The sequence below is a fragment of the Mangrovibrevibacter kandeliae genome (assembly GCF_024519155.1).
GTDB lineage: Bacteria > Pseudomonadota > Alphaproteobacteria > Rhizobiales > Rhizobiaceae > Mangrovibrevibacter > Mangrovibrevibacter kandeliae.
In genome coordinates this window covers 112,229-167,380 of the sequence record NZ_JANIFJ010000005.1, presented here as the reverse complement: position 1 = coordinate 167,380, position 55,152 = coordinate 112,229, and the positions used below count along the sequence as shown (strand labels likewise).

Sequence of the window (55,152 nt, the reverse complement as noted above, 5' to 3'; positions counted from 1 at the left end):
CGAGCGCGAGCCAGAAGCCCATGATCCGCTCGATCTCCTCACGCACCGCCGGGTTGTCGATGTTGAGGTCGGCTTGGTGCTTGTAGAACCGGTGGAAGTAGTACTCGCCCCGCTTGGCGTCGCGCGTCCAGGTCGTTTTCTGCACGCCGGGGAAGACGATGCCGCTCTCGGCGTCGGCCGGCTTGTCCTTCGACCAGACGTACCAGTCCTTGTATTTCGGGTCCCCCGCACGGCTCGCCTGGAACCAGGGATGGTCGATGGAGGTGTGGTTGACGACGAGGTCGACGATGACCCGCAGCCCGCGATCCTGCGCCGCCTGCATGAACTCCACGAAGTCGCCGAGCGTGCCGTAGCGCGGATCGACATTGTAGTAGTCGGTGATGTCGTAGCCGTTGTCGCGGTTCGGCGAGGGGTAGAACGGCAGCAGCCAGATGCAGGTCGCGCCCAGCGCCTCGATGTGGTCGAGACTGTCGGCAAGGCCGCGGAAGTCGCCGACCCCGTCGCCATCGGAGTCGCGGAAGGAGTCGACGTCGAGGCAGTAGAGGACGGCGTTCTTGTACCAGAGATTCAACATCGCGCGCTCCGCCGGCTGAAGGGTCCGGTGGCGGAGATAGGGCGCAGCGCCGCCCGCGGGACCGCGGAGCGGCGGTTTCGTCAGGCGGCAAGCCTGCGCCGCGACGCCTACTTCGACGCGACGGAGGCCGGCAGCGGCTGGACCGGCATCCCGACGCCGATCTTCTGGAGGTTGCCGGTGATGATCTGGTCGCTCTCCTCGACGCCGGTCGCGGCAACGAGTTCACCCTCGGCGGTGCCGAGCTGGATGTCCTTGCGCTGGACCGTGCCGTCCTTGCCCACGACATAGACGAACTTGCCGAGCTGGCTCGAGCCGACCGCGGCCTGCGGCACCATCAGCACGTCCGGCTCGTCCTTCACCTTCAGCCGGGCCCGCACGTACTGGCCGGGCAGGAGCGACAGGTCGGCATTCTCGATCGTCGCGCGGGCGGTGATGGTGCCGGTCTGCGGGTCGATCGCGTTGTCGATGAAGGTCAGTTCGCCGGCATAGGTCGTCTTGCCGTCGCCCGGCAGGCTGACCTCCACCGAAACCGTGCCGGCGGCGCGCGCGGCGGCGATTTCACCCAGATCGCGCTCGCTCGGATTGAAGGTGACGTAGATCGGGCTGAGCTGCACGAGCGTGTTGAGCGTGCCGCCGCTCGCGGCGATCAGCGTGCCGACCGGCGCCTGGTTGCGGCCGAGGCGACCGTCGAAGGGCGCGCGGATCTCGGTGTAGCTGAGGTTCAGCTCGGCCGCCTGCTCGGCGGCACGGCTGACCGCGAGCGCCGATTCCGATTGGCGCCGGGTGCTCTCGCGCTCGTCGAAGGTGTCCTTGGCGAGCGAGCCCGACTTGACGAGCGAGGTGGAGCGCTCGGCCGTCGCCTTGGCGTATTCGGCGGCCGCCTCGTCGCGTGCGACGGCAGCCTTGGTCTGGTCGAGCGCGGCCTGGTAGTCGCGCGGGTCGAGGCGATAGAGGAGATCCCCCGCCTTCACGTCCGAGCCGTCCGGGAACAGCTGCTCGACGACGAAGCCGCCGACCTTGGCCTGCAGCGCCACGGACTTCACCGCCTCGGTGCGGGCGGAGTAGTCCAGGAAGAGCGGGATCGTCTTCTTGACCACCCCGGCGGTCGGAACGGGCATGGCCTGCGGCGCCTGTCCGCCCTGCTGCGGCGCATCACCGGTGGCCGCGACAGTCTCCTCGCCGCCCTGGTGGCGCCAGAACATATCCGCGGCGACCGCCAGCACGAGCACGACCACCGTCGCGAGGATGAGCTTCAGGATCTTCATGACGAACTCCGGATCTTATTCGGCCGGTGCGGGATGGGCGTGCGTCGCCTCGTCCGCGCCTGGGGTCGGCCGTGCTGCCTCGTTCCGCTCGCGCCAGCCCTCGATGGTGGCGTAGAAGACCGGGACGAAGAGCAGGGTGAGGACGGTGGCGGCCAGCATGCCGCCGAACACGGTGGTGCCGATCGACTGCCGGCTCGCCGCGCCGGCGCCCGTCGCCTGCATCAGCGGCACGACGCCGAGGATGAAGGCGAAGGCCGTCATCAGGATCGGGCGCAGGCGCAGCCGGGCTGCGTCCTTGGCGGCCTCGACGATCGACAGGCCTTCGGCGCGCCGCCGCTTGGCGAACTCCACGATCAGGATGGCGTTCTTGGCGGCAAGGCCGATCAGCATGACGAAGCCGATCTGCGAGTAGACGTCGATCTGCATCCCGCGCAGGAACAGCGCGCTCACCGCACCGAAGAGGGCAAGCGGCACGGCGAGAAGCACCATGAACGGCATCGACCAGCTCTCGTACTGCGCGGCGAGGATCAGGAACACAAAGAGGATCGCGAGCGCGAAGATGATACTGGCGAGGGAGCCCGCCTTCAGCTCCTGATAGGTGATGCCGGTCCACTCGTAGCTGTAGTCGCGGGGCAGGGCGGTCGCCGCCGCGCGCTGCATCGCCGCCACCGCGTCGGCGGACGAGAAGCCGGGCGCGGCCGAGCCGTTGATCAGTGCCGACGCGTAGTTGTTGTAGTGCGGCACCGTCTCTGGACCGACGATCGGCTGCAGCGTTCCGAGCGTCGACAGCGGCACCATCCCGCCTTCGGCGTTCCGCACATAGATGCGCGAGAGGTCGGAAGCCATCGCGCGGGCGTTCTGTTCGGCCTGCAGGGTGACGCGGAAGGTGCGGCCGAACAGGTTGAAGTCGTTCACGTAGAGCGACCCGAAGAAGATCTGCAGCGTGTTGAACACGTCCGGCAGATCGAGGCCGAGGAGCTTCGTCTTGGTCCGGTCGAGATCGAAGTTGAACTGCGGCGTCGAGGTCGAAAAGGACGAGAACAGCGCCTGCGGATTGAGCTCCGGCTGCTTGCGCGCCTCCCCCAGCAGCGCCTGCACCGCCTCGCTCAGCGCCGCGGGACCGCGGCCGGCGAGATCCTCCACCTGGAACTCGAAACCGCCGGTCGCGCCGAGACCGGGGATCGACGGCGGATCGAAGGAGAGAACGATCGCCTCGGGGATGCCGAGCAGCTTGCCGCGGACGTCGCCGACGATCTTCGAGGCGTTTTCCTCGGGTCCGCGCTCCTCCCAGGGCTTCAGGATCGCGAACTCGACCGCCGAGTTCGACTGCGCTGCGTTGGTCAGGAAGTTGAGGCCGCTGATCGAGCCGACGATGTCGACGCCCGGCGTGCCCTCCAGCATGGTGCGGACCTTCGCCGCGACCGCGTCGGTGCGCTCCAGCGAGGCCCCGTCGGGAAGCTGGACCACGACGAAGAAGTAGCCCTGATCCTCGACCGGCAGGAATGTCGAGGGCAGCTTCTGCCAGACCCAGTAGGTCCCGCCGAGCGTCGCCACAAAAAGCAGAAGCAGCACCACGCGCCAACGGATCAGGCCGCCGACGAGGCTGGCATAGACGTGCGCCAGCCAGTCGAAGGTCGCGTTGAACCAGCGGAAGGCGAAGAACTGCGTCGCCGGCCGATGCTTCAGGAAGGCAGCGCTCAACGCCGGGCTGAGGGTCAGCGAGTTGAAGGCGGAGATGCCGACTGAGATCGCCACCGTGAGTGCGAATTGGTTGTAGAGGCTTCCCGCGACGCCGGGGATGAAGGCGACCGGAATGAACACCGCCATCAGAACCGCGGTCGTCGCGATGATCGGACCGGTCACCTCGCGCATGGCGCGGATCGTCGCCTCGAGCGGCGGATGCCCGTCCTCGAGCTGGCGTTCGACGTTTTCGACCACCACGATCGCGTCGTCGACGACGAGGCCGATCGCCAAGACCATGCCGAGCAGGCTCAGCATGTTCAGCGAAAAGCCCATCAACTCCATCACCACGAGCGTCGCGACGAGCGAAACCGGGATCGCGATCACCGGGATCAGCGTCGTGCGCCAGCTCTGGAGGAAGACGTAGACGACGAGCACGACGAGCACGAGGGCTTCGCCGAGCGTCACCAGGACGTCGTGCATGGAGGCCGACACGAAGCGGGTCGTGTCGTAGTGCATGGCGTATTCGACGCCCTTCGGGAAGCGCTCGGCGAGATCGTCCATCTTCGCCTTGACGTTCGCCTGAAGGTCCAGTGCGTTCGAGCCGGGCGCCTGGAAGACCGCCAGCACCACGGTCGGATCGTTGCCGAAGTAAGCGGTCGAGGCGTATTGCAGGGAGCCGAGTTCGATGCGCGCGACGTCGCGCAGCCGGATCGCCGAGCCGGCCTTCGGATCGGCGCGCACGATGATGTCGCCGAACTCGTCTGGATCGCTAAGGCGGCCGGCGGCGCTGATCTGCATCTCGAAGGGTGTGCCCGCGGGGGCCGGCGACTGGCCGATCTTGCCGGCCGCAACCTGGACGTTCTGCTCCGCGACGGCCTGCTGCACGTCGACCGCCGTGACGCCGAGATTGGCCATCCGGTCCGGATCGAGCCAGATGCGCATGGAATAGCGTCGCTCGCCGAAGATCTGCACGTCACCGACGCCTGGCACGCGCTTCAGCGGGTCGGCGACCTGGAGGAAGGCGTAGTTCGACAGCGCCACCGGATCGAGCGAGCCGTCCGGCGAGGTGAGGTTCACGATCAGCGCGAAGTTCGGGTTCTGCTTCTTGACCGTCACGCCGCTCTGGTTGACGATCGCGGGCAGCGCGGCCGCGGCCTGCGAGACGCGGTTCTGCACGTCCACCGCGGCGATGTCGATCGGGTACCCGACGTCGAAGGTGACGGTGATCGTCGCCGAGCCATCGTTCGAGCTGGTCGAGGACATGTAGGTCATGCCCTCGACGCCGTTGATCTGCTGCTCCAGCGGCGTCGTCACCGTGTTGGCGACGACCTGGGCGCTGGCGCCCGGATACTGGGCGCTCACCACCACCTGCGGCGGCGTGATGTCGGGAAACTGCGCGACCGGCAGCAGCACGTAGCAGATGGCGCCCGCCAGAACCATGACGATGGCGATGGCGGATGCAAAGATCGGCCGATGTGTGAAGAAGCTGACCATACCGGGTCCGATCAATCCCTACGAAGAGTGGCGGCTCAGGCGCAGAGGCCCATGGCCGAGACGCCTGCCCAGCAGGGCGTGTAGAGTTTGGGTGCTACGAGATCCTCCGACGCCTCGCCGTCCTCGCCCTTCAGCCCCTCGGCGAGGCGGTCGAGCTTGGCGCGCAGACGCTGCGGGTCGACCTTGTCGGCGCGCATCAGGACCCGCACGATCGGGTCGGCCATGATCTCATCGAGGGTCGGCTCGCGGCGCGCGCGCGTTGCCATCAGCGAAAGTCCCGCGTTCGACATGATCTGTCCTCCAGCTTCTGCGACAAAAGGCTCACGCCCCTTTTCCCGATTGGAATCGTTGAAAAGAGGCGAGAGAGGTGTTACTGGTCAGTACCATTGCTATGTGACAGAGCGGTAACATCCCGTCAAGAGGGTCGTTTGGGAGGTCTCGAAGCGATGACGAACGATGCAGGTGCTCAGGTACGCCCGCGTGACCGCATACTCGGTACGGCACGAGCACTCTTCGGACGATGTGGAATAAGGGCAACGGGTGTGGACGCGATCGCGGAGACCGCGGGCACCAACAAGATGACGCTCTATCGGCACTTCCAGTCCAAGGACGCCCTGATCGTCGCCTGTCTTGAACAGGCCGCGTCCGACGCGGATCAGCTTTGGGAGGCGGTCGAAGCGTCGGCGCCGGGCGATCCGCGGGCGCAACTCGACGCCTGGGTCGAGATGGTGGACGGGCTTCTGAAGGACAGCCGGGGCTGCGAGTTTTCCAACGCGGCGGTGGAGTTGCCCGAAGCCTGCGATATCGTCCGCGACACGATCACCCACTACAAGAAGACGCAGCGGACCCGCCTGGCGCAGCTCTGTCGCGACAGCGGGATTCCGGAGCCGGAGCGGCTGGCCGACACGCTCGCGCTGATGGTCGAAGGCGCCCGCATCAGCCGTCAGGCCGTCGGCGCCGATGGTCCGGCCGACAGCTTCACGAGCTGTGCGCGCACCGCCATCGGCTATTTCGCCAGCGTCAGGGAGCCGGCCTGATCCGCTTTCCGGCGCCTCGCACGGGAGACATCGGTCCGGGAACGCGATGAGGGACGGTGAGGTCTGTCGCTGTGGCCGATCGCCATCTTGAGCTTTGCCCGGCGAGCGCGCATCGAGGCTCGAGCTGAACCCACCGGACCGCTTCGACGATGCGCCGCGCTGCCTTGCTTCTTCCCCTCGTGCTGATCGCGACCGCTGCCATCGCCGGGCCGCTGCACCCGAACGGCCTGACCGAGCCGAGCCTGCGCCTGCCGCCGTCGAAAGCCGGCACGCTGCGCGTCGCGCTGACTTTGGACGCCTGCGGCGGCCGCACCGACGCCCGCATCCTCTCGGCGCTGGTCGAGCATCGCATCCCCGCGACGATCTTCGCGACGGGGCTGTGGCTCCGGCGCAATCCGGACGCCGTCGCCGTCCTCAAGGCGCATCCCGAACTCTTCGAGGTCGAGGATCACGGCGCCCGCCACGTGCCGGCGATCGATCGGCCGATGAGCGTCTACGGAATCCGCAGCGCCGGCAGTCCGGAGGCCGTGTCGGCCGAAGTGCAGGGCGGCGCCGAGGCGCTCGTGGCCGCCGGCCTGGCGCAGCCGCACTGGTTCCGGGGCGCGACCGCAAAGTACACGCCGAGCGCGATGGCGCAGATCAGCGCGCTCGGCTACCGCATCGCCGGCTATTCGATCAACGGCGACGGCGGCTCGCTGCTCGGTGCCGCGGCGACCGAACACCATGTCGAGGCGGCGCGGGACGGCGACGTGATCATCGCCCACATCAACCAGCCGACCCATCCCGCCGGTGCGGGATTGGTCAAGGGCCTGCTGGCGCTGAAGGCCCGCGGCGTCGTCTTCGTGACGCTGAAGGAGGGCGAGGGAAGTGTCTGAGGCGCTGCCAGCTTGAACGGAAGCACTTCCGGGCCGCGCGGCGTCAGTACGGCAACCCGACGTAATTCTCCGCCAGCGAGGTCTGCGCCGCCTTGGAGCCGGCGAGATAGTCGAACTCGGCCTCCTGGATGCGCTGGCCGAACGGGCCGGTGTCCGGGAAGCGGTGGAGCATCGAGGTCATCCACCAGGAGAAGCGCTCGGCCTTCCACACCCGGTGCAGCGCCGTCTCCGAATAGCGGTCGAGGGGCCCGTCGTCCTTGTCGCGATAGACCGCGATCAGCGCCTCCGACAGGTAGTGCACGTCGGAGGCCGCGAGGTTGAGGCCCTTGGCGCCGGTCGGCGGCACGATATGGGCAGCGTCGCCGGCGAGGAACAGCCGGCCGTACTGCATCGGCTCGGCGACGAAGGAGCGCAGCGGCGCGATCGACTTCTCGATCGAGGCGCCGGTGACGAGCGTCCCGGTCAGCCGCGCGGGCAGGCGGCGCGTCAGCTCGTCCCAGAAGCGGGCATCCGACCAGTCTTCGACCCGATCATCGAGCGGGCACTGCACGTAGTAGCGCGACAGCATCGGGTTGCGCAGCGAGCAGAGGGCGAAACCGCGCTCGTGATTGGCGTAGACGAGCTCTTCCTGGATCGGCGGGGTGCGCGACAGGATGCCGAGCCAGCCGAAGGGATAGACCCGCTCGAAAACCTTGAGGACGTCCTCCGGGATCGATTGGCGGGCGATCCCGTGGAAGCCGTCGCAGCCGGCGACGTAGTCGCAGTCCAGCCGCCGCGCCTCGCCCTCGAAGCGGTAGCTGAGGAAGGGCGCATCGGTTGTGAGGTCGTGCAGCGCGACGTCCTCGGCTTCATGCAGCACCGGCACGCCGGCCTCGTCCAGCGCATCGTAGAGGTCGTGCGTCACTTCGGTCTGGCCGTAGACGGTGACGGTCTTGCCGCCGGTGAGGCCGCGCAGGTCGATGTGCAGCGTCTCGCCGCGCCAGGCGATGTCGAAGCCGTCATGAACGAGCCCCTCGCGCCCGAGCCGGCCGCCGACGCCGGCCGCCCGCAGCATGTCGACCGTGCCCTGTTCGAGCACGCCGGCGCGGATGCGCGACAACACGTAGTCGCGGCTCCGGCGCTCGATCACGACGGACTCGATGCCGGCGCGATGCAGGATCAGCGCGAGCAGAAGCCCGGCCGGTCCGCCGCCGACGATCGCGACGCCGGTGCGCGCCGGAGGTTTCATCACACGCGCTCCAGCGCGATCGCGATGCCCTGGCCGACGCCCATGCACATCGTCGACAACGCCCTGCGAGCACCGCTTTCGCGCAGTTCGAGCGCCGCTGTGCCGGTGATGCGCGCGCCGGAGGCGCCGAGCGGGTGGCCGAGGGCGATGGCGCCGCCGTTCGGATTGACGTGGCTCGCATCCTCCGCGATGCCGAGCTGGCGCAGCACGGCGATCGCCTGGCTGGCGAAGGCCTCGTTCAGCTCAACGACGTCGAAGTCCGCCGGCGTCAGGCCGAGCCGGGCGCAGAGTTTCTGCGTCGCCGGCGCCGGGCCGATACCCATCACGCGCGGCGGCACGCCGGCGACCGCGCCGCCGAGGACGCGGGCGATCGGGGTCAGGCCGTGCCTGCGGGCCGCCGCTTCGGAGGCGACGATCAGCGCGGCCGCGCCGTCATTGACGCCGGAGGCGTTGCCGGCGGTGACGGTTCCGCTCTTGCGGAACGGCGTCGGCAGCTTCGCCAGCGCTTCGATCGAGGTCGCGCGGGGATGCTCGTCCCGTTCGACCACCACCGGATCGCCCTTGCGCTGCGGGATGGTGACCGGCGTGATCTCTCTGGCGAGGCGGCCGTTCTTCTGCGCTGCCGCCGCCTTCTCCTGCGAGCGGAGCGCGAAGGCGTCCTGATCCTGGCGCGAGACCTCGTAGTCCTCCGCGACATTCTCACCGGTCTCGGGCATTGAATCCGAGCCGTAGACCTCCTGCATCTTCGGGTTGACGAAGCGCCAGCCGATGGTGGTGTCGTAGACGGCATTGTTGCGCGAGAAGGCGGTCTCCGCCTTCGGCATCACGAAGGGGGCGCGCGACATCGACTCGACGCCGCCGGCGATGGCGAGCTCGATCTCGCCGGCCATGATCGCCCGCGCGGCGGTCATCACCGCGTCGGCCCCCGAGCCGCAGAGCCGGTTGATGGTGTTGCCGGGGATCGAGAGCGGCAGGCCGGAGAGGAGCAGGGACATCCGGCCGACATTGCGATTGTCCTCGCCCGCCTGGTTGGCGCAGCCGTAATAGAGGTCGTCGACGGCTTCCCAGTCGACTCCCCCATTGCGCTCCATCAGCGCCTTCAGCGGTATCGCGCCGAGATCGTCGGCGCGCACCGAAGACAGCGCACCGCCGTAGCGACCGATGGGCGTGCGGATGTAGTCGCAGATGAAGGCGTCAGCCATCCTTGGAACCTCTCTTGCTGGCAGTGCCCGCGTGGGCGGCGTCCGTGCGGGCCTTCAACTCCCGCAGCGTGCCGAGCTCCTCGGCGGTCGGCGGCGGCGTCTCATCGACGGATGCCGCATATTTCACGTCCCAGTCGCAGGTGCGCGCGATCTCTTCGCGCGTGGCGCCCGGGTGGATCGAGTTGACCTCGAACTCCTTGGTCTCCGGATTCGGCCGCCAGACCGCGAGGTCGGTGATCAGAAGCGTCGGCCCCTTGGTGGTGATGCCGAGCTCCTGGCGGTGAATGCCGCCGCGCCCGTGCCCGAAGGAGGTGTAGAAGTCGATGTCCTTCACCATGCCGCGCTTCGACTGGGCCATGGTGATGAACACCTCGCCCGAGGACGAAGCGATCTCCGGTGCGCCGCCGCCGCCGGGCAAGCGGGTCTTCGGGTGGGCGTAGTCGCCGATCACCGTGGTGTTGATGTTGCCGAACGGGTCGAGCTGGGCGGCGCCGAGGAAGCCGATCGTGATCCGGCCGCCCTGCAGCCAGTAGCGGAACATTTCGGGCACCGCGACGGTGGTCAGCGCCGTCTCGCACAGCTCGCCGTCGCCGATCGACAGCGGCAGGACGGTCGGCGCCGTCCCGATGGTGCCGGACTCGTAGATCAGCGTGATGTCCGGCGCATGCGTCAGGCGCGCCACGTTGCAGGCCGCCGACGGCGCACCGATGCCGACGAAGCACACGTCGTCGTTCGAGAGCGCGCGGGCCGCCGCAATGGTCATCATCTCGTTGGGGGTGAAGTCGCTCACTGCGCGGCCTCCTTCAGCGGTGCGACGCGGGTCGCGAAGATCTCCGGCCCGACCTCCAGCACGTTCTCGCGCATCCAGGACTGGAAGGCGTCGCGATCGCTCGCGATCTTGTCCCATTCGAGATAGGCCGCATTGTCGCGCGGGTAATAGCCCTGGGCATAGGACGGATGGGCGCCGCCCGGCACGTGGACCACCGAGGTGATCGTCCAGTGCGGGAGGATGCAGGCGTTCGGGTGGACGCCCTCGAAGCTCTCGACGATCTCCTCGACGGTGACCACCGAGCGCCTTGCCGCGAGCACGGCCTCCTTCTGCACGCCGACGATGCCCTCGATCAGGACGTTGCCCTTCCGGTCGGCCTTCTGGGCGTGGATGAAGGCGACGTCCGGACGGATCGCCGGCACCGCGGCGAGCTCCTCGCCGGTGAACGGGCAGGTGACCGAGCGGATGTTCGGGTTCACGTCCTTCAGGCCGGCGCCCTTGTAGCCGCGGAACACGGCGCAGGGCAGGCCCGCGGCGCCCGCCTCGTAGGCATTCGCCATCGCCGCGTGGCTGTGCTCCTCCACCTTGAGCGGCCGCGGCCACTGGTTCTCGACCGCGTCGCGCAGACGGCGCAGCAGCCCGACGCCCGGGTTGCCGGCATAGGAGAAGACGAGCTTCTTCACCATGCCCATGCCGATCAGCTGGTCGTAGACCACGTCCGGCGTCATGCGGATCAGGGTCAGGTCGCGGCGGCCCTGGCGGACGGCCTCATGGGCGCTGGCATGGGGGATGAGGTGGGTGAAGCCCTCGAAGGCGACGCTGTCGCCGTCCTTCAGGTTCTCGGCCACCGCCTCGGACAGGGACTGGAACTTCGCCATACGGCTGACGTCCTCGCTAAACGCTCAAATGTCGAAGAAGATGGTCTCGTCCGGCCCCTGGAGCCGGATGTCGAAGCGGTAGACGGGCATGCCGTCCTCCGCCGTTCGCGGCGCGATCAGGGTCGGCACGCGCGAGCGGTGCTCGATCCGCGACAGGATCGGATCCTCGGCGTTCGCCGCGTCCTCGTCGCCGAAATACATGCGCGTGTGCAGGCCGATATTGATGCCGCGCGCGACGATCCAGACGGTGACGTGCGGCGCCTGCAGCGCGCCGTTCTTGGCCGGCACACGGCCGGGCTTGACCGTGTCGAAGCGGAACTCGCCGGTCTGCATGTCGCCGGGCGAGCGGCCCCAGCCGGTGAAGTTCGTATCGGCCGTGCCGCGCTTGTCCTGCGGGCTCGGATAGAGGCCGTCGGCATCCGCCTGCCAGATCTCGACGAGGGCGTCCTTCAGCGGCGTGCCGGTGCCGTCGAAGACGCGGCCGACGATGCGGATGCGCTCGCCCTTGACGTCGCCGAGGATCATGCGCGTGCCGAGATCCTCGGGGAAGACGCCCTCGATCTCGCAGTAGTTCGGCGTGCAGCCGATATGGACGTAGGGGCCGGCGGTCTGCGACGCCGACTCCTTCAGGTGGCCGAGGGTCTGGGCCATCTCAGTTGCCCTCCATCCGGTTCTCGAACAGCGTCGAGCGGCGCCCGCGCAGCACGATGTCGAACTTGTAGGCGCGCGAGTCCATCGGCACCGTGTTGTTCATGTCGAGCGCGGCGGTCAGGCGCTCGATCGCCTCCCGGTCGGGAATCGTCGCCACGATCGGACACTTCCAGATCATCGGATCGCCCTCGAAATACATCTGGGTGATCAGCCGCTGCGCGAAGGCATGGCCGAAGACGGAGAAGTGGATGTGCGCCGGCCGCCAGTCGTTCGGCCCGTTCGGCCAGGGGTAGGCGCCGGGCTGGATGGTGCGGAAGCGGTAGGAGCCGTCTTCGCCGGTGATGGTGCGCCCGCAGCCGCCGAAGTTCGGATCGAGCGGCGCCAGATAGGATTCCTTCTTGTGGCGGTAGCGACCGCCGGCATTGGCCTGCCAGAACTCGACGAGGCAGTTCGGCACGCCGCGGCCGTTCTCGTCCAGCACTCGGCCGTGCACGATGATGCGCTGGCCGATCGGCTCGCCGTCCTTGGCGAAGTTCAGGATCAGGTCGTTGTCGAGCTCGCCGATGATGGAATGGCCGAAGGTCGGCCCGGTCATCTCCGAAATCGAGTTGTCGAAGGAGAGGAGCGCGCGCTGCGGCGAGCGCGTTACTGAGGTCTTGTAGCCCGGCGTGTAGGCCGGGGGATGCCACAGCCGGTCGCGCTGGTAGTAGGAGCCGCCGTCGCTCATCGTGTCTCTCCCCCCTCGCGCGCGGCGTCCATCTCGGCATAGACGCCCTTGGCGATCTTGATCGCATGGTTGGCCGCCGGTACGCCGGCATAGACGGCGACGTGCATCAAGGCCTCGCGGATATCCTCGCGGGTCGCGCCGGTGTTGGCGGTGGCGCGCACGTGCATCGCCACCTCGTCGTCCTGGCCGAGCGCGGCAAGGAGCGCGATGGTCACGATCGAGCGCTCGCGCAGGCTCAGCTGGTCGCCTGACCAGACCGAACCCCAGGCGCCCTCGGTGATGAAGGTCTGGAACGGGGCGTCGAAGTCCGTCTTGTTCGCCTCCGCCCGGTCGACATGGGCGTCGCCAAGGACCCGTCGACGGGTCCGCATGCCGCGCTCGAGGCGCGGTGCATCGATCTCGGTCATGTTCCTCCCGCCGAGTTCAGTCTTTTCACTTGTATGGCCGATGCGAAAGGTGATGTAAAATTACCTTTCGCCGCTGATCCATAACCTGTTCGTCATGCATCTCGACCCGCGCATCAAGCTTCGCCATCTCCAGACCTTCGCCGAGGTGGCGCGGCTGCGCAGCGTCGGCCGGGCGGCGGAGCGTCTGGCGGTGTCCCAGCCGGCGGTGTCGAAGACGCTGGCCGAGCTCGAGACCATCCTCGGCGCGAGCCTGATGGTGCGCAATCGCGGCGGCGCCGTGCCGACGCCGATCGGCCAGCTGTTCCTCACCCACGCCGAAGCCAGCCTGGCGATGCTGCGGCACGGCGTGGAGGCGGTGGCGGAAGGGTTGGCGCAGACGGCCGTGCGGCTGGCAATCGGCTGTCTGCCGAGCGTTGCCGCCCGCATCGTGCCGGACGCGGCAATCGTCTTCGCCGGTCTCGCGCCGGGTGCGACGCTCAGCATCGTCTCTGGTCCGAACGCCTTCCTCCTGTCGGAACTGGCGAGCGGTGCGCTGGACCTCGTGATCGGTCGCATGGGTCCGGCCGAGGCGATGACGCGGTTCTCCTTCAGCCAGCTCTACTCCGAGCGCATCGCGCTGGTGGTGCGGCCGGGCCACCCGCTCGAGCACGAGACGGATGCGGCCGCCATCGCCGACTTCCCGCTGCTGTTTCCCGACGAGAACGCCGCCATCCGCTCGATCGCCGAGCAGTTCTTCGTGGCGCGCGGCCTTCGGCGGCGCTCCGAGCGCATCGAGACCGTCGCCGACAGCTTCGGCCGCTCCTTCGTGCGCAAGACCAACGCGATCTGGGTCATCTCCTCGGGCGTCGTCGCGCTCGACGTCGCCGAGGGACGCCTCTGCGAGCTGCCGATCGACATGGCCGGCACCTCGGGGCCGGTGGGCCTCACCATGCGCGCCGAGGGCGAGATCCCGCCGGTGCTGCGCCTGTTCATTCAGGCCGTCCGCGACACGGTGGGACGGCTGGCGCTCACCCATGGCCGATCGTGAGGCCCGACCGTCACTGCTTCAGCGGCAGTCGATCTGGGCCTTGGTCGACAGCACCTCGGAGAAGTTCACGCCGTCCTCGGGCACCGGTGCGGTGTCGTCGACGCTGAGGGTGGAGAGATAGTTCATCCACGCCGTCGCCGCCTGGTCATTGGTCGGCATCTCCAGCGATTTCTTGCAGCCCTTCGGCATGTCCCTCAGCACGAAGCTCTGCGGTCCGGCGAAGTTGAAGGCGACGAAGTAGCTCTTGTCGAAGTCGAAGACGGTCAGCTGCCCGGCCTTCAGGTCGACCGGCGCCTTCGGCGTCATGGTGAAGCGGAACTGCAGCTTGCCCGTCTTGTCGCTCCAGGCGACGTTCAGCACCGACGGCGGGTTCATCGCCACCGGCGTGCCGTCCTTGCGCACGAAGGTGTAGAACTCCCACTCGGCGATCGATTTGCGCACCTGCTCGCCCACGGCCGCGAGCTCGTCCTTGTCGAGCTTGCCGTTGGCGTTCTTGTCGAAGTCGGGGATGACGCTGGAGGAGAAGATCTCGTCCATCCACCAGCTGTTGGTGATCGAGGCGAGGTGCCCGCGGCCGTCGCCGGTGATCGCGACCGTCGCATCGACGAAGACGTGCGGATGAGCGAGGGCTGGTGCAGCGCTGAGCGCAGTAACGACAGCTGCGGCGAGGATCGAGGCGGACTTCTGCATGACGTCTCCTGGACGTCTCCGAATGAATCGGACGAGCGGCGGATGCAAGCCCGGCAGCGGGCGCCAATCAGCGCAGCGACGTCATCCCCGGCCGCGATAGGGCGGTACGCCCATTTCCGGCAGGAAGGCGCCCTCAGGCGGGGCGCCGGTCTGCCAGAACACGTCGATCGGGATGCCGCCGCGCGGATACCAGAACCCGCCGATGCGCAGCCACAGCGGCCGTGTCACCTCGACCACGCGCCGTGCGATGCCGACCGTGCAGTCCTCGTGGAAGGCGCCGTGGTTGCGGAAGCTCGTCAGGAACAGCTTCAGCGACTTCGATTCAACCAGCCGCGCGTCGGGCGCATAGTCGATCACGATGTGGGCGAAGTCCGGCTGCCCGGTCACCGGGCAGAGCGAGGTGAACTCGGGGCAGGTGAAGCGGACGATCGCCGGCGGTCCGTCGCCGCGGGTGAAGGGCACCGTCTCGAGCACGGCCTCCTCGGGCGAGGCGGCGGGACGCGCATCCGCGCCGAGCTGGGTGAGGTGCGTCTCGGACATCGTCGTTCTACTTTCGAAGCGGTGCTCGCTCGGCCCGTCGTGCGGACCGGCGAAGCCGGGCTCAATGGCCGGTGTCGCCTACGGCGTCGCAGATGGTGGTCGACAGATCGGCCTGGCAGGCGACCTCGCCGCTGCCGCGCCAGATCATGTTGCAGGCGACGAACAGGATCACCGCGAGGCCGATCCAGGCGATGAAGCGGTAGCGATGCAGGAGCCGGGCGATCAGCGAGGCCGCCGCGCCCATCAGCACGACCGAGATCAGAAGGCCGCCGATAAGCACCTCGACGTGCTCGCGCGCCGCGCCGGCGACGGCGAGGACGTTGTCGAGCGACATCGACACGTCGGCAATGACGATCTGGAACAGCGCCTGTTTGAAGCTCTTGGTCTTCTTCGCCGTCTTCTCGGCGTTTTCGACGTCGTGTTCGTCGGGCCCGTCATTGCTGCGGATCTCGCGGAACATCTTCCAGCAGACCCAGAGGAGCAGGATACCGCCGGCGAGCGTCAGCCCCACGATCTCGAGGAGCTGCACCGCGACGACGGCGAACAGGATGCGCAGCAACACCGCCGCGCCGATGCCCCAGAAGATCACGCGGCTGCGGATCTTCTCGTCGACCCCCGCCGCCGCCATGCCGACCACCACGGCGTTGTCGCCGGCGAGCACCACGTCGATGAAGAGAACCTGCAGGAGAGCCGTCAGTTCGGCGGTGAGAAAGGCTTCGGACAAGGGCAATCCTGCTTGGCGTCGGCGTGTCGGGCGCGTTCGCTCCATATAGTGTTCCAGCCGCCCTTACGAGCCGCTATTTCGGCCGAGGGTGCTACGTACGGCACCCCGCAGGATCACGAGGATGATCGACAAGCTCGAATATTTCATCGCCCTCGCCGGCGAACGCCATTTCGGCCGCGCCGCCGAGCGGCTCGGGGTGACGCAGCCGACCCTGTCCGCCGGCATCCGCCAGCTGGAGGAGCGGCTCGGCGTGACCCTCGTCAATCGCGGCTCGCGCTTCCAGGGCCTCACAGCGGAGGGCGAGCGCGTGCTCGTCTGGGCGCGGCGGATCATCGGCGACGTGCGCACCATGCAGGACGAGTTGCGGATCGAGCGTCAGGGGCTGTCCGGGCACCTGCGCCTCGCCGTGATACCGACCGCGCTGGCCGTGGTGTCGCGGCTGACGACGCCGTTCTTCGAGCGCCATCCGCACGTCACCTTCGAGATCCTGTCGCGCACCTCGGCCGAGATCGCCGCCGGCATCGACAATTTCGAGATCGATCTCGGCATCACCTATCGCGACGAGGAGCGGCCGCAGCGGCTCGACCGGCGGGTGCTCTACGCCGAGCGCTACTGTCTGGTGACCACCCGCGGCAACCCCTTTGCCGAACGCCGGAGCGTGACCTGGGACGAGGCGGCGTCGATCCCGCTCTGCCTGCTGACGACGACGATGCAGAACCGGCGCATTCTCGAGAGTTACCTGCAGCGCGCGCCCGAACGCTTCGGCACCGTTCTGGAGTCCAACTCGATGATCGCCTTGATCGCGCAGGTCCGCACCGGCCGCTTCGCCACCATCATGCCGTCGCGCTCGGCCGAGATGCTGGGACTGGCCGAACCGGTCCGGTCGATCCCGCTGGAAGCGCCCGACGTCAGCTACGACGTCGCGCTGGTGCGCGCGGTGCGCGAGCCCCAGCCGCCGCTGGTCGCATCCTTCTGGGAAGAAGCGGCGCTCGTGACGCTGACTTGATAGACATCCTCTATCGAGAGACGGATTGTACCTCTTGATTTTCTCATCGTCCGCGCGCCTCCTGTTTGGAAACGTTCAAAAACTGCAGTGGGAGGTTGCGGCAGTTGGGCTACGCACACGCTTTCGATCCCGAAGACGCCGCCGCGATCATCGACGAGCTGAAGCATCTCGAAGGACCGCTGCTGCCGATCCTGCATGCCTTTCAGGCGCGCTACGGGCATGTGAGCGAGGCGGCGATCCAGCTGATCGCCGGCGGGCTCAACCTGTCGCGGGCCGAGGTTTACGGCGTCGTCTCCTTCTACCACGACTTCCATGAGGCGCCGCACGGGCGGCACGTGCTGAAGGTCTGCCGCGCGGAGTCGTGCCAGGCGGCGGGCGGCGACGCGATCGCCGCTTCGATCGAGGATGCGCTCGGGATCAAGTTCGGCGAGACCTCTTCGGACGGGCAGGTGACCCTGGAGGCGGTCTACTGCCTCGGCCTGTGCGCCGCGTCCCCCTCGGCAATGCTGGACGGCCGGCTGGTCGCCCGGCTGACCGAGGCCAAGGTCAGCGCGCTCGTCGAGGAGGTACGGCTGTGACCCGCGTCTTCATCCCGCTCGATTCCTTCGCGGTCGCCTGCGGTGCCGACGAGATCGCCGACGACCTCACGCGCATCGCCGCCGAGCGCAAGCTCGAGATCGAGATCGTGCGGACCGGCTCGCGCGGCATGGCGTGGCTGGAGCCGCTGGTCGAGGTCGAGACACCGAACGGGCGTATCGGCTATGGGCCGGTGGAGCCGGGCGAGGTCGAGGCGCTGGTGAAAGCCGGCCTGCTCGACGGGGCCGAGCACGAAAAGCACATCGGCCGGCCGGATGAGCATCCCTTCATCAAGGCGCAGACGCGGCTCGTCTTCCGCCGCTGCGGCATCACCGATCCGCTCTCGCTGGGCGACTACCGCGCGCATGACGGCCTGAAGGGGCTGGAGCGGGCGATCGCGCTCGGCCCGGCCGGCATCATTGCCGAAGTCACCGAGTCGGGATTGCGCGGCCGCGGCGGCGCAGGCTTCCCGACGGGGATCAAGTGGAAGACCGTCGCCGACGCGCCGGGCGCGAAGAAGTACATCGTCGCCAATGCCGACGAGGGCGATTCGGGCACCTTCGCCGACCGGATGATCATGGAGGGCGATCCCTTCGCGCTGATCGAGGGCATGGCGATCGCCGGCGTTGCCACCGGGGCGGACAAGGGTTTCGTCTATCTCCGCTCGGAATACCCGCAGGCCATCAGGATCATGCAGGCGGCGATCGAGGCCGCGCGCAAGGAGGGCGTCCTCGGTGCGACGGTGCTCGGCTCGGCCCATGCCTTCGACATGGAGGTGCGCGTCGGCGCCGGCGCCTATGTCTGCGGCGAGGAGACCTCGCTCCTGGAAAGCCTGGAGGGCAAGCGCGGGCAGGTTCGCGCCAAGCCGCCGCTGCCGGCCCATCAGGGCCTGTTCGGCAAGCCGACGGTGATCAACAACGTCATCTCGCTGGTCTCGGTGCCCTTCATCCTCGCGGAGGGTGGCGCGGCCTACAAGGAGTTCGGCGTCGGTCGCTCGCGCGGCACGATCCCGCTGCAGATCGCCGGCAACGTCAAGCACTCCGGCCTCTACGAGACGGCGTTCGGCCTGACGCTCGGCGAGATCGTCGATCAGATCGGCGGCGGCACGCGCAGCGGCCGCCCCGTGCGCGCGGTGCAGGTCGGCGGGCCGCTGGGCGCCTACTTCCCGCGCGCCCTGTTCGACACGCCCTTCGACTACGAGGCGTTCGCAGCGAAGGGCGGGCTCATCGGCCATGCCGGGATCGTCGTCTTCGACGACACGGTCGACATGCTGAAGCAGGCGCATTTCGCCTTCGAGTTCTGTGCGGTCGAGTCCTGCGGCAAGTGCACGCCCTGCCGGGTTGGCGCCGTGCGGGGCAGGGAGACGCTCGAGAAGGTGATGGCCGGCGAGCGGGTCGAGGCGAGCCTGACGCTGGTCGAGGATCTCTGCAACACGATGAAGTTCGGCTCGCTCTGCGCGCTCGGCGGCTTCACCCCTTATCCGGTGATGAGCGCGCTCGAGCACTTCCGCGAGGACTTCGAGCCTGCGCCGATGCGCGAAGCGGCGGAATGAGCCGCGGCGTCAACAAGAAGCATGTCTGCTGCGCCTCTGTGGCGGCGGCATAGGGAGGACCGACCCATGAGCCTCATCGAAGAAATCGACTACGGCACCCCGAAGCCGAAGACCGAGACGACCGTCACGCTCAGCGTCGACGGGCGCGACGTCACCGTGCCGGAGGGCGCCTCGATCATGCGGGCGGCGATGGAGGCGGGCATCGAGGTGCCGAAGCTCTGCGCCACCGACATGCTGAACGCCTTCGGCTCCTGCCGGCTCTGCGTCGTCGAGGTCGAGGGCCGCAACGGCACCCCGGCCTCCTGCACGACGCCGGTCGCGCCGGGGATGAAGGTGTCGACCCAGACCGAGCGGCTGAAGCGCATCCGCAAGGGGGTGATGGAGCTCTACATCTCCGACCACCCGCTCGACTGCCTGACCTGTGCGGCAAACGGCGACTGCGAGCTGCAGGACATGGCCGGCGCGGTCGGCCTGCGCGACGTGCGCTACGGCTATGATGGCGCCAACCATCTCGGCCAGGACAAGGACCAGTCGAACCCGTACTTCCAGTTCGACCCGTCGAAGTGCATCGTCTGCTCGCGCTGCGTGCGGGCCTGCGAGGAGGTGCAGGGCACCTTCGCGCTGACCGTGGACGGCCGCGGCTTCGATTCGATGATCTCGGCCGGCTTCGGCTCGGACAACTTCCTCTCCTCCGAGTGCGTCTCCTGCGGCGCCTGCGTGCAGGCCTGCCCGACGGCGACGCTGGAGGAGAAGTCGGTGATCGAGATCGGCACGCCCGAGCACTCGGTCGTCACCACCTGCGCCTATTGCGGCGTCGGCTGCTCCTTCAAGGCGGAGATGCGCGGCGAGGAGATCGTGCGCATGGTGCCCTACAAGGACGGCAAGGCCAATCGCGGCCACTCCTGCGTCAAGGGTCGTTTCGCCATCGGCTATGCCACCCATGCCGAGCGCATCCTCAACCCGATGATCCGCGACACGATCCACGAGCCGTGGCGGGAGGTCTCCTGGGACGAGGCGATCGGCTTTGCCGCCGACAAGCTGAAGGGCATCCAGGCGAAGTACGGCCGCAGCGCAGTCGGCGCGATCTCCTCCTCGCGCTGCACCAACGAGGAGGTCTACCTCGTCCAGAAGATGGTCCGCGCCGGCTTCGGCAACAACAACATCGACACCTGCGCCCGCGTCTGCCACTCGCCGACCGGCTACGGCCTGAAGACCACCTTCGGCACGTCGGCCGGCACGCAGGACTTCGACTCCGTCGAGGCCTCGGACGTCATCCTGATCATCGGCGCCAACCCGACCGACGGCCATCCGGTCTTCGGCTCGCGCATGAAGAAGCGGCTGCGCGAGGGCGCGCGGCTGATCGTCATCGACCCGCGCCGCACCGACATCGTCCGCTCGCCGCACGTTTCGGCCGATTTCCACCTGCCGCTGAAGCCCGGCACCAACGTCGCGATGCTGACCGCGCTGGCGCACACCATCGTCATCGAGGGCCTCGTCGACGAGGCCTTCGTGCGCGAACGCTGCGACTGGGACGACTTCCAGGACTGGGCCGAGTTCGTGGCCCGGCCCGAGCATTCGCCGGAGGCCGTCGAGGCGGTCACGGGCGTCAAGGCTGCCGACATCCGCGGCGCCGCGCGGCTCTACGCCACCGGCGGCAACGGCGCGATCTATTACGGCCTCGGCGTCACCGAGCACAGCCAGGGCTCTACGGCGGTGATGGGCATCGCCAACCTGGCGATGGCGACCGGCAACATCGGCCGTCCCGGCGTCGGCGTGAACCCTCTGCGCGGCCAGAACAACGTGCAGGGCTCCTGCGACATGGGCTCGTTCCCGCACGAGCTGCCGGGCTATCGCCACGTCGCCACCGACGCGGTGCGCGAGAGCTTCGAGAGCCTGTGGGGCGTCGAGCTCGACAAGGAGCCGGGCCTGCGCATCCCGAACATGTTCGACGCCGCGGTCGAGGGGACCTTCAAGGGCCTCTACGTCCAAGGCGAGGACATCCTGCAGTCCGATCCCGACACCCGCCACGTCTCGGCCGGTCTCGAGGCGATGGAGTGCCTGATCGTCCACGACCTGTTCCTGAACGAGACGGCGAACTACGCCCATGTCTTCCTCCCGGGCTCGACCTTCCTCGAGAAGGACGGGACCTTCACCAATGCCGAGCGGCGCATCAACCGCGTGCGCAAGGTGATGCGGCCGAAGAACGGCTACGCCGACTGGGAGATCACCCAGCTCCTCGCCCGGGGGATGGGCATGGACATGAACTACGCTCATCCCTCGGAGATCATGGGCGAGATCGCGGCGACGACGCCGTCCTTCGCCAACGTCTCCTACGACCTCCTGGAAGAGAAGGGCTCGGTGCAGTGGCCCTGCAACGACGCGCATCCCGAGGGCTCCCCGATCATGCATGTCGAGGAGTTCATGCGCGGCAAGGGCAAGTTCGTCATCACCGAATACGTGGCGACGGACGAGCGCACCGGCCCGCGCTTCCCGCTGCTCCTCACCACCGGCCGGATCCTGTCGCAGTACAATGTCGGGGCGCAGACGCGGCGCACGGCGAACGTCGTGTGGCATGACGAGGACGTCCTGGAGATCCACCCGCACGACGCCGAACAGCGCGGCGTGCGCGAGCGCGACTGGGTGAAGCTCGAAAGCCGCGCCGGGTCGATCTCGCTGCGGGCCAAGATCACCGATCGCGTCGCGCCGGGCGTCGTCTACACGACCTTCCACCATCCGATGACCAACGCCAACGTCGTCACCACCGATTTTTCCGACTGGGCGACCAACTGCCCGGAATACAAGGTGACGGCGGTGCAGATCTCGCCCTCCAACGGTCCGACGGACTGGCAGGAGGAGTATCGCGAGTTCTCGGACGAGAGCCGGCGGATCGTTCCGGCCGAAGCGGCGGAGTAGGCGGGTCGACGGTGCCAAGGCTGGTTTGCCTGCAGCAGGACACGACGCGGTTCGCCGGAGCTCTCGCATGACCGACGTCGCGGTTGGCACCACGAGCCTCGCCTTTTCGGGCGGGGCGTTCGTGCGTCGGGAGCGCGCGATCCCGGCCGAAACCGCGGTGGCGATCTCCGTCAACGGATCCTCGCATGCCGTGATGATGGCAACGCCCGAGCATTTGGGCGAACTCGCCCTTGGCCTCGCCCTCAACGAGCGCATCGTCGAGCGTCCGGGCGAGATCGAGCGGCTGGAGATCGAGGCGGGCGAGGCCGGCATCGACTGCCGCCTGTGGCTGAACGAGGCGCGCTCGGCCTCCTACGTCGCGCGGCGGCGGCAGATGACCGGGCCGGTGGGCTGCGGCCTCTGCGGGGTCGAGTCGCTCGAACTCGCCCAGCGCCCGCTGCCGCGTGTCGATGACGGGCTGGTGGTGACGCCGGCGGACCTGACGGCGGCAATGGCGGCGATGGCGCGGGCGCAGGGCCTCGGCCAGCGCACGCGTGCCGTTCATGCCGCGGCCTTCCATACGGCAGGGCAGGGGCTCGTCGTGACGCGCGAGGACGTCGGCCGCCACAACGCGCTGGACAAGGTGGCCGGGCATCTCGCGGCCGGCGGCATCGACGGCGCGTCGGGCTTCGTCACCATCACCAGCCGCGTCTCGGTCGAGCTGATCCAGAAGGCGGCCTTCATGGGCGTGCCGCTGATCGCCGCCGTGTCGGTGCCGACCGCGCTCGCCGTCGCCGAGGCCGAGCGCGCCAACGTCAGCCTCGTCGCCGTCCTGCGCGGCGAGGAGTTCGAGATTTTCACCGGTTACGGGCGGATTGCCGGGGCGGCGGACGCGCTCGTGCACCGCGCGGAGGAGAACAGCGATGCAGCATGACAAGCTGATCACGATGGCCAACCAGATCGCGACCTTCTTTCAGTCGCAGCCGAAGGCCGAGCAGGTGGCGGGCGTCGCCGACCACATCAACAGCTTCTGGGAGCCGCGCATGCGCGGTCAGCTGTTCAAGCGGCTCGATGCCGGCGAGACCGACGGCATCCACCCGCTGGTGGTCGAGGCTGGAGCGAAGATCCACCGCCCGGCGGCGGGCACGCCGGTCGGCACCGATCCCGGCATTCCCGCCGACGCCTGAGCGGCGCCTCGCTGCCGGACTGCCCGGCCACGAGCTCCCGCAGCTGTTCGAGCGGCTCGCTCGCGCAGCCAGTCCTCCTGATCTGATCCTGGACCTCAACTGATCCCCGCCGTCTGAGCCGCCCGTACCCTCACGGTCGTGGTTCGGGGGGATGCGCATGGCGGGACAGCGGCAGGCGGAGGTCGAGATCTCGGCGCGCGCCGCCCGGCATGGGCTGGCAGCGCTGCGCGTACGGATCACGGCCGTCCGTCTCGGCCTGGCGCTGTGGCGGGTCGGCGCCGTCAAGGCGAACTTCGATCCGAACCAGCCGCGCCATCCAAAGGGCAGCGGCGACGTCTCCGGCCGCTGGCGGGAGGCGGTCCTCGAGGTCGACATTCCCGGCCCGGAGGACGGCGCTCCGAAAACCCCGCCGAAGCAGCGGCGCCTGAACCTGCCGCGGCCCGGCCCGGGGCACAATGGCGGGCCGCCCCTCGACGAGCCGCCGCCGGAAATTCCGACCGAGCGTCCGATCCGGGAGAAGCTGCGCATCGCCGTTGTCCGCGGCATGATCCGCTTTGCAACCAAGGCCATCCTGCGCGGCGCGGCGGGACCGCTCGGCGCGGCGCTGACGACTGCGGAGGCCGTCCACTGGCTCTACCACTACTATCCGCTCATCGAGAGCTACTTCGATCCGCCGAAGACCCTGGCCGAGCTGCAAGAGGCCGCGGCGCAGGGCAAGGCCGAAGGCCACGACATCCACCATATCGCCGAGAAGGCACCGGCAGAAGCCGATGGAAGCCCGATGTCGATGATGGAGGGCCCGGAAAACCTCGCGCGGATCCCGCGCGCAAAGCATTGGGAGCTGAACTCGTGGTATGAGACTCCAAGTGATGCCTACGGCGGGATGTCTCCTAGGCGCTATCTCCTCGGAAAATCATGGGATGAGCGAACGAAGATCGGTCTGATAGGACTCCTTGATATGGGAATACTAAAGCCATGACGACCCAGCCGCTCATATCTTTGACTTTACAGGAGCTGGTCGCCGAGTTCGTCGAGGTGAGCTTGCAGCAAGAGCGAGCAGAACGTCTTCTTGAGCAGTCGAAAATCAACAGAGCCGTCCGACGACGCTTTGAAATTCGCGATGAGCTTAAATGCCGCGATGGTGATCAGCGGCGCATGCTGCGCGATCTTTATGATCACCCAAGCAGCCAGGTCCAACTGAACGCTGCAAGTTCTACCCTCTTTCATTTTCCTGAAGAGGCGCGGCAGAAAATCGAATATCTCTCCCGGTGGGAAGTTGGTCTTGTCGCGCTTGAAGCGCGCACGCTTTTGAGCGCGCTCGATAAACGCGGCTGGGTGCCGACCTAGTGGCTGTAGCACACCAGCACAAATCACGCCTCGGCGGAGGAGAGATTGAGATGGCGCCGATCGATCTCGAAGCTGTCTCCGACGACGATCTCGTCGCCCGCTTCCTCGAACTCGGCCTTGCCCCGGACAAAGCCGATCACGAGATGAGAAATCGTAAGGCCAATCGGGCGATCCTCGCCCGCTTCGATGTCGAAGCGGAGCTGAAGCGCCGCCCCGGGGACCTGCGACGCCTCCTGCGACAGTTCTACAATTACCCCAATGTGCAGGTACAGCTGAACGCCGCCACGGCGACGCTTGCACTGTTTCCAGAGGATGCCCGCCGCAAGATCGAGGAGATCGCCAGTTGGCGGCTGCCAAGTACGGGACTTGAGGCCGGAATGCGGCTCCGCGCTCTCGACAAGAAGATCTTCGTCCCAACTTGATCAACGCTAAGGCTTGAATGGGCGAGTCTGTCGAAGCTGCACCCATCACGACGTTGTAGACGCATCTGATGGGAGCGCCTTCCTGTAGCTGCACGCTTAGAGGTCGGATAGGTAGACCAATCATGCTCGCGAGCCGCGGGAGATCTGGAACGATGAAAGTCCCGAGCCTGACCAATCTGAGCGTCGAGGAGATCCTCGCGATCTATGTGGATGCCGGCGTAAAGCGACACGACGCCATCATGGTCGACAAGATAGGCACCTTCAACAGGCTCTGCGATATCCTGATCGCGGTCGAAGCCGAGTTGAAGGGAAGACCTGGCGACCAGCGCACGGCATTTCTGACGCTGTTCGATCATTCCAACTGGCAGGTGAAGCTGAACGCCGCGCGAGCCGCCGCTGCTGTTGCGCCGGACCATGCCCGGCAGATGCTGTAGGAAATCAGAGCCTCGCAATTGCAGCCTCAGGCGGCCGACGCGGGCATGTTCATCCGGGCGATGGAGGACGGCATCCTTACGCCGACATGATCCCGATGCGTTGTACCAAAAATGTCCGTCGAGGCTGGATAGAGAGCATCCGCAGTTCGACGAACTCCGACACCGGGGAGCGGTCGACGAAGCGGGACATGGCGGTGCTCCGAGTCGCAGATGGACCAGATCGTGGCTGGCGGCCATTCGAGAGATATGTCTCTCTGTCGGGATGAGCATGATCGGGATCACCTCCACAGACGATCCGAGGGCACCGCAGGGAGACCTGCGACTGAAGATCGAGTTCGATCCGGCATCCGGATCGCCGGCCCGCATCTTTGAGATCGCGTCCGATCTGATCCGCTCCTTCGAGGAGATCGACCGGGCTCTTCTCGAGTCGGTGACTAGTCGGATCGATACGACGTTCGTGCTGGAAGACGTCCAGCGCTCCAGCCTTCTGGTCGTCCTCAGGAACATACTGAAGCAAGTGGACGACGACGCTCTTAAGGACCTCGACTGGAAGAAGCAGGTCGGAAAATACCTCGTCGAAGGGAAGTACCTTGCGATCCGTTGGCTCGACCGCAGGATCGACGATGGACAGAACGCGGGCCTACCGGACCTGACGGATGAGCTCCGGCAGCTCGCGGTCAAGACCGACGTCCTGCATTTCCCGGACTATCCCTTAGTCAAGGCATCTAGGCTGGCGCAGGCGCTGGACGAAGTCCAGCGGGCGAAGGCGAAGCTTGGCTTCGGCGAGGGTCTGGTGATCGATCTCGGGAAGGGCGAGTACCGCGTCAATGTCCGGGAGACTTGGCTTCCGTCGGACCACATGCCGCCCGAAGCGCAACAGGATCTCGCGAACGAGCTAGACGTCGTCTACATCGTTCGACGTCCGGACTTCCTCGGCAATGCCCAATGGGCATTCAAGCATGGTCGCCAGTCGATATCAGCGCCGATCCACGACGAGGAATGGCTAGAGCGGTTCCGGACGCATGAAGAGACCATCCGTCCTGGCGACGCGCTGCGTGTGCGCGCCCGCTACGAAACAACCTACGACGAGATCGGCGCTATGGTCGATCAGAAGGTCGAGATCGTGAAGGTATATGGCGTCATCCGCTCGCCAACACCATCGGCGCGAGGTCTATTCGACGACGAAGACTGATCTGGTCCGTCCATAACCTCAAGCCAACCGCCGGACAGGCGAGCTGAAGTGCAACCACCCGGAGGAATGTCGCCTAATAAATTTCGACTCAGACCGCTCTTGCGGCATTCGCCAAATACGGGATTAGAAGCCGGGATGCTGATCTGGACGCTCGACAAGAAGATCTTCGTGCCGAGGTGACGCCATGCTGCAGGGCGTCCGCCGGCCAGCCGTTCACATCTGCGCTCGTCTGGACTGTCTGCCGAGCCTCAGAGCGGGTTGACGTGGCGCAGCACCCGGTGGAAGCCGCCGACGACGGTGTCCAGCGCGGCGGAAGCCAGACCCTCGTCCTCCTCCGCGCTCGCCTGTCGACGCAGCTCCGTAGCCCTCGCGGCGGCCGTCGCCGCGGGGTCGTCGACGTCCGGCCCGTCCGCCTCGAAGGGCGCAACGAGCGTCACAGGGGTCGCGGGCATGCCAGGCCGGTCGCTCGGCGCGACGCTGCGGGCCAGCAGCGGGTCGTGCGACTCGCAGGCGGTGCCGCAGTCGGTGAAGAGAATGACGCCCTCGGCCGCTGCCGTGGCTTCGGCGGTGCCAAGCGCGGCGCCCCGGGGCGTCGGCAACGAGTCCGCCGCGCGGCGGGGCAAGGCCGTGGGGGCCGGCGTCGCAGAGTCCGTGTCGACCGGTGCGGCGGCACTCGGCCCGAGGAGGCGCGGCGCCTTCGGCGTCGCCACCAGGGTCGCGGCCGCCTCAGCCTGTGGCGCCTGTCCAACCCCGCCGAGCCAGGCATAGAGCCCGGCGCCGTTGCCCACGAGATGCAGCGCCAGCGCCACCAGTCCCGAAATCACGAGCTGTTCGGTCAGGCGCCCGCCGAGCGAGCCGAGACGTCTCCAGAGTGCACCGACCATGCCGAACATCGCGAATCCCCTTGCGACCCATGTGAGGATTTCCGATCACAAGCGGGCGGAATTCGGACCGGTCGATGACGATTTGTGTCCGGTGCGCATGGCGCAGCCATCGCGACGACGCCGAAACTCCCCAGCGGGCAGCGCGTCACGCCCCCGTGCGTCCTATTCCGCCGGATCGCTCTCCTCGTCGAGCTCCTGTTCGGCCTCGACTGTCGGCTGGCGGGTGAAGCCTTTCAGGCCTGCATGCAGCTTGCGGTCGCGCTCGATCTCCACCGGCGAGGTGACATAGGCGGTGACGAGTTCGGCGAGCGAGCGCAGGGCGTGCATGTGGATGCGCTCGTAGCCGTGCGATGCATCGACGCCGAAGGTGATGAGGGCGGTGCGCACGTCGTGACCGGCCTCGATCGCGGAGGCTGAATCCGATCGGTAATAGCGGAAGACGTCCTTCTGGTAACGGATGTCCTCCTCGCGGCACAGCTTCACCAGCTTCTTCGTCAGGTGGTAGTCGAACGGGCCGGTCTGGTCGGCCATGGCGATCGTCACACCGAACTCGGACGAGTTCTGCCCGGGCGCCGAGGTGCCGTTGTCGACGGCGACCATCGAGGCGACGTTCGGCTCGATGATCGAGGCGGCGCCGACGCCGACCTCCTCGGCGATCGAGAACAGCCAGTGCGTGTCGACCGGGGTCACCGCCTTCTCGCGCTCCAGCGCCTCGACCGCGGCAAGCATCACCGCGACACCCGCCTTGTTGTCGAGATGACGCGAGACGATGAAGCCGTTGTCGAGGAAGTCCGGCTGCGGATCGACCGCGACGATGTCGCCGACCTCGATGCCGAGCCGCTCGGTCTCCGCGCGGCTGCGGGCGAGGGCGTCGATCCGCAGCTCCACATAGTCCCAGCCGATCGGCAGTTCGTCGACCTCCACGTTGTAGGTGTGGCCCGACGCCTTCAGCGGCAGGATGGTGCCGTGATAGGTGCCGGTCTCGGCGAAGAGGGTCACGCGCGCACCCTCGGCGAAGCGCGCCGACCAGGTGCCGATCGGCACCAGCTCCAGCCGCCCGTTCTCCTTGATGCGCTTCACCTGGGCGCCGAGCGTGTCGACATGGCCGACGATGGCGCGGGCGGCGGCGCGCCGCGAGCCTTGGCGCACGCCGATGATGGCGCCGCGGCGCGTCAGTTCGACATGCAGACCGAGGCGCTCGAGCTCGTGCGTGACGTAACGCACGACCGTGTCGGTGTAGCCGGTCGGGCTCGGGATCTTCAGAAGGGCTTTCAGCTGGTCGGCGAGGTAATGCGGGTCGATCTGGAGCCGCGGCATCACGGATCTTTCGGTTTCTGCTGTCGGGCTGCGCGCGAGGAATACGGCATCGACAGCGGAAAGAGAAGATCGACGAAGCGCTCGGCGGTCGGCTGCGGCTCATGATTGGCGAGCCCCGGCCGCTCGTTCGCCTCGATGAAGACGTAGTCCGGCTCGTGCGGCGTCTTCACCATGAAGTCGATGCCGCAGACCGGAATGTCGATCGCACGTGTCGCGGCGACCGCCGCCTCGATCAGCCGCGGGTGCACCTGCCCGGTAACGTCGTGGATGGTGCCGCCGGTGTGGAGGTTGGCGGTCTTGCGGACCGTCACCCCCTCGCCCTCCGGCAGGACGTCGTCCAAGTCATACCCCGCCTGCCGCACGCAGCGCTCGGTCTCGCCGTCGAGCGGCACGCTGCTTTCGCCGCCGGTGGCGGCCGCACGTCGGCGTGACAGGCGTTCGATCAGCTCGCGGATCGTCGTGTGCCCGTCGCCGGTGACGATCGGCGGGCGCCGGATCGCGGCGGCGACGAGTCGATAGTCGATCATCACGAGGCGCAAGTCCTCGCCCTCGAAGCAGGATTCGAGCAGCACGCGGTCGGACTGGACGCGGGCGACCTCGATCGCCCGCTCGGCGTCCTCGACCGTATCGATACCGACCGCGATGCCGCGGCCCTGCTCGCCGCGCGCGGGCTTCACCACGATCGAGCCGTGCTTCTCGACGAAGGTCTCAAGCGCCGCCCGGTCGTCGTCCGCAACGATCTGCTCCGGCACCCGCACGCCGGCGTGCTCCACCACGCGCCGCGTCACCGCCTTGTCGTCGCAGATCGACATCGCGACGGCCGAGGTCAGCTCGGACAGGCTCTCGCGGCAGTGGATGGAGCGGCCGCCATGCGTCAGGCGGAAGAACCCGCCTGCGGCATCCGTCACCTCCACCTGGATGCCTCGCCGCAACGCCTCGTCGACGATGATCCGGGCATAGGGATTGAGACCGGCGAAGGCATCCGCGCTGCCGGTGAAGAACTTCTCGTTGATCGGGTTCTTGCACTTGATGGCGAAGATCGGGACCCGCTCGAAGCCGAGCTTCTCGTAGAGGGCGATCGCCGAGGCGTTGTCGTGCATCACCGAGAGGTCCATGAAGGCCCGTCCGCGGGCCTGGAAGTGCTCGGCAAGGCGGCGCACCAGCGTCTCGCCGATGCCGGGATGGGTCGCCTGGGGATCGACCGCGAGGCACCAGAGCGAGGAGCCGTTGTCGGGATCGCCGAAGGCGCGCGGGCCGTCGATGCCCGTCACCGTGCCGATGATCGCGCCCGTCGCCTCGTCCTCGGCGACGAGGTAGGTGAGCGCGCGGCTGTCGCGGTGGGACCAGAAGAACACCGGGTCGACCGTGACCATGCCGCGGCTCTGGTAGATGCGGTTGACCGCATGCGCATCCGCCTCGCTCGCCAGGCGGCGGACATGGAACCCGGAGGCCCGCCGCCGCGACGGGCGGTAGGTCGCGAGGTTCAGGCGGTAGGTGTGCGACGGATCGAGGAACAGATCCTGCGGCGCGTGGCTCAGCACCACGTGCGGATCGGCGATGTAGAAGCCGATGTCGCGCCGGTCGGCCCCCTCCTGCATCAGCGTGTCGACCAGCACCTTGGGGTCGGCGAAGGTCTGGCCGAAGATCAGTCGGCCCCAGCCGCAATCGATCGAGGCGTCGGGGTGCATCGATCCCGCCTCGTCGGCGGGCTGAAGCGAGGGCGCCTGGAGGCCGCGCGTTCCCATCCGCCGGAGGCGGTGGCGCGCAAGCCGGCGGCTCGGCTGCCGAAGGTCGCTCATCTCAGACTCCCTGTTCCTGCAGCCACAGCTCCAGGAGGGCGACCTGCCACAGCTCGGAACCGCGCAGCGGCGTGATGTGGTCGGCGGGATTGGCAAACAGCGTGTCGAGATAGGACTGCCTGAACAGCCCGCGCTCGCGGGCCGCCTGCGAGGACAAGGCGTCCCGCACCATGTCGAGATACGGCCCGGAGATGTATTTGAGCTGCGGGACGGGGAAGTAGCCCTTCTTGCGGTCGATCACCTCGTGCGGGATCACCTGACGGGCGACCTCCTTCAAGACGCCCTTGCCGCCGTCCTTCAGCTTCTCGGCGGCGGGGACACGGGCGGCGAGCTCGACGAGCTCGTGATCGAGGAAGGGCACCCGGGCTTCGAGGCCCCAGGCCATGGTCATGTTGTCCACCCGCTTCACCGGATCGTCGACGAGCATCACGTTGGTGTCGATCCGCAGCGCCTTGTCGACCGGATCACCAGCGCCTGGAAGGGCGAAGTGCCGCTCGACGAAGGCGCGGCTCTCGTCGTCGGCGAGCCATCCGTCGCCCAGCTGCTCGCCGAGGGTCGAATGGCTGCGGTCGAAGAAGGCCTTCGAATAGGCGCCGACCGGGTCGTTGGCGCCGGCCATGGGCGGGTACCAGTGATAGCCGCCGAACACCTCGTCGGCACCCTGGCCGGACTGCACCACCTTGATGTGCTTTGAGACCTCGCGCGACAGGAGGTAGAAGCCGACATTGTCGTAGGAGACCATCGGCTCCGACATCGCCGCGATGGTCCCGGGCAGGTGCTCCAGCAGCTCGTTCGACGGCACGAAGATCTTGTGATGCTTGGTGCCGTAGTGCTTTGCGATGAGGTCGGAATAGACGAACTCGTCGCCCTTCTCGCCGTTGGCCTCCTCGAAGCCGATGGAGAAGGTGGTGAGGCCCGTCTGGCCGGCCTCGGCGAGCAGACCGACGATCAGCGAGGAATCGACGCCGCCCGAGAGCAGGACGCCCACCGGCACGTCCGCCACCATGCGGCGGGCGACAGCGGTCTTCAGGCTGGCGAGCACACGGTCGCGCCAGTCGTCGGCCGTCAGGCTCTCCTCGCCAGAGGCCAGACCGAAGGGCGCGCTCCAATACACCTCGTCTTCGAAGGTGCCGTCGGCTTCGATCGTCCGCACCGTCGCGGGCGGCAGCTTGCGCACGCCCTTGATGATCGTCAGCGGCGCCGGCACGACCGCGTGGAAGGTCATGTAGTGGTGCAGCGCGACACGATCGATCGAGCGGTCGACGTCGCCGGTGCGCAGAAGCGCGGGGAGCGAGGACGCAATGTAGAGCCGCTCCGGCGTCTGCGAGAGGTAGAGCGGCTTGATGCCGAAGCGGTCGCGCGCCAACGTCACCCGGCCGCTTTCGCGCTCATGGATGGCGAAGGCGAACATCCCGTGGAAGCGCTTGACGCAGTCCTTGCCCCAGGCGTGGAAGGCCTTGCCGATCACCTCGGTGTCGCCGGTGGAGAAGAAGCGGTAGCCCTTGGCCTCCAGCTCCCGGCGCAGTTCCGGATAGTTGTAGATGCAGCCGTTGAAGGCGATCGTCAGTCCGAGGTCGGCATCGACCATCGGCTGCTCGGCCTTTTCAGACAGATCGATGATCTTGAGGCGGCGGTGCCCGAAAGCGACCCGTCCGCGCATCACCACGCCGGCGCCGTCGGGCCCGCGGCGAGCGAGACAGTCGCTCATGCGTTGGATGCGCTCCGGCGATGCCATCTGGCCGTCGAAACGGATCTCACCGCAAAGTCCACACATCGGATGTCGTTCCTCTCTCTGTCGAAGGGCGCCGCGGAAGGGCGACGAAGGGGCGTGCCGGACGGGCACATCTGCCGCGATGCGAAAGTGCGGTGCGACGAAAGGGTTCCTGACAATAAAGGGTGGCAGCGGCGCAGGGGCAAGGAGGAATGGCTGGAAGCCGGGCGAGACGTGCACTAGGAAGCAGGCGTGCCGCGTTGCGCATCGGGACGTTTCCGGTGACGGGCTGTCGCGGCCTTGGACCCTGCTGGAGTGTGTCGATGCCTAGCGATCCCTCGAAGAGCCCGGTCGAGGAAGCGATCCGCCAGCGGTTGATCCCGCTCGAGCGCTACCGGGCTTACGTCGACGGCGAGGCCTTCGTGTCGAACTGGCTGAGCGTCGACCAGCCGATGATCGATCGCTTCGCCGACGCCACCCACGACCACCAGTTCATTCACGTCGATCCGGAACGGGCGCGAGCGGAGACGCCGTTTGGCGGCACCATCGCCCACGGCTTCCTGACGCTGTCGCTCCTCTCGGCGCTTGCCTTCGATGCGCTGCCAGGCGTCGAGCACACCGTCATGGGCGTCAATTACGGGTTCGAGAAGGTGCGCTTCCTGACCCCGGTGAAGACCGGCAACCGGGTGCGCGGCAGCTTTCGCCTCGTCGGCCTGACGGAGCGGGCGGTGAGCCTGCAGTCGGCGTGGGACGCAACCATCGAGATCGAGGGCGCCGCGAAGCCCGCGCTCTCGGCGCATTGGATCACTCTGGCCGTGCTGCGGCCGCCGGAGACGGACGTCGAGGCGTGAACGCCCCGCGGCGGACCGCATCGGACATGGACCTGACTGGAGACTAGCGATGACGACACCTTGGCCGCAGGCGGTGCTGTTCGATCTCGACGGCACGCTCGTCGATTCCGCGCCCGACATCCAGACGGCTCTCAACGCCACGCTCGCGAGCTATGGCGAGCCGCCCTTCGAACTGGAGCAGGTGACGGCGATGATCGGCCGCGGCGTGCCGACGCTGATCGAACGCGCCTATGCCGCGCTCGGCAAGGAGATCGACCCGGCCACCCGCGACAAGGTCGTCGAGCGGTTCGAGGCGATCTACGGCCCGCAGTCGACCCAGCGCACAGTGCTCAACGCGGGCGCGGTGGAGGGCATACTTGCCCTGCAGCAGCGAGGCTGGCGGCTCGGCGTCGTCACCAACAAGGCCGCAGCAGCGACCGAGACCGTCCTCGCCCATTTCGGGCTCGCCGATCACATGGCGATCGTCGTCGGCGGCGATGCGGGGCCGGAGAGGAAGCCCGCTCCCGGCCTGCTTCTGCTTGCGGCCGAGAAGCTCGGGCTGACCCCGTCCGACATCGTCTTCGTCGGCGACAGCGACAACGACGTCATCGCGGCGGAAGCTGCCGGCATGACCGCCATCGTCATGCGCGGCGGCTATTCCACCCGGCCCGTCGAGGACTTGGGCGCCGATCTCGTCGCCGACCGGCTCGACGCCCTGCCGTCGCTGATCGAGGGCCTGGCACGGGCGCGGCAGGACGGCCCTTCCGGAGAGGCCTGACGTCGAGGCTTCAGCGAGCGCGCCGCGATCCAGTGCCGCGGGAGTTTTATTGTCCTGCAACCTTGGAAAGGACTACGCGCCAAGGTAGAATCCTTCTGAGCTCGAAGGAGGTCACAAGCATGCTCGACGGGATCGACGTGGCGCGCAGTCGGAACGCGGCGATCTTCACCTGCGACGAAAGCTGGCGCCGCGAACTGGAGGCGCTGGTTGGCGAGAGCCTCGCCGAGGCGCGTATCCCGGCCCGCGCCAGCCGTGTGCACATCGCCGAGCTGATCGAGATGATCTGGCCCGATTTGCAGATCCTCTTCGGCCGTCGGCCCGTTGGCGCGAACGAGGCATGCGATCCCGCATCGGCCGAGCAGGTCGGCTTTCTCTAGTGAAAGAACCGCGGCCAAGTCCGTTGCAATGAGACCGTTTGGCGCTCCCGAGTTTCGCCGAACCGACCGGCGAACGCCGCGCAGGGACCCCCTGACCGCGTTGCCAGCGCCTGCCGGTGGCGGCGCGTCAGCCCGACGATGCAGGGTCGGGGCTTCGCGCGCCGTCGGCCGTCAGGCCGTGCGCGCAACGCGTTCGAGCGTTCCGGCCATTCCCGACAGATCTATCGGTGGCAAGGCCTCAAATGTGGGGCGTGCGAAGTAGTAGCCCTGAAACAGGCGAATGCCCGCGGCCTTCAACGTCAGCAGCTCGGCTTCGCTCTCGATCCCTTCCGCCAGCAGCGTGATCCCGAGCTCCCGGCCGAGATGAGCGATCGCGGCGACGATCGACTGGCGAACCCGGCTTTCGGCGATCCCCCGGATGAGGTCCATGTCGATCTTGATCAGGTCGGGCTGGAAGTTGGCCAGGAGGGACAGCCCGGCATAGCCGGCGCCGAAGTCGTCGAGTGCGGTGATGAAGCCCTGCCGTCGGTACTCGGTGATGATCCGCTGCAGGTGGCCGGTGTCCACGACCTCCTCGTTTTCGGTGAACTCGAACATGATCGAGGAGCGGGGAAACCCGGTCTTGCGGGCCGCGGCGAGCGTGGCGCGCAGGCAGGCCGCGGGCTCGTAGACCGCGTTGGGCAGAAAGTTGATCGACAGCTTGCAGGACATGTCGCGCGGGAAGAGCCGCGCTGCCAGCTCGAGCGCCTTCACCCGGCAGGCCTGGTCGAAGCGGTAGCGCTGTTCGGGCGTCACCCGCGACAGGATCGCGCCGGCGCCTTCGCCATTTCTGCCGCGGACCAGCGCTTCATACCCCCAGACCTGACCCGACTCGGCGTCCATGATCGGCTGGAACGCCATCGAGAAGTCGAAGTCGAGCGGGGCGCTCGTCTGGCATCCGGGGCAGTTCGCCGTCATTGCATGTCATCCTTACCGTTTCACGCGTAAGGTTGCATGGAATCATTGACGCCATACTAAGGCGCCGTCGGCGCACGAGCCGTCGCAAAGGCATTGCAGAGGGCCGCTCACCACGCCGGGGATGCAGCGGTCTCGACGCCGGAGCTGCGTGCTCCGCGACCATTCAGCCGCTGGAGCGGGAGGTATCACCGCACGTTGTATGCGCTTCTGCGCTTATACTAAGATCATCTACTTTCATCAGAAGTATAGGTCGAATGGATTCATTGACATAGCACACTCGCGTAATTCAGACTCGTCGTTTGAGGCTGTGCACGCGCACCGATTGCGGGCGGGCGGCCGACAACGAGGAACGGACGCCCAAGCGGCCGTCAGGACGCCACGGATGCCACAAGGTTCCCTGCGGATCGCTGCGCTGCGCGCGCTGGAAACGCAACTGCGCGACATGATCGTGCTGACCCGCAGGATGGGGCTGCCGGAGGTCGCGCGCCACCTGAAGGCGGCGCGGCATGATCTGGAGATCGAAGAGGCCAGACAGTTCAGCACTCGCCGTCCAGCAGCCACCAACGTCACGATCAACGCCGACGGCGCCACTCGACGCAGGGATTAGCCGAGCGTCGCTGATTACGCGGGCACTTCTCCTGTCCCGCACGTTGGCGCTGGCGTGTCGGCATCATCGATCGAAGATCGAACTATATGCTGCGCAGACTACTTAAGGACGAGAGACGGGTTTACGAATAACTCAAGATTGTGCCGATACGATCAGCGCTTCATTGAGGAGCACGATCCGTGTCCGTTCGACGTCCCGGCCGACCATCGCACCGCCTGCAGAGCGGGGCCCTGTCCTGGGCGCTGGGCGTGGCGACGATGGCGTGCCTTTATGTCTTCGGTGCGGTGATCGCGTATCACACCGCGGTGCTGCCTTCGCAACTGCCGCTCCTCTGGCCACCGAGCGGCCTTGCGATCGGTTGCCTCGTCCTGTTCGGGCGTGGCTACTGGCCTGGCATCGTCATCGGTTCGCTGACGGTCGGTCTGCTGTACGGACCGGTGATCCCGGAGCCCGTCGGCCGCGTGGCCGTGCCGCTGCTGGTGGCACTCGGCGCGACGGGCCACGCGATCCTCGCAGCGTCGCTGATCCGGCACATCGTGGGATGGCCGGTGCACGTGAAGACTGTCGTTCACCTGCTCGCCTTGGTGCCGATCGCGCTCTTCGCCTGCCTGTTCCAGCCGACGCTGTCGGTGACGGCGCTTCACCTCTTCGGCCTGGTGCCTCAGGGCTCGGTGTTCGGGCTGTGGGTCGACTGGTGGACCTCCGGCCTGATCGGCGTGCTGGTCTTCACCCCGATCACCCTCCTCGGTCCCTGGCGCGGCGGCAGGGTCCGCTTCCGCGGCCACCCCGTCGCAGGCTTCACGCTTCTGACGCTGCTGGCATGGACCGTACCGCTGGGCGCGACCATGTACGGCTGGAAGCTCACCAGCATTCTCTGCCACGAGCGCGCGATGACGTCCTTCGAGGCAGTCGTCGACGACAGCCGCCAGGCCCTCCTGCATCGTCTGGAATCCTACCGTCTGGCATTGGATGGCGCGGCGGGTCTGCTGGCCGGCTCCACGGCCGTCAGTGCCAAGGACTGGCGTCATCTGGTCGAGGAGATGGACATCACCAAGACGTTGCCGGGCATCAACGGGCTCGGCTTCATCCGTCCTCTCAGGACTCTGCCGGTCGACCGCTACGAAGCCGATCGCGGGGTTGAACAGCGCGGCTTTCACGTGCACCCGACCCGCACCACCGACGAGCGGTTCGTCATCGAATACATCGAGCCGCTGTTTGCCAACGAGCAGGCCCTCGGCCTCGACATCGCCTTCGAGATCAACCGGTACCTGGCCGCCGTCGAGGCGCGCGACACGGGCGAGGCGACGATCACCCGGCGCATTCTCCTGGTGCAGGATCGCACGGCGAGCCCGGGATTCCTTCTGTTGCGGCCGTTCTACAAGCCGGCGCGACGGCTGGACACGGTGCAGGCTCGTCGCGATGCCTTCATCGGCTGGGTGTACGCCCCCTTCGTCGCCTCCCGCTTCATGCGCGGCCTGACGGCCAGCCAGAACAGCACGATCGACATCTCGATCTATGACGGTGACCTCGCCGCTCCCGACAATCTCATCTTCTCCAGCCTCGCGCCCAATACCACGCATCGGCCGGCCTATTCGGCGCGACGCACGCTGCACCTCATGCGGCGGGACTGGACTGTCGAATGGCAGAGCACGCCGGGCTTCGAAGCCAGCGTCAACAGCGAGGAGCCGCTGATCATCCTCGTCGCCGGGCTCGGCCTGTCCGTGCTCTTCGGCGCCTTCATCCTGTCCTTTGCCAACCGCGAGGCAAAGATTCGGACGACGGTCGACCAGAAGACCCGGCGCATCGCCGAGCGCGAACGGGAGAATCGCTCGGTGGTGGAGACCGCGATGGTCTCGATCCTGCTCTGCGACGGGGCGGGTCGGATCCTTTCGGCGAACCGCACGAGCGTCGAGATGTTCGGCTATGCTTCCGAAGACCTGCTTCAGCTTTCGCTCGGCCACCTCTGCCCGGACGACGTCCTCGCCGAGTGCCGGCAGCAGCAACTCGGGCAGGAGGGCGGGGCGGGCGAGACCCGGCCCACCTACCTGACCATCCGCCGTCGCGACGGAAGCGACATCGACATCGACATGGCCGTCAACCGCTGGATCAGCGACGACGGCGAGGAGCGCTTCACCGTCATCGCTCGCGACGTCACGCAGGAAAAGCGCATGACGATCGCCCTCGCCAACACGGAGAAGCGCTGGAACTTCGCGCTTGAAAGCGCGCGCATGGGCGTGTTCGACGTCGACGTGCGCGAGGGTCGTTCCATCGTGTCCCCGACCTGGATGACGATGCTCGGCTTTGACGAGGATGAGCGGATCGACACCAGATCCGAGTGGGCGAAGCGCCTGCATCCGGAGGATCGAGACCGGGTGCTGGCGGCGCAGGAGGCCTGCATCGCCGGCCGGACCGAACGGTCCGACATCGCGTACCGGATCCGTCACAAGCAGGGCCACTACATCTGGCTCCGCGCTACCGCCGTCGCGCTCGAACGCGACGGCTCCGGCCGGGCCGGCCGCCTGATCGGTGCGCAGAAGGACATCACCGACCTCAAGACCGCCGAGGCCGCGCTCCGGACCAGCGAGTCCCGTCTGCAGTCGGCGATCCTGAACGCGCCGACCGGGATGGCGCTGGTGGATCTCGACGGCAAGTGGCTGACGGTCAACGACGCGCTCTGCCAGCTGATCGGCTATCCGCGCGAGCAGCTCGTGGCACGCAGTCTCGCCGAGCTGACCCATCCGGACGATGTCCGCGTCGACCGCGAGCAGCTGAAGCAGCTTCTGGCAGGTGGGATCGCGAGCTACCAAGTGGAGAAGCGCTACCTGCACAGCGACGGGCACGCGATCAGCTGCCTCCTCAGCCTCTCCCTGTCGCTCGGTCCGGACGGGCAGCCGCAGTACTACATCGCGCAGGTGCAGGACCTGACGCAGCAGAAGGAGATGGACCGGATCAAGAGCGACTTCGTCGCCACGGTGAGCCACGAGCTGCGCACGCCGCTGACCTCGATCCGGGGCTCCCTCGGCCTCGTCGTCGGCGCCGCGGCCAGCGATCTGCCGCCGAACGTCGTGCGGCTTCTGTCGATCGCGCACAAGAACTGCGAGCGCCTGATTCTCCTGATCAACGACATCCTGGATTTCGAGAAGCTCGCCCGCGGTGCGATGCCCATGAACTTCCGGCGCCACACGGTGAGCGAACTCATCGAGCACGCGCTTGAAGCGAACCAGTCCTACGCCGACCAGTTCGGCGTCAGCATCCTGTACCACCCGGGCGCTGCATCGGACTGCCTGGTGGAGGTCGATGCCGGCCGGCTGCAGCAGGTGATGGCGAACCTGTTGTCCAACGCGGCAAAATACTCGCCGGCCGGGGGCGTCGTCGAAATCCGCACCAGCCGTCAGGACGCGTGCATGCGCATCGCGATCCGCGACCATGGCAACGGCATCCCGGAGGAGTTCCGCGCCCGGATCTTCGAGCGCTTCTCGCAGGCCGATTCGTCAGCGACGCGCGAGAAGGGGGGCACCGGCCTCGGCCTGCACATCTCGAAGCAGATGATCGAGCTCATGGGCGGCAAGATCGGGTTCGATAGCAAGACGGGGGAGGGGGCGACCTTCTGGATCGAGCTGCCGGTGACCGGCAGCGACGAGGCGCGGGCCGATCCGGAGATCTGGGAGCCGGCGACCCTGCCGACGATGCTGCATGTCGAGGACGAGCAGGACCTCTCGGACATCCTGGCGGCGCAGCTGCGCGGACGGGTGCGGCTGGTCAACGCGGCGAGCTGCGCCGAGGCCCGTCTTCTGCTGCGCGAGCGCCGCTTCGACCTCCTGGTGATCGACCTGACGCTCGCTGACGGCAGCGGGCTCTCGCTTTTCGACGAACCGGGCCTGCTGTCGCCCGACATCCCCGTCGTCGTCCTGTCGGCGTCGGAGACGCGCACGTCCGATCCCCGCGTGAAACGCTGGCTGGTGAAGTCGAAGCTGTCGGAGGCCGCCATCGCCGAGCAGCTGGCCGCGCTGGTGCCGCAACTCGACGCCGGAGCGGTCGCCGCGGAATAGCGGCGGCGAAGCGGGGCAGTGATGTTTCGACGAGGAGTGGCGCAGGGGATCCGGTGGCCTGCCGGCGTCCCCGCTCGCTTCACCCGCGCGGCAGGTGTGCGCGCACGCTCGCCGCAAGGGTCATGGGGTCGAAGGGCTTCGGGATCACGGCCACGGCGCCGAGCACGCGCAACTCCTCGACCTCGTGCGGCTGGGTGCGGGCGGTGATGAAGACGACCGGGATCGCGGCCGTCTCAGGCTCGGCCTGCAGGCGACGCTTCGTCTCCGGTCCGTCCATTTCCGGCATCATCACGTCGAGCATGATGAGGTCCGGCTGCCAGTCCCGGGCTTCCGCCAATGCCGCCGCTCCCGACGCGACGGAACGGACCTCGAAGTCCGGGTCGAGCTCGAGCGACATCTGGGCGACCTCGCGGATGTCGTGTTCGTCGTCGACGTAGAGAATCTTCGCCATGGGCCGGCCCCGTCAGGCAGTCAGTTGCAGCGGCGCGTCGGTGTCGCCCGCAGGTGGCGGAAGTGCGGCGAGCACCGCTTCGGCGACGTCGATTTCGCGCATCCTCGACTTGGTTATGACGGTTCCGACGCGCGCTGTAACCTCGGGACCGACATCGAAGGCGGAGAACACGATCACGGGCGTCTCCGGAGGAATGTCGTCGAGCAGGTCGAGGCCGCTGCCGTCTGGCAATTGCAGATCGAGCACCACGACGCCGAACGAGGCGGTCGCCAGGCTCGCGCGCGCCTCGGCCAGGCTGCGCGCGAAGGTGACGGCGACCTTGCCGTCCATCGTCTCGGCGAGAACCTTGAGCACCGACTCGTCATCCTCCACGTGAAGGATGCGGGGGCGCTTGCGCTGCGTCTGGCCGAGCGCCTTGCCGATGGCGGCGCCGAAGCGCTCGGCGTCCACCGGCTTCGCCAGCCAGTCGACGATGTCGGTCATGTGTCCGCGCAGGCTCTGCGCGCCATCGGCTTCGCCCTCGATGACGATGATCGGCAGGTCACGGGTCCGCGCGCCAAGCCGGATCTCGTCGAAGAAGCTCGCGCCGGCCGTCTTGATGAGCGCCGTATCGAGCACCATCGCCGAATAGTCGCGCGTCGCCAGGAGCTCGCGGCTGGTGTCGAGATCGGGTGCGGCATCGCTGCAGAGCCCGGCGGTGCGCAGCGCCTCCCCGACGATCGCCGAGATTTCCCGGTCGGCGCCGCAGATCAGCACCCGGGGGCAGTCCGCCCTCGCCTCCGGGGACCGGTCCGCCGGCCGCTCGGCGACGGTGGACCGGCGCATCGGCAGGTCGATGAAGAACACCGTGCCGCCCGCCGGCGGGCAGGCGAAATCGATGACACCGGCCATCCGTTCGACGATCGCACGGCTGATGTTGAGGCCGAGCCCGGTGCCGCCCGACCGGCGGGTGCTGGAGGATTCGGCCTGTTCGAAGCGCCCGAAGATGCGCGAGCGGAACTCCTCCGGGATGCCTGGCCCCTCGTCGGTGACGGAGATGCGGACCATCGTCCCGGCGAGAGCTGCGGCGACGGTGACCGTGGAACCCTCGGGTGCGAACTTCACAGCGTTCGACAGAAGGTTGGACAGGACCTGCTGCAGGCGGTCGGGATCGACCATCACCTTGACGTCGTGGGCGTCGTCGAGAAGCACCAGCTTGACGCCCTTCTCGGGCAGATAGTCCTTGTTGCCGCGGATCGCCTGCTCCAGCAGCGCGCGGAGCGGCTCCGGGCGGATGCTCAGCTCCATCTTGCCCGACCGGATCTTCTCCATGTCGAGGATGTCGTTGACGAGCAGCACCAGCCGCTCGCTGTTGCTGTGCGCGATGGCGGTGAGATTGGCGGCTCGCGGCGGCAACTGGCCGGCGGCTCCGCTGGTCAAGAGGCCGAGCGAGCCCCGGATCGAGGTCAGCGGCGTGCGCAGCTCGTGACTGACCACCGAGATGAATTCGTCCTTCATCTGCTCGGAGCGCTTCTGTGCGGTCACGTCCGTGGCCGTGCCGTCCCACACCAGCTCGCCACCGGCGTCGATGCGCGGTTCGGCGGCAAAGCGCAGCCAGACGATGCCGCTGTCGGAGCGTACGCATTCGACGTCGAGCGACCACGCCTCGAGGGTTTCCGCGGAAGTTGCGAGCTGCTCGGTGATGGACGTCGCCCCCTGATGCGACAGCATCTCGGTGAAGAGGGTGGGAGACGCGAGCACCTCGGCCGGATCGATGCCGAAGATGCGGTTCGTGCCGCGCGACAGGAAGGTGAAGATCGGAGCGCCGGCCGGATCACGAACCATCTGGAACAGGACGGCCGGCGCATTGTTGGCGATCGCCTGCAGCCGTGCCTCGGCGTCGCGATGCGCGGCAAGCGCCATCCGCCGCTCCTGGTCGCGCAGGAGAAGGGTCCCGAGGAGATAGACCGCGATCATGTTGGTCGGCACGAAGAGCGAGGCCGAGAGCGCGAAGGTCTCCATGCTGGCCTTCGTGGTCACCCAGAGCACGAGCGTCGGAACCACGCCGGCCAGAACGGCCTGCAGCGCGACATAGTGCGGGTCGATGTCCCAACCGCGCAGCCGTCGCCACCAGTACCAGAGCGCGGCGCTCGCGACCGCCATGCCCCAGATGCTGTAGGCGCCCGACCAGGCCCCGAGGCCGCCGAAATAGAGCCGGAGGGACGACAGCGCGGCTGCGGTGATCGCCGCACTGAGCGGTCCGCCAAAGGCGGCGGCGAGCGCCACGACCGCACTGCGAGGGTCCGTCCGGATGCCGGGGACGATCTCGACCGGGTTCTGCATGACCATCGCGCCGACGAGGGCGAAGACGATGCCGAGAAGCAGGCCCGACAGCCAGAAGCGCTCGGCGAAGCGAGCCCGGACAAAGGCAAGAAACAGCACGGCCAGGAGAATGATCGACGCACTCTCGGCCATCGTCATGACGAAACTCAAGACCAGCTCCCGCCGTCCGCTCGAAACAACTGAAGCGCGCCTGCGACGCGTTGCGCATCTTGGCGCGTTTGTCTGAAGGTTCTCTGAACTGAAAAGGCGGCAATCGCTGGGGCTTCGGCTCGCCGCGGCTCGGCCGGTGCGGTCCGGAGCGCCGGGGGCGGCGGCGATGCGACCGGCGCGGGGACCGCGGTCACGCCCGGCGCGCGGTCGCCACGCGGTTGCGGCCGCCCCGCTTGGCCTGGTAGAGGGCGACGTCGGCCTCGTTGATGATCGAAACCGTATCGAGGTCCGCGCGATTGCTGGCGACGCCGGCGCTGAAGCTGACGGTGAAGCGTGTATCGCCGGCCAGCATCGGGATTTCGGAAAACTGGCTGCGGATGCGGTCGATCACCACCTCCGCGTGATCGATGCCGGTGTCCAGCAGCAGGATGGCGAACTCCTCGCCTCCGTAGCGCGAGACCACATCGTTCTGACGCAGGCTGCGTCGCAGGGCCCGCGCCAGCGCCTGGATCACGTAGTCGCCGACCTGGTGCCCCCAGGTGTCGTTGATCGCCTTGAAGTGGTCGATGTCGAGGATGCAGACCGTGAGCGGCGCACCGGTGCGCCGCGAGCGTTCCATCTCTTCCGCGAGCCGTGCCTTGAACGAGGCGTGGTTGAGGAGGTCGGTGAGACTGTCGCGCTCCATCAGGCGCCGCAGCGTCACCGCCCGCTCGGCGCGCAGCCGGACCACGGCCGCGAGTTCGTCCGGATCGATCGGCTTGGTGATGAAGTCGTCGCCGCCGACCGCCCTTGCGTTGAACCGCACCTGGCGGTCGCGCTCGGCCGACAGGAAGATGATCGGCATCGCGAGGGCCGCGCGGGACTGGCGAATGAGCTGGGCGACCTCGAGACCGCTCGCGTCCGGCATGTGCATGTCCATCAGGACCAGATCCGGGCGCTGCGTTTCGACGGCGGCCAGCACCTGCGAGGCAGAGGTCACCAGATGGGTGTGCATGCCCGCGGCCTCGAGCGCCGCGGCATAGAATTCGCCGGCGAGATCGTCGTCGTCGACGATCAGGATCGTATAGGAGGGACGCTGCTGGGAAAGCTTGTCGCATTCGCTCAGCCAGGCGCCGAGCTCGTTGGGGCTGAACTCGCCGGAAATCACGCCATGCGCGCCGGCGCGGGCGGCGGCCAGGCGCTGCTCGAAGGTGTTGGGCAGGTCCAGGAGCACGACATAGGCATGCTTGGACTGGCTGCGCGTCAGCTCCAGGTGCGGATCGCACGCGGCCTGGATCAGCGAGGCGACGACCTTGTCGCCTGTGCCCGCGGTCCGACCGTCGATGGGCTGATAGCCGAGCGATGCGACGATGCTGAAGAGCTCTCCCGCTCGATCCTCGGCGGCCGTGACGGCGACCGTGCCGCGCATGCGCGCCTTCAGCCCCAACTCATCGGCCGGGTCGTCGATCCGGTCGGACGGGCCGGCGCCGTTGAGGCGCGCGCTTTCGCCGAGGTGGGGAGGGGAGGAGTCGTTCACGATCTACGTTCCGCGGTTTAGTCCGATGCGGCCTCGGCTGCCGGCGTGATCCGGTGCCGGATAATCCGCGAAAGGCCGTCGATGAGCGTCAAGACCTCTGCGGTAGGGGCGCCCGCCACGACGCCGTCCTCCAGCGCGGCGGCGGCCTCGGTGATGTCGCAAAAGCCGTAGAGCCCGGCCGAGCCGGCGAGCGTATGGGCGATCGATCGGACCTGCGGCGGCAGGCCCGCGGTGCGGCTCGTTTCGGCGAGCCGGTCGAGGAGGTCCGCTTGCTCGAGCGAGCGCTCGCAGAACTTCGCGCGGAGCTTTGCCATGCGATCCTGAAAGGCGGCATCGGTCGCAGCGCTCATGCGGGATCGTCCACGAATTCAATGCCGACGTTGAGGCCGCGCTGCCAGCGGGTGACCGCATGGCGCACGACGCCCGTGCCCAGGATCTGCATGCGGAACTTCTCGGGCGCCGCGACCCAGGTGTCCAGCCGCAGGCGTGCGCCGGCGCTGGAGATGTCGCCAACCCGGCAGAGGATCGCCATCTTGCCCTCGCCGAAGATCAGTTCGGCCTGCTTGATCACGCGCTGCCGGCGCTCGCGGCGCTGCTCGGAATGCTCGCTGACCGCCGGGCCGACACTCTCCGGAGCGACGTCGGCGACCGCCGGCTCGGGCATGCGCGACGTCTCCCGCAGCAAGTGCGCTTCGGCCGGCACGCTGGACGGGGCCGGCAGGATCGGTCGGGGAAAGGTGCGCGCCAGCAGCGTTTCGACGCTGTCGCCATGCAGAGGGTAGGTGGAGACCGTCAGCTCCGGCACCAGCTCGACGTAGATCTCGTCGAACTGGAGGCGGAAGCGCAACTGCGCCGTCAGGTGATCGCAGGTCGCCTGAAGCTTCTCCTGGGTGATCTTGGTGTCGATGAGGACCAGCCACCGGTCTCCGCCGATCGAGCCGGCAATCTCCGACCCCCTCGAGGCGAGCTTCAGGCGCTTGGCGAAGTCGGTGCACACCCGCTCGGTGTTCAGGAAGCCGAGGCCGGCCCGGATCTCCGGCAGCCGCTGGATGGCGATCCCGATGATGGTGAAGTTGTTGATCCAGGGGTCGCCGACCAGCTGACGCAGACGCTCCTGCATGAAGACGGGGTTGTAGAGACCGGTCAGGGCATCGGTGCGCCCGTCGTGCGTGCCGGCTGCAGCTCCCGGAGCGGGCGGGGCATTCTGCGCCACCGCGCGCCGGATGGCATCGATCAGCTCGCCGATGTTGAAGTTTCGCTTCGACACGTAGTCGACGAAGCCGCCGCGGAACGCCTTCACCGCGGTCCGCTCGCTGCCGCCCCCGGTGATCATGATCAGCGGCGGGAGAGCGGGCAGCTGCGCACGCAGGGTGTCGCGGATGTTGAGGCCGTTGTCGGCGCCGAGATCATAGTCGATCACGAGACAGTCGACCGGCTGACGTTCAAGCTCCGCCACGAGATTTCGCGCGCTGGCGAAACGCATCACGGTCAGGTCCGTCTGCAGGTTCAGGAGGTTCGACACGTGTTCGAGGAACAGCGGGTCGTCGTCCACCAGTCCGACTTTGATCGTCTCTCGCCGTGTCATCTCCAAACAGGCCTCGATAGTCACGTTACGGCGCAATGCTCGAGGTATGGTCCACAACCGGCCTTAAGATCCGGTGTAAATATAGGTCCATACGAGAGAATCCGGCGTGGATGCCGGACGGGTGAGCGCGTCGCAGCCGCCGGCGCCACGTCTCGCGCCCCCGCGACGGTCCCGCAGGAGAAACTTGACAAGACCAGTCATCTTTTGTCAGGGATGGCGCATCAAATCCGCCGAGGCGCTCGTTATGAACGGCGCTCTGCTCCTTCGCCGGGATCGCTCTCCCATGCCGCCGATCGCCGCAGACGATCCCTCCGATCCGGCGGACAAGCGCCGTCGGACCCTTCGCCGGCCGGCCGGCTCGCACGGGTCCTTTGGGGTCCCGGATGAGCCGCCGGGCATCGCGCGCCCCATCCCGGTGCACGACCTGGTGGGATTGGCCGGAACGATCTTTGCCGGCGAGCGACAGCACCTGGCGGATTGGTTTCAGGTCGGCGTCCCGCCGCCGGGGTCGATCCCCTGCGTGTCGCTTGGCGAGGAGGCCGTGTTGCTGCCGCTGCTCGAGGTCTATCGCGGGCAGACCCACCCAGCGGACGATGGACGCGCGGCGACATCGCTCTGGTCGCAATGGTATTTCGGACTGCTGCTCTCCCCGTTGCTTCTGCTCTCGGCCGCGGCCGGTTGCCAGGGCCTCGGCGCCGCCGCGGACATCGCGATGGTGCCCCATGCGACGGGGCGGCCGGAGTGCTTCGTCCTGACAAGGACGCAGAGCCTGCCGGCGGCCGTCGAACCGGCCGCCTGGCCGCGTCATGCCGCCTTGATCGACGGCCATCTCGCGCCCATCATCGACGCGCTGGCCCGCGCCGCCGACTTGGCGCCGCGGTTGCTCTGGTCGAATGCGGCCGTCGCCATCGAGTTCGTCGGCAGCATGCTGACAGGGGCGGGCGCAGCCCGGATCGCCGATCTCTGCCAGGCGCCATGCCGCCCCGACGGTGTGCGCAATCCCCTGCACCGCCCATTCGGGGCGCGGCAGGAGGCGGCAGGCGAACGCCTGCGGCGGATCTGCTGTCTGCGCTATCGGCTGGAGGGGGTCGAGCGCTGCGACACTTGTCCGGTCGCCGATCGCCGGAGTGCCAGGCCTGCTGCGCCCGCCAAGGCTTGATCGTCGCGGCTTATAGTGTGGTCTTAATGTATCGACGGCTGATGCAAAGCCACCCTCTAAGTATATGTACGAGTTTCCTCATCCTGATTCTCGTGCCTTACTGTGAAGGTCGCAGTCGCTGCTGCACCGCGGAACAGCTCGATCAGAAAGGGGCGCGTGCTCTGCAGCGGAAGAGACGTCTGGAGACGCGCGTTCCGAGCCGCTCCGTCAAGCGGATGAACCGGGACGCTACAACGGGGAAGATGCAATGGGCAGCTACAACAGGCCGAAGAAGAAATCGACGTTGAAGGCCGAGGAGATCCTCGGGCTGCTGCTGCGGTCCTACGAGGATCGTGTCGCGGAAATCGTTCGGGCGCTGTCGCCGGATCAGCTGCGCGATCTGGCCGCGCTCTGCCAGGCCCGCAGCTACGCGCTGCCGCTGACGCAGCAGATCCTGGCCCATTGCGGGCCGGAACCGGAGGTGGCCATCCCGACGGCCGGCCTCGATTTCCATATGACGCAGCCGTCGGTGGACTATCTCGGCGAGGACCTCCTCCTGCAGTAGATCCCGGCCACATCGGGAACTCGACGCCGCGTGGCTCTGCCGCGTGGCGTCTTTCTGCTGTCCTCTGTCGTCGATTGAAGTGTCGGATGCCCGTTCAGCCGCCAGAGGGGACGGAAGCCGTGTCGCCGTTGCCTGCTTCCAGGCCGATGCCGTGGATCCTGGGCAGCCCCGTAGCCGCGGCCTAGGAGGCGAGACCGTGGAGCGATGCGGGGGAGGGAGCCGCCGGACCCGCCGCGCGCGCGCCGCGCGCACCACATGTATCCCGGTCGCGCAGGCTGCGCTCGAGACGGGCCAGAATGCGATCGGCGCGGTAGGGCTTGCGGATGCAATCGGCATCCGGGCGCAGCGCCGTGACCTCTTCGACGTTGCCGGTGACATAGACGACGGCGGCCGACAGGGTGCGTTGAATGCGCTCGACCGCGTCCACCCCGTTGCCCTGCCGAAGCCAGAAGTCCACCGTGAGGGCGTCGGGGGCGACCTGTTGCGCCACGTCCACCGCCTCGTCTTCGGTCGCGGCCACGCCGCAGACCTCGTAACCGGCCCCCTCCAGTATATCCTGCAGGTCCATGGCGATCAGGTACTCGTCTTCCACGATCAGGACTTTGGGCTTGGTCGAGAGCATCGCCGCTCTCCTTTTCATGTTGATGTGAAGCGCCTTCAACAGGCATCTTCAGCATCTTCACGATGAATTAAGCTAAAGGATTTGCAAATACGTGACGTTACTGAGGATAGTCACGGAGCGCCATCGTCAGGCACGGTGCCGAACGCTCGTCCCACTCCCCCGCCGAGCGAGTGCTGCGGCACAGGTCCGACCCGCGAGGCCAGAGGGAAGTGGTGCCGCTTGCGTGACTCGAACACGCGACCCCATCATTACGAATGATGTGCTCTACCGACTGAGCTAAAGCGGCTGATCCGGCCCGGCGCTCTGCACCGACGGACGCCGCGTGAAATAGCCGTTAACGCCCGTCGGTTCAAGCGGCAATTCCCGCGAGGCTGGAGCGAAGCTCGGCGCGCGGGGGTGCGGCGTCCAGAGGGAGACTGTCGACGCTTTTGCCGTCGAAGGCTCTGCGACGTGCTGCCGCCAAGACAAGTGGCACGAAGCGCTTGCGCGCGATGGCCCGAATCGCGATCTATGCAAGAGCATGGACCTTTTCGCCGCCGTCCCGACCACGCTGTCGCTGTTTGCCGCTCCGCTCTCGCCCATCGTGCGGGTGATCGACACGGAGACGGCCGGGCAGCCGCTCGCCGAAGACGCGGTGATCGAAATCGGCTCGGTCGATCTCGATCTTTCGACGGGTGTGATCTTCAACCCGATGCAGACGCTCTGCCATCCGGCTGGCGTGCCGATCAACCCGCATGCCCGGCGGGTGCACAAGATCTCCGACAAGATGCTGGCCGATGCGCCGCCGTTCGCCGAGGTGATCGGCCGGTTCGCCGGCGCCCCGGCCTTCGCCGCGCAACGCGCCGACTTCGACCGCTCCCGCCTGCGGCTGACCGGGCGCTGGCTCTGCACGCACAAGCTGGCGCTGCGCGCCTTTCCCGACACGCGTGCCCACGGGCTCCAGTCGCTGGTGCGCCATCTGCCGCTCGATCTGTCGGGCATCGATCACATCCTCGCCGACCTGCATCCCCACCGGGCCCTCTTCGATGCGGCCTGCACGGCGGTGCTGCTGCGGTCCATCGCCGAGCAGCTGATGCCGCGCTGCGCCGATCTCGGCGACTTCTTCGAACGGGCCGAGCGGGTGTCGAACCAGCCGGCGCTTCTGACCAAGCTGCGCTTCGGCAAGCACAAGAACCTGCCGATCGCCGAGGTGCCGGACGATTATCTCGACTGGCTGACGCGCGAGCCCGGCATGGACGCCGACGCGGTGTTCACCGCTCGCCACCACATCGCGCTCCGTCGCCGCGCCGCCCTGGCGCGCCCTGATCCGGTGGCCCTGGCGCTCTAGATACCGGGTGTCTCGCGTTCCCGCCGGTGCCATGCAGCGTTTCGCCCAGCTTCTCGACCGCCTCGTCCTGACACCGTCCCGCAATGGCAAGCTGCGGCTGATGGCCGATTTCTTCGCCGCCGTGCCCGATCCCGAACGGGGCTATGCGCTGGCCGCGATCACCGGCGAACTCGACATCCGCTCGGTCAAGCCCGCGATGCTGCGCGCGTTGATGGCCGAGCGCATGGACGAGGTGCTGTTCGGCTATTCCTACGACTATGTCGGCGACCTCGCCGAGACCATCGCCCTGGTCTGGCCCGCCCCGCACGACGGCGAGCGGCAGGGGCGCAACGACGTGCCGACGCTGGCCGAGATCGTGACCACTCTCGATCGCGCTTCGCGACAGGAGGGGCCGCGGCTCATCGAGGGCTGGCTCGACCGGCTCGACTCGGCCGGGCGCTATGCGCTCCTGAAGCTCGTCACCGGCGCCATGCGGATTGGCGTCTCCTCGCGCCTCGCCAAGCAGGCGCTCGCCGACTTCGGCGGCAAGGAGATCACCGCGATCGAGGAGCTCTGGCACGGCCTGTCGGCGCCCTACGAGGATCTGTTCGCCTGGCTGGAGGACCGTGCGCCGAAGCCGGAATCGGCCGCCGCCGCGCCGTTCCGGCCGGTGATGCTGTCGCAGCCGCTGGAGGAGCCGGACTATGGCCGGATCACGCCGGACGACTACGCGGCCGAGTGGAAGTGGGACGGCATCCGCGTGCAGGCGACCTGCGAGCGCGGCGTGCGCCGGCTCTACTCCCGCACCGGCGACGACATCTCCGGCTCCTTTCGCGACCTCCTGGAGCACATGGACTTCGACGGCTCGCTCGACGGCGAACTTCTCGTCGCCCGCCCGTCGAAGGCGGTCGGCGCGCCGATCGTCACCGGCACCTTCTCCGATCTGCAGCAGCGGCTGAACCGCAAGAGCGTCAGCGCCACGGTGATGAAGAAGTATCCGGTGTTCCTCAGGGTCTACGATCTGCTCCAGGACGGACGGGACGACCTAAGGGCTCTGAGCTATCGGGAGCGGCGCGAGCGGCTGCGGGGCTTGCTCGGTGCGCTGGAGCCGACCCGCTTCGATTTCTCCGACAATGTCGCCTTCGCCGATTTCGATCAGTTGGCGGCGCGGCGGCGCGAGCCGCCCCACCCGGTGATCGAGGGCGTGATGCTGAAGCGGTGGGATTCGCCCTACGTGCCCGGCCGGCCGAAGGGGCCATGGTTCAAGTGGAAGCAGGACCCCCATCTCATCGATGCGGTGCTGATGTATGCCCAGCGCGGCCACGGCAAGCGCTCGAGCTTCTACTCCGACTACACCTTCGGCGTCTGGACGGGACCGGACGACCAGCCCGAGCTGGTGCCGGTCGGCAAGGCGTATTTCGGCTTCACCGACGAGGAGCTGAAACAGCTCGACAAGTACATCCGCGACAACACGATCGAGCGCTACGGCCCGGTGCGTTCCGTGCGGGCGGACCCCGACCACGGACTGGTTCTCGAGGTCGCCTTCGAGGGGCTGGCGCGCTCGACCCGGCACAAGTCCGGTGTCGCCATGCGATTTCCACGCGTCTCGCGGCTGCGCTGGGACAAGCCGGCCTTCGAGGCGGACCGGCTGGAGACGCTGCAGGCGATGCTGCCGGATTGACGTGCGGCAGGCACGGGGCGGTGGTGTCCACGGGCGGTCCAGCACGAAGCGTGCTTGCGAGTGATGGCCGCACCGCTTACCTCACGGCGGGACTTCTCTTGGGGGAACGCTTCGTGTCCGGACGTCTGACGCAGTTTCTCGGCGGCTCGCCGCTGTCGGTGCTGATCCGCCTGGTGATCATCTCGCTTCTGGTCGGGCTCATCCTCAGCTGGCTGCACCTCACGCCGGCGGCCATCGTCGACTGGATCGTCGACTTCTTCCGCTGGCTGAGCCGCGTGGTCTTCGGCTCGCTCGACAACGTCCTCAGCTATTTCCTCCTCGGCGCCGTGATCGTGGTGCCGATCTTCCTCCTGTCGCGCCTGCTCAAGCTCGGGCGCTGAGACGCCTTGGCCCTGCCACGCCTGCCGCGGCCCTCGTGCGCCGGCTTGCCGCCGCGCAGCAGGGAGACGATCAGCGCCGCGGGCAGGGCCACCGCCAGCGTTGCGACGGCAACCGTCGCGTCCCGCTCCAGCCGCTCCACCTCGGCGCGCTGGCGCGCCGCCTTCGCGCCCTTGCCACCCGGTCCGAGGCCGCTCGCAGCGTCCCCCGAGCTCGCCTGCCCGACACTGTCGGCCATCGTCGCGCCGCGACTTCCCATCGGCTGCGGCGCACCGGTCGTCGTGTCCTCGGCGGTCTGGTGCTCGAGTTCGGAGTTCAGTTCGCCGCCGACGATGACGATGGTGTTCGACAGCCACATCCAGGTCATGAAGCCGATGAGGGCGCCGAGCGAGCCGTAGGTCGCGTTGTAGGAGCCGAAATTGGCGCTGTACCAGGAGAACAGCACCGACACGACGAGGGTCAGGAGGAGCGACAGGATCGTGCCCGGCGTGATCCAGCGCCACTTGGCGTTCTGCCGGTTCGGGCCCCATCGGTACAGCGCGGCGATGCCGAGCGACAGCATCAGGAACAAGACGGCAAAGCTCGCGATCTGCACCAGCCATTGCGCGGAGTTGCCGAAGCCGAGGAAGTCCAGCACCGGCGGCAGCACCACGACGAGAACGACCATCGCGAGGATCATCGCGATGAGGCCGAGGGTGAAGACGAAGGAGGTCAGCGTCAGCTTCACGAAGGAGCGCGTCTCCTTCTGGTCGTAAGCGACGTTCATCGCCTCGAACAGCGACTTCATGCCCGAGTTCGCGCTCCACAGCGCGATCAGGATCGAGACGACGAAGGCGAAGCTGAGGGCGGAATCGTTCTGCTGCGTCAGGCGGTTCAGCTGGTCGTTGAGAATGTCGAGGGCGCCGCCGGGAACGATGCCCTGCAGCATGGACACCTGCTCGGCGATCGTGTGCGGATCGGCGACGAGCCCGTACATGGAAATGGTCGCCGTCAGGCCTGGAACGAAGGCGAGGAGGATGTAGTAGGTGACGCCGGCCGCCACCAGCATCACCCGATCGTCCGAGATCTCGCCCCACAGCCGCCAGAAAATGTCCTTCCATCCCTGCCGGGGGATGTCGCTCGGGCGCTGGGCCTGGCGCCCGCGCCCCTGCTGGTGGCTGCGGGCGATGTCGATGGCGTCGGTCATGGCGGTCCGATCGGCTGCAAGGGGACGGGGCGGAAATGCCGTGGCGGCGCTTCGGTTGCAGCCGTATCCGCTCGCTGAGCCGGAGACGTCAGACGAACTCGCTGGCGACGCGGTGCAGGATCGTGTGTCGGCGGGCCAGCGTCTCGATATCGCGGGAGTAGCCGCCGCCGATGACTGCGGCGACGGGGATCTGCCGGTCGCGGAAGAAGCCGATGACGCGCCGGTCCCGCTCGGCCAGTCCCTCGTCGCTGAGCGACAGCCGGCCGAGCCGATCATCGGCATGCGGATCGACGCCAGCGTTGTAGAAGACGAGATCCGGTCGTGCGGCCCCCAGCGCATGGCGCAGGAGGTCCGGCAGCAGCGCGAGATAGGCGGCGTCCGCGGTGGCGTCGGCCAGCGGCACGTCGAGATCCGAGCGCTGCTTCACCGGCGGATAGTTCTTCGCGCCGTGGATCGACAGGGTGAAGACGTCCGGTTCGTCGGCGAAGATCGCCGCAGTGCCGTCGCCCTGGTGGACGTCGCAGTCGAAGACGAGGACGCGGCGGATGTCGCCATCGGCGAGCAGGACCTCGGCGGCGACCGCCACGTCGTTGAACACCGAAAAGCCGGCGCCGCCGTCGCGCCCCGCATGATGGCTGCCGCCGGCGGTGTTGCAGGCCAAACCCTCGGCGAGCGCGAGCCGTGCGGTCAGCACCGTGCCGCCGGTGGCGCAGCGCGAGCGCATGGTCACCCGCTCGTCGACCGAAAAGCCGATCGCCTTCTCCATCTCGTGCGGCACCGCCTGATGCAGAACCTGGTCGACATAGCGCGACGAATGGGCGAGCCGCAGCCAGCTCGGCAGGGCCGGAGCGGGGACGTGCCAGCCGTCCCGCCCGACGATCCCGTCCTCGACGAGGATCTCGGCGAGGCGCGAAAACTTCGACATCGGAAAGCGGTGCTTCTCGTCGAAGCGAGCATCGAAGGCGGGGTGGTGGACGATCGGCAGGGGCATCTCGCGCCAGAGATAGGCGCGGCGAGCGGACTCGGCTATGCCGGGTGCCGCCCGATGATCCGCCGGAGCCCTGCCAGATGACCCCGACCATCGGTCCGCCGCCCGGCGGGGCGCTGCCCCGGATATCGCGCCCGTTCGAGGTCACCCATCGCGAGGTCTGGCGCATCACGCTGCCGATGACCTTCGCCTTCGTCACGACGCCGCTCCTCGGCGTCACCGATGCCGGCGTCATCGGCCAGCTCGGCGACCCGGTGGCGCTCGGTGGCCTCGCCGTCGGCTCGGTGATCTTCGACGTCGCCTTCTCGAGCTTCAACTTCCTGCGCTCGGGCACCACGGGGCTGACGGCTCAGGCGGCCGGCGAGGAGAACGGCCGCGAGGTGCAGGCGGTGTTCTGGCGGGCGCTGATGATCGCGCTGACCGTCGGTATCGCCATGATCCTCGCCGAGCCGGTCATCACCGCGCTCGGGCTTCTCGCCGTCGCTCCGGGTCCGGCGGTCGCTGTCGCGACGGGCACCTACGTCTTCGTGCGGATGTTCTCGGCGCCCTTCGCGCTGGTGAACTACGCCGTCCTCGGACACGTGCTCGGGCGCGGGCAGGGCGGTCTCGGCCTGGCGCTGCAGCTCCTCATCAACGGCGTCAACATCGCCCTGTCGATCACCTTCGGCCTGGTGCTCGGCTGGGGGATCGCGGGCGTCGCACTCGGCACGGTGGCCGGCGAGACGGTCGGCGCGCTCGTCGGAGCGGCCGTCGTGATCCGGCGCTTCGACCCGGCGGACCGGCCCTCGCGCGTCCGCATCCTCGACCGCGCCGGCTTCCTGCGGATGCTCGGCGTCAACCGCGACATCATGATCCGGTCCTTCTCGCTGCTCGCGGCCTTCACGCTATTCACCCGCTTCGGAGCCGGCTTCGGCGCCGTTGTGCTCGCGGCGAACGGCATCCTGATGAACCTCTTCCTCGTCGGCGGCTACTTCCTCGACGGGGTCGCGACCGCGGCCGAGCAGCTGGTCGGCCGCTCGGTCGGCGCGCACTGGCTGCCGGCCTTCGACCGGGCAGTGAAGCTCGCGATCCTGTGGAGCGCGGTGCTGGCGGCTGCGATTTCCCTCGTGTTCCTCCTGGCCGGCGACGCGCTGATCGCCCTCCTCACGGTGGACCCGGGCGTGCGGGACACGGCGGAGGCGTTTCTGCCCTGGGCGGCGCTGACCCCGCTCGCCGGGATGCTCGCCTTCGTCATGGACGGCGTCTATATCGGCGCCACCTGGTCGCGCACGATGCGCGACATGATGCTCGTCTCGCTGGCGCTCTTCGTCCTCGCCGCCTTCACGCTGACACCGCTCTTCGGCAATCACGGGCTGTGGCTGGCGATGGAGCTGTTCCTGTCGATGCGCGGCGTCTCGCTCCTGTTGTCGCTGCCGCGCCGGCGCAGGGCCGCCTTCGCGCCCGCCGGCTGATCAGTCCGTCGGCGGGCCTGCCTCCAGGATCTCGTCCACCCGCCGACCCTTGAGGTCGAGGACGTGGCGCGCGCCGACCCGGTCGAGATGGCCCACGAGGCCGTTCAGGATGCGCAGCGGCAGGT

General features: G+C 67.7%; 53 protein-coding genes and 1 tRNA gene (2 of these 54 only partly in view). 25 read left to right on the top strand and 29 right to left on the bottom strand.

Annotation, left to right across the window (positions count from 1 at the left end):
* From NPA30_RS14385 to NPA30_RS14370, 4 genes are all read right to left on the bottom strand, one after another.
* Positions 1 to 574, bottom strand: partial view of an alpha-amylase family protein gene (locus NPA30_RS14385; RefSeq protein WP_256803429.1) — the start only. It extends 1,046 nt beyond the left edge of the window; 574 of the gene's 1,620 nt are visible here — the first part of the coding sequence; the start codon lies at positions 572 to 574; its stop codon lies beyond the left edge, outside the window.
* A gap of 107 nt (positions 575 to 681) precedes the next feature.
* Positions 682 to 1,839 (bottom strand): efflux RND transporter periplasmic adaptor subunit, encoded by a 1,158-nt coding sequence (locus tag NPA30_RS14380; protein ID WP_256803428.1) that lies wholly within the window; start codon positions 1,837 to 1,839, stop codon positions 682 to 684.
* Between the two features lie 15 nt (positions 1,840 to 1,854).
* A complete protein-coding gene (locus NPA30_RS14375; RefSeq protein ID WP_256803427.1) occupies positions 1,855 to 5,016 on the bottom strand; it encodes an efflux RND transporter permease subunit in 3,162 nt (1,053 codons plus the stop codon).
* A gap of 35 nt (positions 5,017 to 5,051) precedes the next feature.
* Positions 5,052 to 5,306, bottom strand: a complete 255-nt coding sequence (locus tag NPA30_RS14370) for a hypothetical protein (RefSeq protein ID WP_256803426.1) — start codon at positions 5,304 to 5,306, stop codon at positions 5,052 to 5,054.
* Between the two features lie 156 nt (positions 5,307 to 5,462).
* Between NPA30_RS14370 and NPA30_RS14365 the strand changes: the two genes are divergently transcribed.
* The gene (locus NPA30_RS14365; protein WP_256803425.1) at positions 5,463 to 6,053 is read left to right on the top strand and encodes a TetR/AcrR family transcriptional regulator; all 591 of its coding nucleotides are present in this window, start codon (positions 5,463 to 5,465) and stop codon (positions 6,051 to 6,053) included.
* A gap of 149 nt (positions 6,054 to 6,202) precedes the next feature.
* Entirely contained in the window at positions 6,203 to 6,928 is a 726-nt protein-coding gene (locus NPA30_RS14360; RefSeq protein ID WP_372338811.1) for a polysaccharide deacetylase family protein, read from the top strand.
* Positions 6,929 to 6,971: 43 nt separating this feature from the next.
* On the opposite strand, the gene pobA is transcribed toward NPA30_RS14360, so the two are convergent.
* Genes pobA through pcaC form a run of 7 tightly spaced genes read right to left on the bottom strand, consistent with a single transcriptional unit; the run spans position 6,972 to position 12,790 of the window.
* On the bottom strand, positions 6,972 to 8,156 hold the full coding sequence (gene pobA / locus NPA30_RS14355) for a 4-hydroxybenzoate 3-monooxygenase (protein WP_256803424.1): 1,185 nt from the start codon (positions 8,154 to 8,156) through the stop codon (positions 6,972 to 6,974).
* On the bottom strand, positions 8,156 to 9,358 hold the full coding sequence (gene pcaF / locus NPA30_RS14350; RefSeq protein ID WP_256803423.1) for a 3-oxoadipyl-CoA thiolase: 1,203 nt from the start codon (positions 9,356 to 9,358) through the stop codon (positions 8,156 to 8,158). Before pcaF ends, pobA begins: the two co-directional genes overlap by 1 nt.
* Entirely contained in the window at positions 9,351 to 10,124 is a 774-nt protein-coding gene (locus NPA30_RS14345) for a CoA-transferase subunit beta (protein WP_256803607.1), read from the bottom strand. Before NPA30_RS14345 ends, pcaF begins: the two co-directional genes overlap by 8 nt.
* 20 nt (positions 10,125 to 10,144) lie before the next feature.
* Positions 10,145 to 11,005: a CoA transferase subunit A gene (locus NPA30_RS14340; protein WP_256803422.1), complete on the bottom strand. Its 861-nt coding sequence runs from the start codon at positions 11,003 to 11,005 to the stop codon at positions 10,145 to 10,147.
* Positions 11,006 to 11,029: 24 nt separating this feature from the next.
* Complete coding sequence (pcaG, locus tag NPA30_RS14335) at positions 11,030 to 11,656, bottom strand: protocatechuate 3,4-dioxygenase subunit alpha (RefSeq protein ID WP_256803421.1); 627 nt, start codon at positions 11,654 to 11,656, stop codon at positions 11,030 to 11,032.
* A 1-nt stretch (position 11,657) separates the two neighbouring features.
* Positions 11,658 to 12,383, bottom strand: coding sequence for a protocatechuate 3,4-dioxygenase subunit beta (pcaH, locus tag NPA30_RS14330; protein WP_256803420.1), 726 nt, complete (start codon positions 12,381 to 12,383; stop codon positions 11,658 to 11,660).
* On the bottom strand, positions 12,380 to 12,790 hold the full coding sequence (gene pcaC, locus NPA30_RS14325; protein WP_256803419.1) for a 4-carboxymuconolactone decarboxylase: 411 nt from the start codon (positions 12,788 to 12,790) through the stop codon (positions 12,380 to 12,382). Before pcaC ends, pcaH begins: the two co-directional genes overlap by 4 nt.
* 94 nt (positions 12,791 to 12,884) lie before the next feature.
* Between pcaC and pcaQ the strand changes: the two genes are divergently transcribed.
* Positions 12,885 to 13,817, top strand: a complete 933-nt coding sequence (gene pcaQ / locus NPA30_RS14320; protein ID WP_256803418.1) for a pca operon transcription factor PcaQ — start codon at positions 12,885 to 12,887, stop codon at positions 13,815 to 13,817.
* Positions 13,818 to 13,835: 18 nt separating this feature from the next.
* On the opposite strand, the gene NPA30_RS14315 is transcribed toward pcaQ, so the two are convergent.
* The 3 genes from NPA30_RS14315 to NPA30_RS14305 form a co-directional block, all read right to left on the bottom strand.
* Positions 13,836 to 14,507, bottom strand: a complete 672-nt coding sequence (locus NPA30_RS14315; RefSeq protein WP_256803417.1) for a DUF1007 family protein — start codon at positions 14,505 to 14,507, stop codon at positions 13,836 to 13,838.
* Positions 14,508 to 14,588: 81 nt separating this feature from the next.
* Positions 14,589 to 15,047, bottom strand: coding sequence for a preQ(1) synthase (queF, locus tag NPA30_RS14310; RefSeq protein WP_256803416.1), 459 nt, complete (start codon positions 15,045 to 15,047; stop codon positions 14,589 to 14,591).
* Positions 15,048 to 15,108: 61 nt separating this feature from the next.
* Positions 15,109 to 15,771: a TerC family protein gene (locus NPA30_RS14305; RefSeq protein WP_256803415.1), complete on the bottom strand. Its 663-nt coding sequence runs from the start codon at positions 15,769 to 15,771 to the stop codon at positions 15,109 to 15,111.
* A 121-nt stretch (positions 15,772 to 15,892) separates the two neighbouring features.
* On the opposite strand from NPA30_RS14305, the gene NPA30_RS14300 reads away from it, so the two are divergent.
* From NPA30_RS14300 to NPA30_RS14250, 11 genes are all read left to right on the top strand, one after another.
* Positions 15,893 to 16,777, top strand: a complete 885-nt coding sequence (locus NPA30_RS14300) for a LysR family transcriptional regulator (RefSeq protein WP_256803414.1) — start codon at positions 15,893 to 15,895, stop codon at positions 16,775 to 16,777.
* A gap of 104 nt (positions 16,778 to 16,881) precedes the next feature.
* Positions 16,882 to 17,355 carry a formate dehydrogenase subunit gamma gene (locus NPA30_RS14295; RefSeq protein ID WP_256803413.1) on the top strand — a complete coding sequence of 158 codons (474 nt, stop codon included), beginning with the start codon at positions 16,882 to 16,884 and terminating at the stop codon, positions 17,353 to 17,355.
* Positions 17,352 to 18,905, top strand: a complete 1,554-nt coding sequence (locus NPA30_RS14290; protein ID WP_256803412.1) for a formate dehydrogenase beta subunit — start codon at positions 17,352 to 17,354, stop codon at positions 18,903 to 18,905. The genes NPA30_RS14295 and NPA30_RS14290 overlap by 4 nt, the downstream gene beginning before the upstream one ends.
* Positions 18,906 to 18,971: 66 nt before the next feature.
* Positions 18,972 to 21,818, top strand: a complete 2,847-nt coding sequence (gene fdhF / locus NPA30_RS14285) for a formate dehydrogenase subunit alpha (RefSeq protein WP_256803411.1) — start codon at positions 18,972 to 18,974, stop codon at positions 21,816 to 21,818.
* A 67-nt stretch (positions 21,819 to 21,885) separates the two neighbouring features.
* A complete protein-coding gene (fdhD, locus tag NPA30_RS14280; protein WP_256803410.1) occupies positions 21,886 to 22,731 on the top strand; it encodes a formate dehydrogenase accessory sulfurtransferase FdhD in 846 nt (281 codons plus the stop codon).
* Positions 22,721 to 22,984, top strand: a complete 264-nt coding sequence (locus NPA30_RS14275) for a formate dehydrogenase subunit delta (RefSeq protein WP_256803409.1) — start codon at positions 22,721 to 22,723, stop codon at positions 22,982 to 22,984. Before fdhD ends, NPA30_RS14275 begins: the two co-directional genes overlap by 11 nt.
* Before the next feature lie 157 nt (positions 22,985 to 23,141).
* Positions 23,142 to 23,963 (top strand): hypothetical protein, encoded by an 822-nt coding sequence (locus NPA30_RS14270; RefSeq protein WP_256803408.1) that lies wholly within the window; start codon positions 23,142 to 23,144, stop codon positions 23,961 to 23,963.
* Positions 23,960 to 24,331, top strand: coding sequence for a DUF2019 domain-containing protein (locus NPA30_RS14265; RefSeq protein ID WP_256803407.1), 372 nt, complete (start codon positions 23,960 to 23,962; stop codon positions 24,329 to 24,331). Before NPA30_RS14270 ends, NPA30_RS14265 begins: the two co-directional genes overlap by 4 nt.
* Before the next feature lie 50 nt (positions 24,332 to 24,381).
* The gene (locus tag NPA30_RS14260) at positions 24,382 to 24,753 is read left to right on the top strand and encodes a DUF2019 domain-containing protein (protein WP_256803406.1); all 372 of its coding nucleotides are present in this window, start codon (positions 24,382 to 24,384) and stop codon (positions 24,751 to 24,753) included.
* 122 nt (positions 24,754 to 24,875) lie between these two features.
* Positions 24,876 to 25,187 carry a DUF2019 domain-containing protein gene (locus tag NPA30_RS14255; RefSeq protein WP_256803405.1) on the top strand — a complete coding sequence of 104 codons (312 nt, stop codon included), beginning with the start codon at positions 24,876 to 24,878 and terminating at the stop codon, positions 25,185 to 25,187.
* Between the two features lie 268 nt (positions 25,188 to 25,455).
* The gene (locus NPA30_RS14250) at positions 25,456 to 26,379 is read left to right on the top strand and encodes a hypothetical protein (RefSeq protein ID WP_256803404.1); all 924 of its coding nucleotides are present in this window, start codon (positions 25,456 to 25,458) and stop codon (positions 26,377 to 26,379) included.
* 248 nt (positions 26,380 to 26,627) lie between these two features.
* Here NPA30_RS14250 and NPA30_RS14245 read toward each other — a convergent pair whose 3' ends face one another.
* From NPA30_RS14245 to NPA30_RS14230, 4 genes are all read right to left on the bottom strand, one after another.
* Positions 26,628 to 27,272, bottom strand: a complete 645-nt coding sequence (locus NPA30_RS14245; protein ID WP_256803403.1) for a hypothetical protein — start codon at positions 27,270 to 27,272, stop codon at positions 26,628 to 26,630.
* Between the two features lie 153 nt (positions 27,273 to 27,425).
* Positions 27,426 to 28,580: an osmoprotectant NAGGN system M42 family peptidase gene (locus NPA30_RS14240; protein ID WP_256803402.1), complete on the bottom strand. Its 1,155-nt coding sequence runs from the start codon at positions 28,578 to 28,580 to the stop codon at positions 27,426 to 27,428.
* Positions 28,580 to 30,379: an N-acetylglutaminylglutamine synthetase gene (gene ngg, locus NPA30_RS14235; RefSeq protein WP_372338810.1), complete on the bottom strand. Its 1,800-nt coding sequence runs from the start codon at positions 30,377 to 30,379 to the stop codon at positions 28,580 to 28,582. Before ngg ends, NPA30_RS14240 begins: the two co-directional genes overlap by 1 nt.
* 1 nt (position 30,380) lies before the next feature.
* The gene (locus tag NPA30_RS14230) at positions 30,381 to 32,153 is read right to left on the bottom strand and encodes an N-acetylglutaminylglutamine amidotransferase (protein ID WP_256803401.1); all 1,773 of its coding nucleotides are present in this window, start codon (positions 32,151 to 32,153) and stop codon (positions 30,381 to 30,383) included.
* 260 nt (positions 32,154 to 32,413) lie between these two features.
* Between NPA30_RS14230 and NPA30_RS14225 the strand changes: the two genes are divergently transcribed.
* The 3 genes from NPA30_RS14225 to NPA30_RS14215 all read left to right on the top strand — a co-directional run bounded on the left by NPA30_RS14225 (position 32,414) and on the right by NPA30_RS14215 (position 34,075).
* Positions 32,414 to 32,941: a MaoC family dehydratase gene (locus tag NPA30_RS14225; RefSeq protein ID WP_256803400.1), complete on the top strand. Its 528-nt coding sequence runs from the start codon at positions 32,414 to 32,416 to the stop codon at positions 32,939 to 32,941.
* 49 nt (positions 32,942 to 32,990) lie between these two features.
* Positions 32,991 to 33,698 (top strand): phosphoglycolate phosphatase, encoded by a 708-nt coding sequence (gene gph, locus NPA30_RS14220; protein ID WP_256803399.1) that lies wholly within the window; start codon positions 32,991 to 32,993, stop codon positions 33,696 to 33,698.
* A 119-nt stretch (positions 33,699 to 33,817) separates the two neighbouring features.
* Complete coding sequence (locus NPA30_RS14215) at positions 33,818 to 34,075, top strand: hypothetical protein (protein WP_256803396.1); 258 nt, start codon at positions 33,818 to 33,820, stop codon at positions 34,073 to 34,075.
* A gap of 171 nt (positions 34,076 to 34,246) precedes the next feature.
* On the opposite strand, the gene NPA30_RS14210 is transcribed toward NPA30_RS14215, so the two are convergent.
* A complete protein-coding gene (locus NPA30_RS14210) occupies positions 34,247 to 35,032 on the bottom strand; it encodes an EAL domain-containing protein (protein ID WP_256803395.1) in 786 nt (261 codons plus the stop codon).
* A 382-nt stretch (positions 35,033 to 35,414) separates the two neighbouring features.
* Here NPA30_RS14210 and NPA30_RS14205 point away from each other — a divergent pair, with 382 nt between their 5' ends.
* A complete protein-coding gene (locus NPA30_RS14205; protein ID WP_256803394.1) occupies positions 35,415 to 35,639 on the top strand; it encodes a hypothetical protein in 225 nt (74 codons plus the stop codon).
* 179 nt (positions 35,640 to 35,818) lie between these two features.
* Entirely contained in the window at positions 35,819 to 39,688 is a 3,870-nt protein-coding gene (locus tag NPA30_RS14200) for a PAS domain S-box protein (RefSeq protein ID WP_256803393.1), read from the top strand.
* Between the two features lie 79 nt (positions 39,689 to 39,767).
* Here NPA30_RS14200 and NPA30_RS14195 read toward each other — a convergent pair whose 3' ends face one another.
* From NPA30_RS14195 to NPA30_RS14175, 5 genes are all read right to left on the bottom strand, one after another.
* On the bottom strand, positions 39,768 to 40,139 hold the full coding sequence (locus NPA30_RS14195) for a response regulator (protein WP_256803392.1): 372 nt from the start codon (positions 40,137 to 40,139) through the stop codon (positions 39,768 to 39,770).
* A 12-nt stretch (positions 40,140 to 40,151) separates the two neighbouring features.
* Complete coding sequence (locus NPA30_RS14190) at positions 40,152 to 42,611, bottom strand: ATP-binding protein (protein WP_256803389.1); 2,460 nt, start codon at positions 42,609 to 42,611, stop codon at positions 40,152 to 40,154.
* Positions 42,612 to 42,801: 190 nt separating this feature from the next.
* Positions 42,802 to 44,127, bottom strand: coding sequence for a GGDEF domain-containing protein (locus NPA30_RS14185; RefSeq protein WP_256803386.1), 1,326 nt, complete (start codon positions 44,125 to 44,127; stop codon positions 42,802 to 42,804).
* A gap of 17 nt (positions 44,128 to 44,144) precedes the next feature.
* Positions 44,145 to 44,477: an Hpt domain-containing protein gene (locus tag NPA30_RS14180; RefSeq protein WP_256803385.1), complete on the bottom strand. Its 333-nt coding sequence runs from the start codon at positions 44,475 to 44,477 to the stop codon at positions 44,145 to 44,147.
* A complete protein-coding gene (locus tag NPA30_RS14175) occupies positions 44,474 to 45,712 on the bottom strand; it encodes a response regulator (RefSeq protein ID WP_256803384.1) in 1,239 nt (412 codons plus the stop codon). Before NPA30_RS14175 ends, NPA30_RS14180 begins: the two co-directional genes overlap by 4 nt.
* A 283-nt stretch (positions 45,713 to 45,995) precedes the next feature.
* Here NPA30_RS14175 and fhuF point away from each other — a divergent pair, with 283 nt between their 5' ends.
* Together fhuF and NPA30_RS14165 are read left to right on the top strand one after the other, a co-directional pair.
* Positions 45,996 to 46,871 (top strand): siderophore-iron reductase FhuF, encoded by an 876-nt coding sequence (gene fhuF, locus NPA30_RS14170; RefSeq protein WP_256803383.1) that lies wholly within the window; start codon positions 45,996 to 45,998, stop codon positions 46,869 to 46,871.
* Positions 46,872 to 47,118: 247 nt separating this feature from the next.
* The gene (locus NPA30_RS14165) at positions 47,119 to 47,415 is read left to right on the top strand and encodes a hypothetical protein (protein ID WP_256803381.1); all 297 of its coding nucleotides are present in this window, start codon (positions 47,119 to 47,121) and stop codon (positions 47,413 to 47,415) included.
* A gap of 181 nt (positions 47,416 to 47,596) precedes the next feature.
* Here NPA30_RS14165 and NPA30_RS14160 read toward each other — a convergent pair whose 3' ends face one another.
* Positions 47,597 to 48,037 carry a response regulator gene (locus NPA30_RS14160; protein WP_256803380.1) on the bottom strand — a complete coding sequence of 147 codons (441 nt, stop codon included), beginning with the start codon at positions 48,035 to 48,037 and terminating at the stop codon, positions 47,597 to 47,599.
* A gap of 210 nt (positions 48,038 to 48,247) precedes the next feature.
* Positions 48,248 to 48,323, bottom strand: a tRNA-Thr gene (locus tag NPA30_RS14155).
* Between the two features lie 234 nt (positions 48,324 to 48,557).
* Here NPA30_RS14155 and NPA30_RS14150 point away from each other — a divergent pair.
* From NPA30_RS14150 to NPA30_RS14140, 3 genes are all read left to right on the top strand, one after another.
* Positions 48,558 to 49,364, top strand: a complete 807-nt coding sequence (locus tag NPA30_RS14150; protein WP_256803379.1) for an exonuclease domain-containing protein — start codon at positions 48,558 to 48,560, stop codon at positions 49,362 to 49,364.
* A gap of 31 nt (positions 49,365 to 49,395) precedes the next feature.
* Positions 49,396 to 51,024 carry a cisplatin damage response ATP-dependent DNA ligase gene (locus NPA30_RS14145; RefSeq protein ID WP_256803378.1) on the top strand — a complete coding sequence of 543 codons (1,629 nt, stop codon included), beginning with the start codon at positions 49,396 to 49,398 and terminating at the stop codon, positions 51,022 to 51,024.
* A 113-nt stretch (positions 51,025 to 51,137) separates the two neighbouring features.
* Entirely contained in the window at positions 51,138 to 51,404 is a 267-nt protein-coding gene (locus NPA30_RS14140) for a DUF6460 domain-containing protein (protein WP_256803377.1), read from the top strand.
* On the opposite strand, the gene NPA30_RS14135 is transcribed toward NPA30_RS14140, so the two are convergent.
* Complete coding sequence (locus NPA30_RS14135; protein ID WP_256803376.1) at positions 51,332 to 52,588, bottom strand: YihY/virulence factor BrkB family protein; 1,257 nt, start codon at positions 52,586 to 52,588, stop codon at positions 51,332 to 51,334. The two genes, NPA30_RS14140 and NPA30_RS14135, sit on opposite strands and share 73 nt — an antisense overlap.
* Positions 52,589 to 52,676: 88 nt before the next feature.
* On the bottom strand, positions 52,677 to 53,579 hold the full coding sequence (locus tag NPA30_RS14130; protein ID WP_256803375.1) for a histone deacetylase family protein: 903 nt from the start codon (positions 53,577 to 53,579) through the stop codon (positions 52,677 to 52,679).
* A 77-nt stretch (positions 53,580 to 53,656) separates the two neighbouring features.
* Here NPA30_RS14130 and NPA30_RS14125 point away from each other — a divergent pair, with 77 nt between their 5' ends.
* Positions 53,657 to 55,027, top strand: coding sequence for an MATE family efflux transporter (locus tag NPA30_RS14125; protein WP_256803374.1), 1,371 nt, complete (start codon positions 53,657 to 53,659; stop codon positions 55,025 to 55,027).
* Here the strand turns inward: NPA30_RS14125 and NPA30_RS14120 are convergent, their stop codons facing one another.
* Positions 55,028 to 55,152: the end of a quinone-dependent dihydroorotate dehydrogenase gene (locus tag NPA30_RS14120; protein WP_256803373.1), read on the bottom strand. 979 nt of this gene lie beyond the right edge of the window; the window shows 125 of its 1,104 coding nt (coding positions 980–1,104); its start codon lies beyond the right edge, outside the window; its stop codon occupies positions 55,028 to 55,030.

Bases quoted from the DNA above. Each gene is read 5' to 3' on its own strand.
- NPA30_RS14315 (WP_256803417.1), bottom strand. From the start codon at position 14,507: ATGCAGAAGTCCGCCTCGATCCTCGCCGCAGCTGTCGTTACTGCGCTC.
- queF (WP_256803416.1), bottom strand. From the start codon at position 15,047: ATGTCCGAGACGCACCTCACCCAGCTCGGCGCGGATGCGCGTCCCGCC.
- gph (WP_256803399.1), top strand. From the start codon at position 32,991: ATGACGACACCTTGGCCGCAGGCGGTGCTGTTCGATCTCGACGGCACG.
- NPA30_RS14160 (WP_256803380.1), bottom strand. From the start codon at position 48,037: ATGCTCTCGACCAAGCCCAAAGTCCTGATCGTGGAAGACGAGTACCTG.
- NPA30_RS14360 (WP_372338811.1), top strand. From the start codon at position 6,203: ATGCGCCGCGCTGCCTTGCTTCTTCCCCTCGTGCTGATCGCGACCGCT.
- pcaF (WP_256803423.1), bottom strand. From the start codon at position 9,358: ATGGCTGACGCCTTCATCTGCGACTACATCCGCACGCCCATCGGTCGC.
- NPA30_RS14370 (WP_256803426.1), bottom strand. From the start codon at position 5,306: ATGTCGAACGCGGGACTTTCGCTGATGGCAACGCGCGCGCGCCGCGAG.
- NPA30_RS14345 (WP_256803607.1), bottom strand. From the start codon at position 10,124: ATGATGACCATTGCGGCGGCCCGCGCGCTCTCGAACGACGACGTGTGC.
- NPA30_RS14265 (WP_256803407.1), top strand. From the start codon at position 23,960: ATGACGACCCAGCCGCTCATATCTTTGACTTTACAGGAGCTGGTCGCC.
- pcaQ (WP_256803418.1), top strand. From the start codon at position 12,885: ATGCATCTCGACCCGCGCATCAAGCTTCGCCATCTCCAGACCTTCGCC.
- NPA30_RS14145 (WP_256803378.1), top strand. From the start codon at position 49,396: ATGCAGCGTTTCGCCCAGCTTCTCGACCGCCTCGTCCTGACACCGTCC.
- NPA30_RS14150 (WP_256803379.1), top strand. From the start codon at position 48,558: ATGGACCTTTTCGCCGCCGTCCCGACCACGCTGTCGCTGTTTGCCGCT.
- NPA30_RS14365 (WP_256803425.1), top strand. From the start codon at position 5,463: ATGACGAACGATGCAGGTGCTCAGGTACGCCCGCGTGACCGCATACTC.
- NPA30_RS14210 (WP_256803395.1), bottom strand. From the start codon at position 35,032: ATGACGGCGAACTGCCCCGGATGCCAGACGAGCGCCCCGCTCGACTTC.
- pcaC (WP_256803419.1), bottom strand. From the start codon at position 12,790: ATGACCGAGATCGATGCACCGCGCCTCGAGCGCGGCATGCGGACCCGT.
- pobA (WP_256803424.1), bottom strand. From the start codon at position 8,156: ATGAAACCTCCGGCGCGCACCGGCGTCGCGATCGTCGGCGGCGGACCG.
- NPA30_RS14260 (WP_256803406.1), top strand. From the start codon at position 24,382: ATGGCGCCGATCGATCTCGAAGCTGTCTCCGACGACGATCTCGTCGCC.
- NPA30_RS14255 (WP_256803405.1), top strand. From the start codon at position 24,876: ATGCTCGCGAGCCGCGGGAGATCTGGAACGATGAAAGTCCCGAGCCTG.
- pcaG (WP_256803421.1), bottom strand. From the start codon at position 11,656: ATGGCCCAGACCCTCGGCCACCTGAAGGAGTCGGCGTCGCAGACCGCC.
- NPA30_RS14125 (WP_256803374.1), top strand. From the start codon at position 53,657: ATGACCCCGACCATCGGTCCGCCGCCCGGCGGGGCGCTGCCCCGGATA.
- fdhF (WP_256803411.1), top strand. From the start codon at position 18,972: ATGAGCCTCATCGAAGAAATCGACTACGGCACCCCGAAGCCGAAGACC.
- NPA30_RS14240 (WP_256803402.1), bottom strand. From the start codon at position 28,580: ATGCCGCGGCTCCAGATCGACCCGCATTACCTCGCCGACCAGCTGAAA.
- NPA30_RS14380 (WP_256803428.1), bottom strand. From the start codon at position 1,839: ATGAAGATCCTGAAGCTCATCCTCGCGACGGTGGTCGTGCTCGTGCTG.
- NPA30_RS14300 (WP_256803414.1), top strand. From the start codon at position 15,893: ATGATCGACAAGCTCGAATATTTCATCGCCCTCGCCGGCGAACGCCAT.
- NPA30_RS14245 (WP_256803403.1), bottom strand. From the start codon at position 27,272: ATGTTCGGCATGGTCGGTGCACTCTGGAGACGTCTCGGCTCGCTCGGC.
- NPA30_RS14215 (WP_256803396.1), top strand. From the start codon at position 33,818: ATGCTCGACGGGATCGACGTGGCGCGCAGTCGGAACGCGGCGATCTTC.
- NPA30_RS14230 (WP_256803401.1), bottom strand. From the start codon at position 32,153: ATGTGTGGACTTTGCGGTGAGATCCGTTTCGACGGCCAGATGGCATCG.
- NPA30_RS14175 (WP_256803384.1), bottom strand. From the start codon at position 45,712: ATGACACGGCGAGAGACGATCAAAGTCGGACTGGTGGACGACGACCCG.
- NPA30_RS14375 (WP_256803427.1), bottom strand. From the start codon at position 5,016: ATGGTCAGCTTCTTCACACATCGGCCGATCTTTGCATCCGCCATCGCC.
- NPA30_RS14180 (WP_256803385.1), bottom strand. From the start codon at position 44,477: ATGAGCGCTGCGACCGATGCCGCCTTTCAGGATCGCATGGCAAAGCTC.
- NPA30_RS14270 (WP_256803408.1), top strand. From the start codon at position 23,142: ATGGCGGGACAGCGGCAGGCGGAGGTCGAGATCTCGGCGCGCGCCGCC.
- fdhD (WP_256803410.1), top strand. From the start codon at position 21,886: ATGACCGACGTCGCGGTTGGCACCACGAGCCTCGCCTTTTCGGGCGGG.
- NPA30_RS14225 (WP_256803400.1), top strand. From the start codon at position 32,414: ATGCCTAGCGATCCCTCGAAGAGCCCGGTCGAGGAAGCGATCCGCCAG.
- NPA30_RS14275 (WP_256803409.1), top strand. From the start codon at position 22,721: ATGCAGCATGACAAGCTGATCACGATGGCCAACCAGATCGCGACCTTC.
- pcaH (WP_256803420.1), bottom strand. From the start codon at position 12,383: ATGAGCGACGGCGGCTCCTACTACCAGCGCGACCGGCTGTGGCATCCC.
- NPA30_RS14340 (WP_256803422.1), bottom strand. From the start codon at position 11,005: ATGGCGAAGTTCCAGTCCCTGTCCGAGGCGGTGGCCGAGAACCTGAAG.
- NPA30_RS14130 (WP_256803375.1), bottom strand. From the start codon at position 53,579: ATGCCCCTGCCGATCGTCCACCACCCCGCCTTCGATGCTCGCTTCGAC.
- NPA30_RS14205 (WP_256803394.1), top strand. From the start codon at position 35,415: ATGCCACAAGGTTCCCTGCGGATCGCTGCGCTGCGCGCGCTGGAAACG.
- NPA30_RS14195 (WP_256803392.1), bottom strand. From the start codon at position 40,139: ATGGCGAAGATTCTCTACGTCGACGACGAACACGACATCCGCGAGGTC.
- ngg (WP_372338810.1), bottom strand. From the start codon at position 30,379: ATGAGCGACCTTCGGCAGCCGAGCCGCCGGCTTGCGCGCCACCGCCTC.
- NPA30_RS14165 (WP_256803381.1), top strand. From the start codon at position 47,119: ATGGGCAGCTACAACAGGCCGAAGAAGAAATCGACGTTGAAGGCCGAG.
- NPA30_RS14250 (WP_256803404.1), top strand. From the start codon at position 25,456: ATGATCGGGATCACCTCCACAGACGATCCGAGGGCACCGCAGGGAGAC.
- fhuF (WP_256803383.1), top strand. From the start codon at position 45,996: ATGCCGCCGATCGCCGCAGACGATCCCTCCGATCCGGCGGACAAGCGC.
- NPA30_RS14135 (WP_256803376.1), bottom strand. From the start codon at position 52,588: ATGACCGACGCCATCGACATCGCCCGCAGCCACCAGCAGGGGCGCGGG.